The 53,988-nt window shown below is 57.1% G+C and carries 38 protein-coding genes and 1 riboswitch (1 of these 39 cut by a window edge); of the genes, 15 read left to right on the forward strand and 23 right to left on the reverse strand.

Going from position 1 to position 53,988, the window contains the following annotated elements; genetic code table 11:
- On the forward strand, window positions 1-2,435 hold the 3' portion of the coding sequence (locus tag AC5S3R_RS14235) for a TonB-dependent receptor (RefSeq protein WP_494267747.1). It extends 892 nt beyond the left edge of the window; 2,435 of the gene's 3,327 nt are visible here — the last part of the coding sequence; its start codon lies beyond the left edge, outside the window; it ends in the stop codon at window positions 2,433-2,435.
- A gap of 89 nt (window positions 2,436-2,524) precedes the next feature.
- Here the strand turns inward: AC5S3R_RS14235 and AC5S3R_RS14240 are convergent, their stop codons facing one another.
- The 7 genes from AC5S3R_RS14240 to AC5S3R_RS14270 form a co-directional block, all read right to left on the reverse strand.
- The gene (locus tag AC5S3R_RS14240) at window positions 2,525-3,004 is read right to left on the reverse strand and encodes a protein-disulfide reductase DsbD domain-containing protein (RefSeq protein WP_494267748.1); all 480 of its coding nucleotides are present in this window, start codon (window positions 3,002-3,004) and stop codon (window positions 2,525-2,527) included.
- A gap of 34 nt (window positions 3,005-3,038) precedes the next feature.
- The gene (locus tag AC5S3R_RS14245) at window positions 3,039-3,485 is read right to left on the reverse strand and encodes a c-type cytochrome (protein WP_494267749.1); all 447 of its coding nucleotides are present in this window, start codon (window positions 3,483-3,485) and stop codon (window positions 3,039-3,041) included.
- Window positions 3,486-3,794: 309 nt separating this feature from the next.
- A complete protein-coding gene (locus tag AC5S3R_RS14250) occupies window positions 3,795-5,762 on the reverse strand; it encodes a beta-L-arabinofuranosidase domain-containing protein (RefSeq protein ID WP_494267750.1) in 1,968 nt (655 codons plus the stop codon).
- A gap of 239 nt (window positions 5,763-6,001) precedes the next feature.
- The gene (locus AC5S3R_RS14255; RefSeq protein WP_494267751.1) at window positions 6,002-7,294 is read right to left on the reverse strand and encodes a TolC family protein; all 1,293 of its coding nucleotides are present in this window, start codon (window positions 7,292-7,294) and stop codon (window positions 6,002-6,004) included.
- A 23-nt stretch (window positions 7,295-7,317) separates the two neighbouring features.
- A complete protein-coding gene (locus tag AC5S3R_RS14260; protein WP_494267752.1) occupies window positions 7,318-10,512 on the reverse strand; it encodes an efflux RND transporter permease subunit in 3,195 nt (1,064 codons plus the stop codon).
- Window positions 10,512-11,759 (reverse strand): efflux RND transporter periplasmic adaptor subunit, encoded by a 1,248-nt coding sequence (locus AC5S3R_RS14265; protein WP_494267754.1) that lies wholly within the window; start codon window positions 11,757-11,759, stop codon window positions 10,512-10,514. The genes AC5S3R_RS14260 and AC5S3R_RS14265 overlap by 1 nt, the downstream gene beginning before the upstream one ends.
- Window positions 11,760-11,826: 67 nt before the next feature.
- Window positions 11,827-12,228, reverse strand: a complete 402-nt coding sequence (locus AC5S3R_RS14270) for a hypothetical protein (RefSeq protein ID WP_494267756.1) — start codon at window positions 12,226-12,228, stop codon at window positions 11,827-11,829.
- A 149-nt stretch (window positions 12,229-12,377) separates the two neighbouring features.
- A riboswitch (cobalamin riboswitch) is annotated at window positions 12,378-12,570 on the forward strand.
- A gap of 101 nt (window positions 12,571-12,671) precedes the next feature.
- Here AC5S3R_RS14270 and AC5S3R_RS14275 point away from each other — a divergent pair.
- Complete coding sequence (locus tag AC5S3R_RS14275; RefSeq protein WP_494267757.1) at window positions 12,672-15,539, forward strand: ribonucleoside-diphosphate reductase subunit alpha; 2,868 nt, start codon at window positions 12,672-12,674, stop codon at window positions 15,537-15,539.
- A gap of 25 nt (window positions 15,540-15,564) precedes the next feature.
- Complete coding sequence (locus AC5S3R_RS14280) at window positions 15,565-16,695, forward strand: ribonucleotide-diphosphate reductase subunit beta (protein ID WP_494267758.1); 1,131 nt, start codon at window positions 15,565-15,567, stop codon at window positions 16,693-16,695.
- Between the two features lie 160 nt (window positions 16,696-16,855).
- On the opposite strand, the gene AC5S3R_RS14285 is transcribed toward AC5S3R_RS14280, so the two are convergent.
- Window positions 16,856-19,957, reverse strand: a complete 3,102-nt coding sequence (locus tag AC5S3R_RS14285) for a TonB-dependent receptor (RefSeq protein WP_494267759.1) — start codon at window positions 19,955-19,957, stop codon at window positions 16,856-16,858.
- Between the two features lie 410 nt (window positions 19,958-20,367).
- On the opposite strand from AC5S3R_RS14285, the gene AC5S3R_RS14290 reads away from it, so the two are divergent.
- Entirely contained in the window at window positions 20,368-21,375 is a 1,008-nt protein-coding gene (locus tag AC5S3R_RS14290) for a Gfo/Idh/MocA family protein (RefSeq protein WP_494267760.1), read from the forward strand.
- A 16-nt stretch (window positions 21,376-21,391) separates the two neighbouring features.
- Here AC5S3R_RS14290 and AC5S3R_RS14295 read toward each other — a convergent pair whose 3' ends face one another.
- Both AC5S3R_RS14295 and AC5S3R_RS14300 read right to left on the reverse strand, forming a co-directional pair.
- The gene (locus AC5S3R_RS14295) at window positions 21,392-23,338 is read right to left on the reverse strand and encodes a PP2C family protein-serine/threonine phosphatase (protein WP_494267761.1); all 1,947 of its coding nucleotides are present in this window, start codon (window positions 23,336-23,338) and stop codon (window positions 21,392-21,394) included.
- A gap of 125 nt (window positions 23,339-23,463) precedes the next feature.
- Window positions 23,464-23,829, reverse strand: a complete 366-nt coding sequence (locus AC5S3R_RS14300; protein WP_494267762.1) for a hypothetical protein — start codon at window positions 23,827-23,829, stop codon at window positions 23,464-23,466.
- A 203-nt stretch (window positions 23,830-24,032) separates the two neighbouring features.
- On the opposite strand from AC5S3R_RS14300, the gene AC5S3R_RS14305 reads away from it, so the two are divergent.
- Window positions 24,033-24,380 carry a hypothetical protein gene (locus AC5S3R_RS14305; RefSeq protein WP_494267763.1) on the forward strand — a complete coding sequence of 116 codons (348 nt, stop codon included), beginning with the start codon at window positions 24,033-24,035 and terminating at the stop codon, window positions 24,378-24,380.
- A 358-nt stretch (window positions 24,381-24,738) separates the two neighbouring features.
- On the opposite strand, the gene AC5S3R_RS14310 is transcribed toward AC5S3R_RS14305, so the two are convergent.
- From AC5S3R_RS14310 to AC5S3R_RS14320, 3 genes are all read right to left on the reverse strand, one after another.
- Window positions 24,739-25,737, reverse strand: coding sequence for a transaldolase (locus AC5S3R_RS14310; RefSeq protein WP_494267764.1), 999 nt, complete (start codon window positions 25,735-25,737; stop codon window positions 24,739-24,741).
- 208 nt (window positions 25,738-25,945) lie between these two features.
- Window positions 25,946-26,767 carry a fumarylacetoacetate hydrolase family protein gene (locus AC5S3R_RS14315; protein ID WP_494267766.1) on the reverse strand — a complete coding sequence of 274 codons (822 nt, stop codon included), beginning with the start codon at window positions 26,765-26,767 and terminating at the stop codon, window positions 25,946-25,948.
- Between the two features lie 15 nt (window positions 26,768-26,782).
- Window positions 26,783-27,880: a hypothetical protein gene (locus tag AC5S3R_RS14320; RefSeq protein WP_494267768.1), complete on the reverse strand. Its 1,098-nt coding sequence runs from the start codon at window positions 27,878-27,880 to the stop codon at window positions 26,783-26,785.
- Between the two features lie 186 nt (window positions 27,881-28,066).
- On the opposite strand from AC5S3R_RS14320, the gene AC5S3R_RS14325 reads away from it, so the two are divergent.
- The 8 genes from AC5S3R_RS14325 to AC5S3R_RS14360 all read left to right on the forward strand — a co-directional run bounded on the left by AC5S3R_RS14325 (window position 28,067) and on the right by AC5S3R_RS14360 (window position 36,998).
- Window positions 28,067-28,975 (forward strand): EamA family transporter, encoded by a 909-nt coding sequence (locus AC5S3R_RS14325; RefSeq protein ID WP_494267769.1) that lies wholly within the window; start codon window positions 28,067-28,069, stop codon window positions 28,973-28,975.
- 211 nt (window positions 28,976-29,186) lie between these two features.
- Window positions 29,187-30,263, forward strand: a complete 1,077-nt coding sequence (locus AC5S3R_RS14330) for a 3-deoxy-7-phosphoheptulonate synthase (RefSeq protein WP_494267770.1) — start codon at window positions 29,187-29,189, stop codon at window positions 30,261-30,263.
- A 148-nt stretch (window positions 30,264-30,411) separates the two neighbouring features.
- Window positions 30,412-30,837: a MerC domain-containing protein gene (locus AC5S3R_RS14335; RefSeq protein WP_494267771.1), complete on the forward strand. Its 426-nt coding sequence runs from the start codon at window positions 30,412-30,414 to the stop codon at window positions 30,835-30,837.
- Between the two features lie 116 nt (window positions 30,838-30,953).
- Window positions 30,954-31,871, forward strand: coding sequence for a hypothetical protein (locus tag AC5S3R_RS14340; protein ID WP_494267772.1), 918 nt, complete (start codon window positions 30,954-30,956; stop codon window positions 31,869-31,871).
- Complete coding sequence (locus AC5S3R_RS14345; RefSeq protein ID WP_494267773.1) at window positions 31,850-32,734, forward strand: hypothetical protein; 885 nt, start codon at window positions 31,850-31,852, stop codon at window positions 32,732-32,734. The genes AC5S3R_RS14340 and AC5S3R_RS14345 overlap by 22 nt, the downstream gene beginning before the upstream one ends.
- A 133-nt stretch (window positions 32,735-32,867) precedes the next feature.
- On the forward strand, window positions 32,868-34,088 hold the full coding sequence (gene lpxB, locus AC5S3R_RS14350; RefSeq protein ID WP_494267774.1) for a lipid-A-disaccharide synthase: 1,221 nt from the start codon (window positions 32,868-32,870) through the stop codon (window positions 34,086-34,088).
- A 193-nt stretch (window positions 34,089-34,281) separates the two neighbouring features.
- Window positions 34,282-36,306: a M1 family aminopeptidase gene (locus AC5S3R_RS14355; RefSeq protein ID WP_494267775.1), complete on the forward strand. Its 2,025-nt coding sequence runs from the start codon at window positions 34,282-34,284 to the stop codon at window positions 36,304-36,306.
- A gap of 164 nt (window positions 36,307-36,470) precedes the next feature.
- Window positions 36,471-36,998, forward strand: coding sequence for an FtsX-like permease family protein (locus AC5S3R_RS14360; protein ID WP_494267776.1), 528 nt, complete (start codon window positions 36,471-36,473; stop codon window positions 36,996-36,998).
- Between the two features lie 44 nt (window positions 36,999-37,042).
- On the opposite strand, the gene AC5S3R_RS14365 is transcribed toward AC5S3R_RS14360, so the two are convergent.
- From AC5S3R_RS14365 to AC5S3R_RS14385, 5 genes are all read right to left on the reverse strand, one after another.
- Window positions 37,043-38,014, reverse strand: coding sequence for a hypothetical protein (locus AC5S3R_RS14365; protein WP_494267777.1), 972 nt, complete (start codon window positions 38,012-38,014; stop codon window positions 37,043-37,045).
- A gap of 290 nt (window positions 38,015-38,304) precedes the next feature.
- A complete protein-coding gene (locus AC5S3R_RS14370; RefSeq protein ID WP_494267778.1) occupies window positions 38,305-38,940 on the reverse strand; it encodes a septal ring lytic transglycosylase RlpA family protein in 636 nt (211 codons plus the stop codon).
- Window positions 38,941-39,446: 506 nt separating this feature from the next.
- Window positions 39,447-39,983, reverse strand: coding sequence for a hypothetical protein (locus AC5S3R_RS14375; RefSeq protein ID WP_494267779.1), 537 nt, complete (start codon window positions 39,981-39,983; stop codon window positions 39,447-39,449).
- Between the two features lie 522 nt (window positions 39,984-40,505).
- On the reverse strand, window positions 40,506-41,924 hold the full coding sequence (locus tag AC5S3R_RS14380; RefSeq protein ID WP_494267780.1) for an amidase: 1,419 nt from the start codon (window positions 41,922-41,924) through the stop codon (window positions 40,506-40,508).
- Window positions 41,921-45,346, reverse strand: coding sequence for a CRTAC1 family protein (locus AC5S3R_RS14385; protein WP_494267781.1), 3,426 nt, complete (start codon window positions 45,344-45,346; stop codon window positions 41,921-41,923). The genes AC5S3R_RS14380 and AC5S3R_RS14385 overlap by 4 nt, the downstream gene beginning before the upstream one ends.
- Before the next feature lie 341 nt (window positions 45,347-45,687).
- On the opposite strand from AC5S3R_RS14385, the gene AC5S3R_RS14390 reads away from it, so the two are divergent.
- Both AC5S3R_RS14390 and AC5S3R_RS14395 read left to right on the forward strand, forming a co-directional pair.
- Window positions 45,688-46,035 carry a hypothetical protein gene (locus AC5S3R_RS14390; RefSeq protein ID WP_494267782.1) on the forward strand — a complete coding sequence of 116 codons (348 nt, stop codon included), beginning with the start codon at window positions 45,688-45,690 and terminating at the stop codon, window positions 46,033-46,035.
- A gap of 126 nt (window positions 46,036-46,161) precedes the next feature.
- Window positions 46,162-47,013 (forward strand): 2,3,4,5-tetrahydropyridine-2,6-dicarboxylate N-succinyltransferase, encoded by an 852-nt coding sequence (locus AC5S3R_RS14395; protein ID WP_494267783.1) that lies wholly within the window; start codon window positions 46,162-46,164, stop codon window positions 47,011-47,013.
- A gap of 594 nt (window positions 47,014-47,607) precedes the next feature.
- Here the strand turns inward: AC5S3R_RS14395 and AC5S3R_RS14400 are convergent.
- From AC5S3R_RS14400 to AC5S3R_RS14420, 5 genes are all read right to left on the reverse strand, one after another.
- Window positions 47,608-48,792, reverse strand: coding sequence for a thiolase family protein (locus tag AC5S3R_RS14400; RefSeq protein WP_494267784.1), 1,185 nt, complete (start codon window positions 48,790-48,792; stop codon window positions 47,608-47,610).
- Window positions 48,793-48,902: 110 nt separating this feature from the next.
- A complete protein-coding gene (locus AC5S3R_RS14405) occupies window positions 48,903-49,505 on the reverse strand; it encodes a hypothetical protein (RefSeq protein ID WP_494267785.1) in 603 nt (200 codons plus the stop codon).
- Between the two features lie 128 nt (window positions 49,506-49,633).
- On the reverse strand, window positions 49,634-52,078 hold the full coding sequence (locus AC5S3R_RS14410) for a 3-hydroxyacyl-CoA dehydrogenase/enoyl-CoA hydratase family protein (RefSeq protein WP_494267786.1): 2,445 nt from the start codon (window positions 52,076-52,078) through the stop codon (window positions 49,634-49,636).
- Between the two features lie 333 nt (window positions 52,079-52,411).
- Entirely contained in the window at window positions 52,412-53,689 is a 1,278-nt protein-coding gene (locus AC5S3R_RS14415) for an amidohydrolase family protein (RefSeq protein ID WP_494267787.1), read from the reverse strand.
- A 103-nt stretch (window positions 53,690-53,792) separates the two neighbouring features.
- Window positions 53,793-53,988, reverse strand: a 196-nt coding sequence (locus AC5S3R_RS14420; protein WP_494267788.1) for a hypothetical protein, incomplete at its 5' end; no start/stop codon positions are given.

The raw sequence follows: 53,988 nt of genomic DNA on the forward strand, positions 1-53,988 counted from the left end.
TCTTCGCCAATTTTGAGCGTCAGCAATACGCGATTCAGGTTGGCTCAGGAGCCACCGAACCAGTAGCAGCTTACGTCACGGAAGCAGCGAACCTACTCGCAGCGCACAACGTCGCCGTGAATCCGCTGTCACAGAACCTGCTGCAACTATGGCCCGCAGGAAACAAGCCTGGTTATGCAGCCAGCCAAAGCAACTACACGGAAACCAATCCCTCACACGGATATAGCGACAATGCCATCGGCAACATTAACTGGAATATCTCGGACCGGCAGAGCCTGCGAATTCAGAGCTTCATCGGCACTGGCCGCCAATTTGCACCTGTCACCAGTCCTTCTACCTACTGGTACTATCAGGTGGCTCCTGATATCACGCAAAACTTTTCCGCTGTACACAACTGGTCCGTCACAGACCATTTCTCCAATCAGTTGCTGGCCGCTGTGGGCATCTTCAACCAGACCTTCAACGACGAAAACCACAGTTGGAATATGCCATCGCTGGGCTTGGCAGATGGTGTAACAGACCCGTCGCTCCTCGGCGCACCAACAATCTCCATCAGCGATAGCGTCACCTTTGACACGGTAGGAGCCACGCAGCCCATTGGCCGCAAGGACTACACGGGCCACATTACCGACGCGGCCACATGGGTTCACGGCAAGCATCAACTGCGCTTCGGTGGTGAGTTTCGTCGGAACTACATTGATCTGCAATATCAAAGCGGCGTACGCGGCAACTTCAGCTTCTCTGGTGCAGCTTCTCCCAACGCGGCAGCCGCAATTGCGCAATCCGGCGGAACACCATGGGCCACCACTGGCGCGGGCTTCCTTGACAGCAGCGATGCGGACATTGCCGGCAACCATACTGAGGTTCTGGCGCTCGCAGACTTCCTGAGCGGGTACTTCACCAAAGCTTCATTCATTCAAGGCTATCTGCGCCGCAACCTCTACCAGAAAGCCGTAGCGTTCTTTGTGCAGGATCAGTACCAGGTACTTCCTGACCTTACGCTGAACTATGGTGTTCGCTATGAGTTCAATGGAACCATCACCACGGACGGCGTTCTTTCCGATTTCCGTCCAGGCGCCGCAGGCGCGGATGACAATGGTCTTGTTCTGGTTGGCACATCCAATCAGCCCCCGGTCTTTACGCCGGGCAAACTGCACTTCGCTCCGCGCTTCGGCTTTTCGTATCACGCAGCGCCCAGGATTGTAGTACGCGGCAACTTCGGCCTGTACTATGATTCGCCCGGCTTCAACGGCTTTGGCAGCAGCAGCGTTGCCAACGGCGACTCCGCAACTGGCTTTCAAGACAATCCAGTTGGCAATCCTCCCGTGCTCAACGTTAGCCGCACATACGCGCAGTGGCAAAACAACGTTGATCCCTTCACCGGCGCCGCTGCTTCTTCTGCAACCGTCGGCCTGTTCTCTGTAGACCCCAATCTGCACGCCGCCTACGCAGAGAACTACACGCTCAACACCGAGTATCAACTGAGCCGCAGCACTTTGTTGTCGCTCGGATATCTCGGCGCACAGGGACGCCACTTATATCATATTCTTGACATTAACCAGCCAACTCTCGGAACCGTGGCCGGCGAGCAAAGCCGTCGCCCGTATTACAGCAGCTCGCTGGTTGCCAACGCCGCCAGACTCGGCATCATCAACCAGGTATCGAGCGAAGGTGGCTCCAACTACAACGCATTTGTGGCCAGCCTGAAGAGCAACAACTACCGCCACCTGAGTAGCCAAATCTCTTACACCTATGGCCACTCTATCGATACCATCTCGAACTTCCGCAGCACGGCTCCCGAAAACTCCAACAACCTTGCGCAGGATTACGGTAGCTCGGACTTCGATGTTCGCCATACTCTGAATGCGTATCTCGTCTATGAAGCGCCGCAGATCGGGCACAGCTTGCCGGTGCTGACCCGTGGGTGGCAGTTCAACGCCTTCACCACAGCCTTTACCGGCACGCCGCTCTCCGTTAAAGTCGGTTCAGACCGCAGCGGAACAGCGGAAAACAATGATCGTGTCAACGTGGTTCCGGGAGTCAGCTACAAGACATCCACGGGAGGCAACCTGCTTCCAGCAGCGTCTTCCACCGCCTCGCGCTACGCGGTTTATCTCAACTCAACAGCCTTCAGCAATCCGGATCAGGGTACATGGGGCAACTCTGGCCGCAATGCCTTCCGTGGCCCCGGCTTCTTCACCTTCGATACCTCGGTGGTTAAGAACACCCAGCTTCATGAAAGAGTCAGCCTCCAACTACGCGCGGAAATTTTCAACCTCTTCAACCACACCAACCTTGCGAATCCCTCTGCATCCAATCCGGTTGGAAGCGCTAGCTTTGGGCGCATTACCAACACACGCAACAACGGCAGTGCGCCGGGCATTGGACCGGGCGAACCGTTCAACGTTCAGCTCGCTGGAAAGATCATCTTCTAACAAACGCAAAAGCGAAGAGCCGTCTGTGCAATATTGCACAGACGGCTCTTTCAATCTCATTCCGCATGCTACTCTACACCTGCCCCCAGTCAGTGAACCTCAACCGCCACCGAAAGATGAACAGTTCTGGGAGGCAGGCAGATGCGATCATTGCACGCCTGAAAGCGTACACTCACAGGAATCGATTGCTTGCCAACCTCTGCACTCTGTTTGATTCTCACTGGCAAATGCAGCGAAAAGCCTTTCTCATAAATCTGTGTTTCGAGGTTGAAGCTCGCGTCCTGCCTCTTAATCGGATCAGTGCCAGAGATGGCTCCACGAGTCTCCGCAGTTGCGTTGTCATCCAGCGTAATATGCAGCGGCGTTGGCCCATCAGGCTCCTGCACCAATCCATAGACATGCCAGTCTTCCAGCACATCACCTGCAATGTCAATTTGCAGATCGCTGCCTTTCTCAACTGAGTCATGAACATTTGCAGAAGCAGACCATTGCACAGCCTGAACAGGAGCTTGCGCAGCAACTACGCCTGACAAGCACAGTCCCAAAACAAAACCGAAACCAGTCTTCATACATCTACCCTTTCCGCTGCTAAATAGCGAACGTTCAATTCTGTGATTTAGGCTCAAAGTCAGGCGGAGTCGCCTGACCTTGGTGGCAGTTCCCGCAGGTAACCGGCGTTGCATAGCGGCGGTCTCCAAGCTGTCCAAGATACTTCGTATTGATGTCGCTCGTCATCGTAATCATCACGCGCGCCGTCTGTTTGATCGGATTCTCATCCGATGCGTAATCAATCTGTCGGGTCTGTGCATCCTGCGCATGGCAATATGAGCAAGGCACTCCCAAGCTTTGTTCATATTCGTGCATGAGCTTCTTGAGGTCTTCCCCGCTGATGGACTTCTGCAACACCTTCAAATTGTGCGGATGAGAGAAGATGTCCTGCGAAACAGTTGCGGCTTCTTGTTTGACAGCAGTATTTTGCGATACGCCATTCAAAGCAACCCCTACAACAACGCAACTCAAGAACAGAACGAAGGCATAGTGCTTATTCATTTAGATTTCCTTGAAGTTTTGTTTGCTCTCTGGCGCAGCAGAGCGAACACCACCACGCCTGCGGCGCTTTCTTACCTGTGATTGAACCTAAAACAAAAAAGCCCGGCCAGTATTCTGGCAGGCTCGCTCCTATCAACAAGAGCTATTGGACAAACGAGATGACCAATTCAGATAGCAGAAGAAAGCTGATCGAGCCTGCCAGGAAAGCTGGACAGGCTACAACAGCGGGCGCTGGACATAAGCATTTTCTGCATAGATGAAGTTTACATGGGGCAGCAGTTTCCGCAAGCTTCGCTATCGATACAACACTTAAATTTGCGGAAATGCAGTAATACGCAGTTTCGCCGCGGCATATGGAATGAGCACAATCGTCTCTTCCGGTTCCTGGCTTTTAACTGGACTTGGAGGAAGCGGGTTTGCCACGCCATCTTCCGCACGCCAGTCGCTAATGCGGTGCGCTTTCACGCTGAGCTGAACAGGCAGATGATGGCGCGTGAAAGGAACCTTGCTTACTTCCGCCTCCGTCACGGCAATGCTCTTTTCCGGGCTGCCTTCTTCAATGTCGAGCGCATAGTTCCATGCGCCTTTCGGAAACACCTGCCAATCCGCAGTCATTCCTCTATCGCGCAACTTTACCCAACTCTCCTCAATGCCATAAGAGAAGACCAGCGGGCCGCGCTCCAGCACAATGGAATTGTTGTACGACCGTGAAGCACGCGGAGCCATTGGGAACACAAGTTCCACGCGATCCCCAGCCTTCCACGTACGCTCGATACAAGCGAAGGACGCAGCCTGTGATGAATCAACCCTTTGGCCATTAACAGTAAGAGTGGAGCCTGACGCCCATGCAGGAATGCGCAACTGAAGCGGAAAATGGATCGGTACTGAGGGATTTATCGTCAGCACAACAATGCCGCGGAATGGGTACTCCGTCTCTTCAACAACATGAACAGCAGTGCCACGAACAACTGCATGCACCTCGCAAGGCGCATAAACAGAAGCTACTAGACCATCACGCTCATCGGTCCCCTGCTCTCCCGACAAGAAGAACAAGCTGTTAGTAAATTTCGGCCACCCCTGATGAAAGTTCGCCGTACAGCAGCCAAAATTCGGCTCCAGTCCATAGAGATTCGATTCCGGCCCATCCGTAGTCCATGGCTTGTGGTGCAGACTGCACTCCACTTGATTGGGCTCCTGGTTGTACTGGTGAGCCCACATATCATCCGTGAATGTGCCGGGCAAAGCATTAAACGCCAGCTTCTCCAGACGGTCCCCCAACAAAGGGTTTCCTGTAATAGCCAGCGACTGCTCAAGTGAAAACATGTATTCAACAACCGTACACAACTCAGACCCTTGCGACGGATTCACCCCGGCCAGATGCTCATCGCACGAAAACATGCCATTCGGCATTCCGTGATAACGATCCAATTCATCCATCATCTTAAGCACAGCAGCACGGTCGGATGCCTGATGAGAAACAAGCGACCACACAGCACCCGTCTTCACCGCCTGCCCATTGTTGACGCCGTGTGTTGAAAGAGCAAGATCCTTGAGCCCGTTTCCTGCGTCGAGCTTCAAATACTCTGCCGTGATTGGTTGCTTATATTGAAAGTCATCATACTGCGCAATCCAATCATGGCCCTGTTGATGCAATAAGCGCGCAAGCTCCAGAAGATATTCCGATCCGGTGCGGTTATAGAGCCAGATAACACTTAGCACCTCATCCTGCCAGCGGAACTTTCCCCAATCCACTAGGGATCTCTGTGGCAGCGCAGACAACTGATGCCGAAAATATTTATCCATCAACGGAATGACACGAGGATCATCTGTCAACTCGTGATACTGCGCAAGCACTTTCAGCATCACAATGCGAGGCCACCAGTCAGAGTTCGATGCTGGACCAAACATTCCATCTGCCGCCTGATGGTCTAGTGTCCAGTCTATGAACTTCTGCGCCTTGGCCTTGAGAACCGCATCGTCAAGCAGATAAGCCAGCGGTAACAGACCATCCACAAAGTAAGGGCCACGCTCCCAGGACTCGCCTGTTCCACCAAGCCAGCCGCTGTTTGGTCCTACATCCGCCCATGTTTCATCCAGATGCCCACCAAGCCCTGCAGCCTGAATACGAAGCTGATCTTCCAACCATCCACGTGCGCGAATAGAGCCAGCGGGCAGAAAATAAAACGCGCTCGCGGCCAGTGGTGCGCGATTCTTAACAGCCGGCTCCAGGCTGCTCGCAGCTAACGTCTCTTCAGCAAGCGACCGTTCAGAAAACAACGGTCGGGTTCCTGGAAAAATAGACGTCAGTCCGAGTACTCCTAACGCGCGCAGTAATTCACGGCGAGTGACAGAGGAAGGTAAAAGAAAGGACACGATACACCCCGACCTATTTCTATAAGTGTCACCGGGTTCTGGTCTACCCATCTGCTAAAAATAGCAGCAATCTCGCGCACAAAAATTCTCATAGACAAAGAGCCGAGACCGCTCCGATTGAAGCGGCCTCGGCGCTGGAATGACTACGGGGTTAGCAAACCACGCGCATAAGCAAGTGACCGCAGCGCAAGTAAATAATCAAAGCGCGCATTGACAGCAGCAACTGATGCCTGTGTGCTCTGAAGCTGTGCCTGGCTCAATTCGACAATCGAACTAAGCCCAAGCTTGTAGCGAGTCCGCGCCAGCTCAAGAGCTTGAGCTGTCTCCTTGCGGAAGTTCTCCGTAACCCCAATGCGCAGATATGCAGTCTGCGCGGCAAGAGCGGCTACACGAACATCACGCGAGATGGAGTTACCAAGATCATCGCGGCGCCTTTCATCTGCCATCTCGCGAAAACGAGCCTCTTTGGCTTCTGCAGAAATACGAAACCCTGCAAAGATAGGCACGCTCAGATTTACGCCGGCTGCGCCATACCAGTTCTCAGCAAAAGCTCCATCCGAGCGAACAGGCGTAATCCCCCCGATAGCTCCTACTGAGATTGTTGGCAAGCGCTGCTCTCCCTGCGCCTTTGCAAACTTCTGGTCGGCCTGAGCCTGCAGTTGCAGTGCTGCAAAATCAGGCCTTTGCTGATGCGCTTCGTTCATAAGTGCATTCGTCAGCTCAGGCGGCGGTAATACACCTTCTGCATCTCCCACCGCGCGATACATCGTATCCTGCGGTGCGGCAAGCAAAGCAACCAGCTCCGCACGCGCCGATGCAACGGAGTTTTCTGCATCGAGTTGTAAGAGCTGTGCCTGCGATAAATCCGCTGCCGCCATATTCAAATCCAACTCACTCTTCAACTTGCTTTGAGTAAGAGCTGTAGTCAGATTCAGCACATCGCTTCTAGCCTGCACTGCCGCTTTCGCCACATTGAGCAAAGATTGCGCGTCGAGCAGCTTGTAAAACGCGTTATCTGTTGCAAGCAAAATGTCCTGCTCCGTGGCAAGCGCACTCTGCTGTTGGGCCTTCTCTTGTAGCTTTGCATTTGCCACAAGATTATGCGTGCGCCCAAAATCTGTAATGAGCTGCGTAAGCGTGCCACCTGCCCCCGCATGCGTATATAGAGTGGATGGGTTCAGCGTGCCGGCACCGATGCGGCTTCCATCTTCCGCCTGCACCGCCGTAATGTTGCCTCCGATTTGCGGCAACTGAGCGGCTTGCACCTGCCTCGTCACCTGTCCAGAGGCAAGCGCAATCAGATGCGCCGCAGTAATTCGCGGATTGTTTTTAAGCGCAAGCTGTTCTGCCTGCGTTCGCGTGATAGGAACTACATCTTCTGGAGCACTTGGCTGCAGAGTCTGCGCATTCGCTGAAATGGCAATGGCAACTACCATGCAAGCTACGATTAGGAACCGCATTACGCCACCGCCTTTCCATGCTTCGCTTCCAACCGCTTGTGGATAAGCAGGTAAGCACAGGGAACAAGAAAGACCGTTACAACGCCAGAGACCGTGAGCCCGCCAAGAATAGCGCGTGCCAGCGGCGCATACTGCTCGCTGCCTGCCTCCAATGCAAGAGCCATCGGAATAAGACCAAGCACTGTGGCCAGAGTCGTCATGAGAATTGGCCGTAAGCGCACCTTGCAGGCGGTTACGATTGCGCGTTCCAGAGGCTCACCACTCTTACGAAGCTGGCCGACAAACTCCACAATCAGGATGCTGTCCGACACCACAATTCCAGTCATCATCAGCACTCCCATCAGGCTCATAATGTTGAGCGTGGTATGCGTGACCAGCAGGAAGAGAAACACGCCGGAAAGCCCCGGCGGAATTGCCAGCAAAATAATGAACGGATCAAAGAACGACGCAAACTGCGCCATCAGGATAAGGAAGACAAGCACAACGGAAAGAATGAGTCCGATGCCAAAAGACCGAAAAGAGTCGCGCATGCTGACGCTGGAACCACGCACAGTGAGCCGCATCCCTTTCGGTGAATTCGTCTGGCCAACAACACGATTCACCTCCTTGCCAACCTTCGTTAAGTCCTCACTCGTCGGCATGACGTAGATGTCAAAGACGCGTCGCAGCTGATAATGGTCAACTTCTGTCGGCGTGTTAATCGATTGCACGGAAGCCACGCTTTCGAGCGGCGTTGTATTCTTTCCATCCGCAGAGCGCAGAGGAATCTGCTTGAAGTCCTCCATTGTTTTCACCTGCGTTTCCGGGTACTGCACAGTCAGCATGTAGTTGTTCCCTGTCTTGGGGTCAACCCAATAACTCGGCGCGACCATGCCGTTGGAAGTCAATGCGGTGATGACGTTATCAACGACCGTCTTCGGCGAGAGTCCCTGCAAACTGGCTCGTTCGCGGTCAATGTTCAATGCCAGTCCGGGATAATCCACGTCCTGCGGAATCAGAACATCGCTCACACCAGGCAGAGCGCGCAGCTTTTGCCCAAGCTGCTGTGCCATCGCATAGCCACCATCCATATCATTGCTGCTTACCTGCACATCAAACGGCGCAGGCAATCCCTGATTCACAATCGAATCCACTAGGCCACCAGACTGAAAGTAAGTCTGCACGTCTGGTAAATCTTGTGCAAGCTTCGCACGCACACGCTGCATGTACTCATAGCTGCTTACGCTGTGCTCTTCCTGCAGGCTGACCTGCACAAAAGCCGTGTGCATGCCTGAGTTCGTTGTATAGATTGCGGACAAATCCGGCGTTACGCCGATGTTGGACACAATCATATTCAGGTCTTTCGCCGGAACCACCGAACGCACTTCATCCTCTACGCGCGCAATGTAGCGGTCTGTCAATTCAATGCGAGTACCGGATGGGGCCTTGATGTTGATGACGAACTGTCCTGCATCGGTACGCGGAAAATACGCCTGACCAACAAACGGAAACAGCCCAAAGCTCAGCGCAACGAACACGGCAAAGACAGCTACAACCTTTCCCGGCCTGGCCAGGCAATACGTGATGGCGTTGTCATAGTGTTCCTGCAGCCACGCAAATGCCTGGTTGAAGCGATAGATCACCAGAGCGAAAACACTCTGATGCCCCTGCCCGCCGCGCATATGCTCTGGCACCGGATCATTCGACTGCGCCGCAAGATGCGCGGCTCCATGCTCGTTATGCCCGGAGTGCTTGATGAAGCGCGAGCAGAAAAGCGGAACCACTGTCATGGCGACGAAGTAAGAACACATCAGCGCAATCACAACAGCCAGCGCGAGCGAGCTGAACAGGTATTTACTGACGCCAGTGAGCAGCACTACAGGAAAGAAGACGATGGCAGTGCTGCAAGTGGCTGCAAGCACGGCAAGCTGCACCTCACGCCCACCTTCCTGCGAAGCCCTCACCTTATCAGGCGTCATCTCGAAATGTCGGAAGATGTTTTCCAGCACAACAACCGAGTTATCGATAAGCCGCGAAAGCGCCAGCGCTAATCCACCAAGCACCATCGTGTTAATCGAGTTTCCAAAAGCATCCAGCACAAGAAACGTTGCCAGGCAGGAAATGGGAATCGAGAGCAACACCGCAACAGTTGCTCGCATATTCCCGAGGAAAAGGAGAATCATCACGCCCGTAAGCAACAGGCCAATGACTCCCTCACTAATGACATTCTTTACCGCCGTCTTCACAAAGACAGACTGGTCGAATACCACTTCTGCCTTTGCATTCGGCGGCATATCAAGCAGCCGCGTCACCGCACTGCGAATACCATCAACAATGGTGATGGTGTTTGAATTACCACCCTGCTTAAGAACAGGAATATAAACCGAACGCTGCCCATCCACGCGCACAATGTTGGTCTGCAACTGCCCGCCATCAACAGCATGCCCCACATCGCCAACCAGAATCGAAGCATTGCCCACACTGCGCAGCGGAATGCTGTTTACTTCATCTGCAGTTGCCACCTGGCTATTGGCATAGATGTTGTAATCCTTGGGACCAATACGCACATCGCCTGCGGGAAGAATCAGGTTGGAGTCGTTGACCGCATGCACCACGTCCATCACGCTCAACTGTGCAGCCTGCAGCTTGACCGGATCAACATAGACCATAATCTGCCGATAACGTCCGCCATACGGCTGCGGTACAGATGCACCCGGTACATTCGCAATCTGGTTACGCACAGTGAACTGCGCCGTATCCTTAAGCTGTGTTTCGTTCAGCCCTGCGCCCTTCAACGTAACAAGACAGACCGGTAAGTTCGCCGCATCAAAGCTCAGCACCACAGGCGGCAGCGTGCCCGGAGGCAAGCGCCGCAAATTCGCCATCGCCAAATTAGAGATATTGCTAACCGCAGCAGTAGGATCAGTACCCGGCTGGAAATAAACCTTGATAAGGCTGACGCCCGGTAGCGAACGTGACTCAATATGGTCGATATTGCTACCCAGCGTGAAGAATCGCTCATCGCTGTCTGTAATATCAGACTCAATCTGCTGCGGAGGCATGCCCGAATAAAACGTAGCCACCACAACAACAGGAATGTTGATTCTGGGGAAGAGATCGACAGGCATGCCGAGCACAGCAACCACACCAACAACAACCACGACCATGCAAAGCATGAGGATGAAGAAGGGATAACGAATCGCAAAGAAAGACATTACTTGCCCTCCTTCGCGCTTGCATCGTGATACTCAAGCAAATCCGCCGATGCAGGCTTGGCATGCACGCGGTCACCCGGCTGCGTCGAAGCCAACCCGCCTACAATCACCTGCTCACCCGCTGCAACACCTGCAAGAACCTCCTGCAGATTTGCGCTCGCAATCCCAAGCGTGACAGCGCGTCGCTCTGCCTTGCCATCCGCATTCACAACAAGCACGGAAGGCGAATCCCCCTGCACCACTGCCGCCGCAGGCACAATCAGCGCATCGTTTTTGCTCTGCAAGTTGAACGTCACTTCCGCATACATGCCCGGAGACAGCGCAAGCGACGGATTCGGCACATCCACTTCCGTCGTCATCGTGCGAGTCGCCGTGCTTACATCCCGCGAAAACCGCACCACCTTGCCGGAAAACTGCTGCCCCGTTGCCTGCACGCGCACCTGCACGGTCGATCCCTCATGCACAAACGGCACATCTTCTTCCGGCACAGGCATACGCAAGCGAAGCACGTCACTCTGCGCCAACCGCACAACAGCCTGCGCATTGCTCTCTGAAGTTCCCGCCGGCACAAGCGCGCCGGTATCGGCATAGCGCATTGTCACAACACCTGAGAACGGCGCAGTAATCGTCGCATACTGCGCCATGCTGCTCACGCGCATCTTGTCTGCGCGAGCCACACCAAGCTGCCCCTGCGCTGCCGCCACTGCGGATTTCGCAGCATCCACCTGCGCCGCCGTCGAACGGTCCTTTGCCAGCGCATCATCCAACTCCTGCGCCGCAATCAATCCCGGCTGCTGGTCTGACGCCTGCTTAAGCCTTTCATAGTTCGCGTGCGCCGCCGCATACAAAGCCTCATCGCGAGTCACCTCGCGCTGCATGCGAGCAATCTCTTCCTGCGAGCGTGTTACGCCAGCCTGAGCGCCTTCCACCTGTGCATCAAGCTCAGGCACTTCCAACACAGCCAGCGTCTGCCCCTGCCGCACGCGGTCGCCTATATCAACGTTGATATGCCGCACATAGCCGGAGACTTTTCCATGCACATCAATTTCCTGAAATGCCTGGAAGACTCCCGCCAGCACAAGCTGACGCGCAATCTCTCCGCGCCGCGCTTGCACAACAGAAACGACACGCAATGGCTGCGCTGTAGCAGTCTGTTTAGATGTTTGAAAAGGATGAAAAACAAGAGCGATCGCAATGACCGCCACAGCTACGCAAAGTGCGTAGACAAGAATGCGTTTGCCGCGCATGGGCAGAAACCTCTTTCAACGGAAATGCAAGATAGAAAGAACGCGACCGGCATCTGCCGGAGGCAATTTATCCGTGAAGAGGAAAAGGAGGAGGGCGCAGGAACAATGCGGGAGGGAAATAGAGTGACAAACGCCGCAAAGGCTTATGCGCCAGCACGGCCTGAGACCATCCCTTACGCAAATCCAGCGCAAACATCAGCAACGCCAGGTCCAGCAGCAAAGGCAACGCCGTCAAGCTACGCGGCGTTGTGACAGACACAACCTTGTCTTGAATCGCCTTGCTGGATTGCGTCAGAAGCTTGGCAACGGGAACCTTATTGTGGATGGGCGAAACCCGGTAGAGCGACATCTTGTATGCCGTGCCCCAGGAAAAAACCCCCACCCCCAGCATCAGGATTGCCAATAGAAAAATTCGGCGCGACCAAGGCGCCAAATCCGTCCAGCGGCGATTTGTGGCAGGTAACTCCACCCCAAAATTCTCCCAATACAGTGCAGCTTGGGATAATTTTACACGCTCCTGTCCCTATCCCGAACAACGGACGAGCTATCCACAGACCTGCCAGTTTTTTGCACAGACACCCCAAGATATGGGGTTGACTTCCGTCTGGCCACATGCCATAGTTATCTTCACTTCGCGGTGCCGGATTAACAAAATCCGGTGAAAAGGGAACCCGGTGCGAGTCCGGAACTGCCCCGCAGCGGTAATCAGGAACGAACGCTCCAACCAAAGCACTAGTCCTAAACAGGCCGGGAAGCTGGAGCAAGTAGGCCGCCTGTAAGTCCGAAGACCTGCCACGAAGACATACGCTCACGCCTCCGAGGGGAGGCGAGGTAGCAGAAAAGCTTTCGGACACTCCGAGAGCCATCTCTGTCTCCCCGCAAACCCGTCCGAGGCCATAAGGAGATTCCCCCATGGCCGCCCTGACGCACGACCTCCCATCCCGTCCTGCCGTTCCTCCACCCGTCTCCAACAACTTCGACCAGGCTCCGCAGCAGTCCACCGGCCTCCAGGTAATCCGCCGCAACGGTAGCTTCTCTCCGTTCGACTCCAACAAAATCACTTTAGCCATTACGAAAGCTTTTGTAGCCGTGGAAGGCGCGGACGCCGCCGCCTCACGCCGCATCCGCGATGCCGTGGAAACACTGACCGCGCAGATTGTCGAAACGCTGAACCGCCGCTCGCAGCCCGGCCGCCCCATCCATATTGAAGATATCCAGGACCAGGTAGAGTTGGCGCTCATGCGCAGCGGCGAGCACAAGATCGCCCGTGCCTACGTTCTCTATCGCGAAGAGCGCGCGCAAGAGCGCCGCAAACACGAAGAGCAGACCACCGTTCTGCAGCCGCGCCTGCACGTACGTTTCGCCGATGGCCGCACAGAGCCGCTCGATGAAGGGCAACTCTTCCGCGACATCACCGACGCCTGCGCCGGCCTCGACGGAGTCTCCGCGGACGCGGTCATGGCGGAAGTACGTCGCAATGTTTATGACGGAATCCAACTCCACGAACTCGGCCTCGCGCAGACCATGGCCGCGCGCACGCTCGTCGAGCAGGAACCGAACTACGCCTACGTCAGCGCCCGCCTGCTCCTGAATATCCTGCACGACGAAGCGCTCACCTTCCTCTTCGCGGCAAAGGACACGCACCAGCAGCATCGCAAAGTCGACTACGCCGAATACTTCCCCGAATTCGTTCGTCGCGGCATCGAGTTGCAAATCCTCGACAAGGAAATGGCCAGCTTCGATCTGAAGCGCCTCGCCAACGCCCTCAAGCCTGAGCGCGACCGCAACTTCCAGTTCCTCGGCCTGCAGACGCTCTACGACCGCTACTTCCTGCAGACCAGCGGCATCCGCTTCGAGCTTCCGCAAGCTTTCTTCATGCGCGTATCCATGGGCCTTGCCCTGCGCGAAATCGACCGCGACGAGCGCGCCATCGAGTTCTACAACCTGCTCTCGTCCTTTGACTTCATGTGCTCCACGCCGACGCTCTTCAACTCCGGCACGTTGCGCCCACAGCTCTCGTCCTGCTTCCTCACCACGGTCTCCGACGACCTCGACGGCATCTTCAAAGCCATCAAGGACAACGCGCTACTCTCCAAATACGCCGGCGGCCTCGGCAACGACTGGTCCAACGTGCGCGGCCTCGGCTCGCACATCAAGGGCACCAACGGCCAGTCGCAAGGCGTAGTTCCCTTCCTCAAGGTCGCGAATGATACCGCCATTGCCGTCAATCAAGGCGGCAAGCGCAAAGGCGCAGTCTGCGGCTATCTCGAAACCTGGCACATCGATATCGAAGAGTTCCTTGATCTGCGCAAAAACACCGGCGATGACCGCCGTCGCACCCACGACATGAACACTGCCAACTGGGTGCCTGACCTCTTCATGGAGCGCGTCGAAGAAGACAGCACATGGACGCTCTTCTCACCTGACGAAGCGCCCGAACTGCACGACCTCTACGGCAAGGCCTTCGCAGAAAAGTACACCGAATACGAAGCCAAAGCGCAGCGCGGCGAAATCAAGGTTTCGCGCACCGTTCGCGCCGTGGACCTGTGGCGCAAAATGCTCACCATGATTTTTGAAACAGGCCACCCGTGGATTACCTTCAAGGACCCGTGCAACCTGCGCTCGCCGCAGCAGCACACCGGCGTAGTCCACTCGTCCAACCTCTGCACGGAAATCACGCTCAACACCAACGCGCGTGAAGTCGCCGTCTGCAATCTAGGCTCCATCAACATGGCCAACCACGTCACGCCCACGGGCATTGACACGGCACGCCTCAAGCGGACCGTTACAACAGCCATGCGCATGCTCGACAACGTAGTAGACATCAACTACTACACCATTCCCGAAGCGCGCCACTCCAACCTGCGCCACCGTCCCGTCGGCCTCGGACTCATGGGCTTCCAGGACGCGCTCTACGCCCTGCGCATCCCCAACGCCTCCGCCGCCGCCGTCAAGTTCGCCGACGAAAGCATGGAGCAGATCAGCTACTTCGCCATCTCGGCCTCTGTTGATCTCGCCGCCGAGCGTGGGCGTTACGCCACCTTTGAAGGTTCGCTCTGGAGCAAGGGCATCCTGCCCATCGACTCCATCGAGCTGCTGCAAAACGCCCGCAAGCACACGCTCGAACTCGACCGCTCCTCCACGCTCGACTGGTCCGCGCTGCGCGAGCGCGTCAAGACCACCGGCATGCGCAACTCCAACACCATGGCCATTGCGCCCACCGCAACCATCTCGAACATCTGCGGCGTCACGCAATCCATCGAGCCTACGTATCAAAACCTCTTTGTGAAGTCCAACATGTCCGGCGACTTCACCGTGGTCAATGCCTCGCTCGTGCACGACCTCAAGCAGCGCGGCCTCTGGGATGACGTGATGGTCAGCGACCTCAAGTACTTCGACGGCTCGCTCGGCGCCATCGACCGCGTTCCCGAAGACCTGAAGCAGCTCTACGCAACCTCGTTCGAAGTCGAAGCAACGTGGCTGATTCAAGCCGCCGCCCGCCGCCAGAAGTGGATAGACCAGGCGCAGTCGCTCAACCTCTACATCTCGCAGGCCAACGGCAAAAAGCTCGATGCCCTGTACAAGGAAGCTTGGCACTCCGGCCTCAAGACCACCTACTACCTGCGTTCGCGCTCAGCCACGCACGTAGAAAAATCCACTCTCAAGGGAACTGACGGCAAGCTGAACGCGGTGCAACTTGCGCCAACGCCAGCAGCGCCCGCGCCGGTCATCGGCAAAGCCTGCCTCATCGACGACCCCACCTGCGAAGCCTGCCAGTAGAGCAGAAGAATATCAAGGAGAACCAATGCTCGACTGGACCGACACCACCGAAAAGAAATCCAACGAACTCGTGCTCACCCCTCCACCCATCGAGGAGGGGTCGGGCTCGACCGGCCTCGGCAAAATCGCCCGCGGCGCAGCCCGCGTGCGCGTCGATGACAAGGCCATGATTAACTGCCGCGCCGACGTAAACCAGCTTCTCCCGCTCAAGTACCGCTGGGCGTGGGAAAAATATCTCTCCGGCTGCAACAACCACTGGATGCCGACCGAAATCTCCATGCAGGCCGACATCGCCCTATGGAAGACCCCCAACGGTCTCACCGACGATGAGCGCCGTGCCATCAAGCGCAACCTCGGCTTCTTCGCTGCATCCGAATCGCTCGTCGCCAACAACATCGTGCTGGCCATCTACCGCCATCTCACCAACCCCGAGTGCCGCCAGTACCTCCTGCGCCAGGCATTTGAAGAAGCCGTGCACACGCACACTTTCCAGTACATCGTGGAAAGCCTCGGCCTCGATGAAGGCGAGCTCTTCAACATGTACCGCGAAGTCCCTTCCATCACGGAGAAGGCCGGCTGGGCGCTCGAATACACGCAGAACCTCAGCGACCCGTCCTTCACCACCGGCACGCTCACCGCAGACCGCGCCTTCCTGCGCGACCTCGTCGCCTTTTACGTTGTCTTTGAAGGCATGTGGTTCTACACCGGCTTCGCGCAAATCCTTTCGCTGGGCCGCCGCAACAAAATGGTAGGCATCGCCGAGCAGTACCAATACATCTTGCGCGATGAATCCATCCATCTCAACTTCGGCATCGATGTCATCAACCAGATCAAGATTGAAAACCCCGGCCTCTGGGACGACAACTTCCAGCAGGAAATCCGCGGCATGCTCCGCCGAGCAGCCGAGCTGGAAGCAGCCTATGGCCGCGACACCATGCCCAACGGTTTCCTCGGCCTAAGCGCCGCACTGTGCGAGCAGTACATGCACTTCATCGCCAACCGCCGCTGCGGCCAGCTGGGCCTCGAACCCGTCTTCCCCGCAACAGAAAACCCCTTCCCGTGGATGTCTGAAGCCATGGACCTCAAGAAGGAAAAGAACTTCTTCGAGACCCGCGTCATCGAGTATCAAAACGGCGGTTCGCTAAGCTGGGACTAAGCAAACCACACCCGGCAAAACAAAAGGCCATGCAATCCGCATGGCCTTTTGTTTTGCTCCAATGCCAATGCCCTTCCAACAAACAGGCCGCAAAAAAGAGGGCAGACGCGTGAACGTCTGCCCCAGGATGACCCACGTTGGAGGACGTGGACCGTTAAAGTTAGAAGCTGAACCGGAATCCCATCTCGCCCCACGTCGAACGCGGAATGATGGTTGATCCCGAAGCGAAGAAGCCTGCCGGATGACCAAAGGTGGAAGGCGAAGCAATGCTCGCACCATAGTTATTGCCATAGTTCGCACGATTGCTCAGGTTGAATGCCTGCGCTACGAGTTGCACGTTGTAGTGCTCCTTGAACTTGAAGTTCTTGGCCAACCGCAAATCAAGCTGGAAGAACGGATCGCCGCGCAGCGGGTCATACTTCGCAATCGTGCAAGTTGACTTGCCGCCATTCCCAAGTCCGTAGAAGCAATTGGTAGTTTCCGCCGTCGAAGCACCTGCATAGGCAAACCAGTTCTTTTCGTCACCGATCGGAACTATGACAGCACTCGTCGTAGCGCCACCGGTATTGAGCGCGCTAACAGGATTGCTGGGCTGCCACGGACGGGCTGATCCGTACTGCATAATCGGGGCAAGGTTAAAGCCGTAAGGCAGGTTAACCACACCGGCAATCGTTACATGATGCCGCTCATCGTCCGGCGAAGGACCCCACTCCCACGAAGCAAACGGAGCCGTGGAAAGACGCGGATAAGTGCGGAACGAGCTGCCACCCGAGTCATAGCCTAATGCCCACGACGCGGTGTAGTTCGTCGTCAGATCCAGGTACTTGTTCACATGTCCCTTGAAGCTCAAGTTAATGCCGTCATACCTCGACTTGCCAATCGACGCCTCATCCACAATGCGGCTCAACTTCGGAAGATGCGGATCAGATGCTGCAAATGCCGCATCCAGCGGAGCAGTGCAGCAGTCGCCCGCCGCCGTGCCGGTTGGCACGCGCTGATCGATATTCAACGACTTATTCTCGTGAATCGCCTGCACGTGCGTATATTCCACTTCGAATGCAGCGCTGTGCGTAACCGCCCACGTATAGCCCAGGTTGAACTCTTCCGTAACCGGGTTGCGGTACTTGGGGTCCATCATGCGGCCCACGCTACCGTCGTTGAGCTGGCTGGAAGGCGCCGGAATCGTCGGCATAGGGTCAACGCCATAGCGCCATTCGCCCAGTAACTTGCCCGTACCAGGAACCGGGTCTGTTACGTTCTGAATTCCCAGTACCTGTTGAAAAATAGTCGCATTCGCCTGCTGCTCCATGAAAAGCGGAATGTTCTGGAAGACGTTGCCGAAGTACATGCCGAAGCCGCCACGCAGAACGTGGTTGCCCTTGCCCGTCATGTCATACGCAAAGCCCCAGCGCGGGCTGAAATCCAGATTGTCGTTACCGGCAATCTTCTGCACATAGGGATTGGAAAACGGGCTGTTCAGTGCCACCAGTTCCTGGTAGGTACGGGTGTTCTTAATCACTGAATTGCCGATCATGTTCACGTCCTTGTCCCAGCGCAGGCCAAGGCTCATCGTCATGCGATGGCCCAGCTTCCAATCGTCCTGGAAGTAGAAGCCAATCTGCTTGGTGGCCACGCCAAAGCTCGGATCACCGTTCGACTGCGACATGCTCGTCACAGCACCCGGAGTCGCAAACTTGTTCGGGAACGCCGTAGGACCGCAGCTTCCGTCCGCATTATCCGTCGTGGCCAGAATGCAGGTCGGGTCCTGTGCAAAGCTGAGCTGCAGGTTCAGGAAGCCGAACAAGCCGCCTTCAATCGGGTTCCAGATAATATCTGCGCCGCCCTTCAGCGTGTGCCGTCCAATCGACTTCGAGAAGTCATCCTTGAACTGCCACTTGCGCTGATACGACTGCTGAGGAACGTTGCCGTTGGTACCGAACGAAGCATCCGGGAACGAGACATTCGGCGAGTTGATATCGCTCAGAATCTTGTTGTTCCAATACTGCCAGCCTGCCGTGAACACGTTTACCGTGCTGTCGTTGATAATCGAGTTCAGCGTAAAGTTTGCAACCTCCAACTGGTTCGTTGTCGTGTTGCCGCTGGTCAGGTCGCTCGTGCCGCCCGACTGGTCGTTCAAGCTGTTATTCGATTGGTTAGAGTAGCTGATGTAAGCGCTTTCCCTCTGCGTAAAGGTATAGTCCGCACGGCCGTTATAGCGCCATTCATAGAACGGGCGTGGAATCGAAGCCGCAGGCTCGTCGCCGGGGAAGTAAGGCTGCGCCGCAACAAGCTGGGTATAAGCCGTTGCCTGTTCAATCAGCGACTGGCTCTCACGCTCACGCTCAAGAGCAAAGAACCCGAATGCGCGATTGCGGTAGAACGGTCCGCCCACCGAACCGCCAAACTGCTGCCGGCTGTAATCCGGGTGCGCCAGGATGTGCCCGCCGGTGCCGTCCGCCTGCTTTTCATCCGTATCCAGCGCCGTATCGCGGAAGTATCCAAACAGCGAACCGTGGAAGTCGTTGCCGCCGCGCTTGGTGATGATGTTGATTGCCGCGCCTTCCGAACGGCCATTCTCAGCCGAGAAGCGCTGCGTGCTCAGGTGATACTCTTCTACCGCTTCCAGTGGAAGCTGCATCACGGGGCCGCCAACCGTGTTGTCCTTGTTGTCGATGCCGTTCACGGTCATGTTCACGTTACGGCCGCCGCCGCCGTTCACGCTCATAATCGCGTAGCGGCTCTTCGTCGGGTCATAGGAGTCGGTCAGCTTGACGCCCGGAGCAAGGTACGCCAGGTCAGCAGCGTCGCGGCCAACGATAGGAAGCTCCTGCACCTGGCTCGGAGAAATCTCCGTGCTCACGTCAGTCTTGGTCGTGTCCACCACGGAGCCCACAGCCTGCACTTCCACCGTCTCACCAGCAGCGCCCGGCTTCAGGCTGAAGTTCGCCGCTGCTGTAGAACCAACCAGCAATTCCAGCTTGGATGTGCTCGCGGAAAATCCTGGGCTGGTAACAGTCACCTGGTAGTTGCCTGCAGACAGGAGGTCGAAACGATAGGAGCCGCTCGCGCCAGATACAGCCGTGCGCTTTTCACCCGTCGCGATATTGGTAATCGAAATTTGCGCTCCCGCAATTACTGCGGAAGACGGGTCTGTAACGGTTCCAATAATCGCCCCTGATGCGGTCGCCTGACCGTGGAGAGCAGTAGTGGCAACTGTAGCCACTGGCAGTAAGAGTGCTGCAGAAAGGATGAACCTCTTCATATCTACGTAATTTCCCTTCAAGTTGTGAAACTTGTACGGCGTGTTTCGCGCTGGGGATTCGCGAAGAATACAAGGGTGCTGCGGAAGGCTGGCATAGCACTTGCTAGTTGGCGGTTTGCATACGAAAGGCACCGCTCTTATCTAGCCAGGCCCATACTTCAAGAGGGGGGAACAGAATAGTTCTGAAGTTTTCTGATATCTCAGCAAGCAATTGTTATTCCAAATTGTATACATCTATACATCCACTTATATTTCAATCGTTTACGAGAAAACCCAACAGCAGAAATCCACCGCAAATCTCGAATTTAACGGATGAAATTTACATAAGTTTTATTGAAAAACATATCTTCATGCGAACTTTATGCCGCGTTTTGCGTGCCCCCCTCGGTCAAGCAGATATCATTCCCCGCATGAGCAAAAAAATTCGTTGGGGCGTATTGAGCACTGCAAAAATCGGCGTCAGAAAAGTCATACCCGGCATGCAGTTGGGCCACTTGAGCGAAGTCACAGCCATAGCCTCGCGCGATGCAGCAAAAGCGCGCCAGGCCGCCGACGAACTCGGCATAGCAAAATCTTATGGCAGCTATGAAGAATTATTAGCCGATCCCGAAATCGACGCCATCTACAACCCTCTGCCCAATCAGCACCATGTGCCGTGGACCGCAAAGGCCGCCGAAGCCGGCAAGCATGTCCTCTGCGAAAAGCCGCTAAGCCTCACCGTTGCCGAAGCCGAAACGCTTCTTGAAGTACGCAAACGCACCGGCGTAAAAATCGGCGAAGCCTTCATGATTCGCACCTTCGCGCAGTGGCTGCGTGTGCAGGAAGTCATCCGCGACGGCCGCATCGGCGACCTCCGCGCCGTCTCTGGCTTCTTCAGCTACTACAACGTAGACCCCAACAACATCCGCAACAAGCTCGAATCCGGCGGCGGCGCGCTCTACGACATCGGCTGCTATTGCATCCAGGCCGCACGCGTAGGCTTCGGACACTCGCCGCACCGCGTCATCGGCCTCGTTGACCGCGACCCTGCATACGGAACCGACCGCCTCACTTCCGCGCTGCTCGACTTCGGCAGCGGCCAGGCCACCTTCACCTGCAGCACGCAGCTCAACCCCTACCAGCGCGTGCATTTCTTCGGTACCCGTGGACGCATCGAAATCGAAATCCCCTTCAACGCCCCAACCGACCGCCACACCCGCATCTTCATTGATGAAACTGGCGACCTCACCGGCAGCGGCATCCTCAGCGAAGAGTTCCCCATCGCCGACCAGTACACCGTGCAGGGCGATGCCTTCTCCCGCGCCATCCTCGAAGACACAGAAGTCCCCGTGCCATTAGAAGACGCAATCGAAAACATGAAAGTGATTGAAGCAATCTTCCACTCAGCCGACTGCAGCACGTGGGAAACAATCGCATAGTCACAGTAGCCTCGGCTCAAGCAGCCGAGGCTACTGCTTTCTCCCGCGCAATCGTCACCACCGTAATATCGTCCTGCTGTCCAAACTCCTGCGCACGCTTGGCAATCTCACTCGCACTCTCTCCCGCAATCTCTCGCGCACGCTCAAAGCCAAACAACTCCCCGCTGTGGCTCTGCGCTTCAATCACGCCATCGGAATAAAACGTAAGCCGCCCGCCCTGCGGCACCTGTACCTGCCGCGTCTCATACCGCATCGCCGGAGCAACACCCAACGGCAGCGCACCCGCCAACTCCACTTCCTTGCCGTCAAGATACGGCGGCAGATGCCCCGCATTCGCAATCGTCATCGTGCCGTCCTTGGCAATATACGCAGCCAGCGACGTAGTAAATCCACCACACGACCTGCCCAGCAAACGCTCGTTCAGCTTCTGCAGCAAAATATCCGGAGCATGCGTCTCATCCGCCGCTGTACGAATCGCGCCCACCAGCGTAGAAACCAGCAACGCCGCAGGCAATCCCTTGCCCGCAACATCCCCCACAACCACCATCAACCCATCCTGCCCTGCAGGAAACACCTGGAAGAAGTCCCCACCCACCTGCTGCGCCGGCAGATACACCGCATCCACCGCAAACCCCGGCACGGAGTCCGTCTTCTCCGGCACCAGCATCTGCTGAATCTGCTGCGCTGCTTCCAGTTCCGCATCAAGCTGCGCCTGCCGCTTGCTCATCCGCGAAGACCGCAGCAGGATAATCACTCCCATCGAAATAGTAGCGAGCATATTGCTCACCGTGTCGCTCGAAACGTACAGTGGCCCCACAAAATTATGCTGAAGCGTATTCATCCAGAAAACCGCGGCTTGTTGCTGTATCGACATCAGGAAGAGAACGACCGTCATAATCAGCGCATACATCTGCAGACTGAAAAGAGCCACAGGAATCAGCAGAATACCCGCCTCACGATTCCCCCTGCGCCAATGCCGAATCAGCACAACAGGAATAATGAACGACTGCAAAAGCACAGACGGCAGTTGCAGGTACGGCGCATAGGAAATGTTGTTGGGGTAATACACCGATGCAACGCTGGAGGCCGCCTGCAGAATCCCGGCAATCACAAAGTAAGTACGCCACCGCCATCCAATGCGTTGGTGAACAAACGCAAAGTACAGCGTCCCCCACACCCACGGACCCACAAGGTCCAATGCAGCCGCAAGCACCTTCCAGAACAGCGGTATATTCGCCACGGATTCAAGAACCGACGCCAGCCCCTGGAGGAAAAAGAGCGTGGCCATGCAGGCCACCCAGAAATACTCTCCCTGCTTGCGCTGCGAAAAGAACAATACCAGCGCCGCAACACCCAATGCCACAAAGAGCAGGTCGGCAATTCCATCCACTACGCTTCCGCCCAGAACGCGAAGCCATGCCGTGTCCCGCAGCACGTCATACTGGCCAATGCGCAGATTGCTGCTGCCATAGCCAACCTGACCCTCATACCACTCAGCCTGCGTAACGTAAACACGCATCGCAATCAGCAGCGTGCCCGTGGCAATCTGGCTGCTCGGAATCGGAGCAACAACGTGCGCTCCAAAGGTATACAGAACGGGAGGAGCAATTCTTCCCAGCGTAATTACCCGCTCCCCGTTGACATAAATTTCAAACGCCCGCGCGAGGTTATTCGTTTCCAGCGCAAGATCTTTCTGCACCGGGTCCACCTTCACCCGCAGCCGGTACCACAGAACCGATGGCCTACTCTTGCCAAAAATATCCTGACCTGATTTGGTGGGGTCAAAAGGCGTCCACTGCGAATCATCAAAATCCGCGCGCGCATACGCGGGGTCATCTCCCGCATGAACCAGCCACTGCGCCTTAAGCTCGCTGGGCCCGCGCAGATGCGTCGCATCAAAAACCGGCGTCTCTGCATGCGCGAAAATACACAGCGCAAGTACAAAGAAAAATGCAGCCGCCAAAAATCTGCAATAGCGAGCTCTCAAGCAGCATCCCCCCGGCAATCTCTCACACGCTGGCACAACATAAAGCAAAGCAAGTTGGCTACCAGCTTACTAAATCACCGGGAGGACGCCCATGAAACCCGCTACTTAGCCCGGTTCGCCGTAAACTCCGTCGGCGGGCGCTCGCCAATGGTGCGCGTGAACTTGATGCTGTCCCCGCTCACCGTACCCTTGTAGGCAATCGTCATATCGTTGCCGTTAAAGCTCACCTTCTGGTTAAAGCTAATCGTGTCCCCATCCACCTTACCGTCCGAAATATCGGAGTCACCACGCTGTGTCGTAATCTTGCCCGTCAGCGCCGTTCCGTCCACGTGGAAATCAAAGCTCAACTGTTGCGTGCCACGCGGCGTCTCCACCGAAGCAGTCCATTTCCCCGTCACATCCGCCGCAAATGCCGTCACCGTTCCGAGCGCCATGAACAACAGCGCAAGAGCAAATTTCTTCAACATACCAACACTCTCCCGTACGTATTTTTGCTTCCAAAGCCGCGGTTTCCCCGTTGCCCTGTGTGTTGGAAGACGGAAAACAAGCATGGAAAGTTACACCATGCTCCATGAATTTGCTCACTGCGACAAACATCCACCCGATGGTATGATTCGCGCCTAAGGGATAATAGGGAAACGGGGGTTCTATGCTGCGCAAATTATGCGTTATGTCCTTATTCTTCCTGCTTTCCGCCGCCGCCGCCCTTGCCGGCGACTTCAACGGCAAGTGGGCCGCACAGTTTGACACGCAAATCGGCACCCAGAAGTACACCTTTGAATTTCACGTAGACGGCTCCAAACTAACCGGCAAAGCCATCAACGAGCAGTCCGGCGCCACCGACATCACCGAAGGCAAAATCGACGGCGACAACATCAGCTTCGTAGAAACACTCAACTTCCAGGGCAACGACCTCCGCATCCTCTACACCGGCAAAATCGACGGCGACAGCATCAAGTTCACCCGCAAAGTAGGCGACATAGCAACAGAAGAACTGACGGCGACGAGAATGAAATAGGCAGGGACAAGGGACAGAGACAAGAAAACAATGGCTGAATTCCACTCATGGAATTCAGCCGTTGTTGTTGGATGCACAGGGAATCTTAATCGAACCGAGGGACTTAGGTTTGTCCTTCGGTCTCTTTGTCCCTGCCTTCAGAACCACCCTTGCGAGTGGAATGTAACCCTATGCGCCACAGCTGGCGCAGCCACACAATTCCGTTACGTTAGACACATTGCATAGACAGGAGTTGTGATTCTCAGAACATAAATTTATCGACTTACTCTCGCGCCCATCTTTCTACCGAATTCTTTCCCAACCTGGCAGGCATAAAAAGGGCGGCCAAAGGCCGCCCTTTTCATTCCAGACAACTCGCTTAAACCGCCGCAGGAGTGCGCTGTTCCAGCTCTGCCAAGCGGTTCGCCAGCAGCGTTTCCAGCTTCACAAGCGCCGCCGAGAAGCCATCAATGCCCTCCTTCAGCTTGTCGTGCGCCATGCGGTCTTCCGCATGCAGCTTGTCGAAGGCTTCCTTATCGATGTGGATCTTTTCAATCTCCAGACCCTTCGCTGCTTCCGCGTCCAGCTTGAGCGGCAGTTCGCCTTCGGTCTTCTCAAGCTCCGCCAGCAGGTTCGGAGAAATCGTCAGCAAGTCGCTGCCCGCCAGTTCCGTAATCTCACCAATGTTGCGGAAGCTCGCGCCCATAACCTGTGTCTTGTAGCCAAACTTCTTGTAGTAGTTGAAGATCTTCGTCACAGACTGCACGCCCGGATCGTCCGCGCCGTGGAAGTCCTTGCCTGTGTCCTTCTTGTACCAGTCAAGAATGCGGCCCACGAACGGCGAAATCAGCGTCACGCCTGCCTCTGCGCAAGCCACCGCCTGGTGAATGCCGAACAGCAGCGTCAGGTTGCAGTGAATGCCTTCCTTCTCCAGCACCTCAGCCGCGCGAATGCCTTCCCACGTCGAAGCAATCTTAATCAGCACGTGGTCGCGGCCAATGCCCGCCTCGTCATACTGCTTGATGATCGCCCGCGCCTGCTCAATCGTCTTCTCGGTGTCATACGAGAGCCGCGCATCCACCTCGGTCGAAACGCGTCCCGGAACAATCTTCAAAATCTCTTTGCCAAAGGCCACAGCCAAGCGCTGAAATGCGAGATTCGCCACATCCGTATCGCTCGCCGATTCGCCCTTGTCGTTGCGTGCGCCTTTCAGCACTTCATCCACAATCGCCTGGTACTGCGGCATCTGCGCGGCAGCCGTAATCAGGGAAGGGTTGGTCGTCGCGTCCGTCGGCTTAAACTGCTCCATCGCCTGGATGTCGCCCGTATCGGCAACCACCACGGTATATTTCCGCAACTGCTCCAAAAGATTCGCCATCTATTTCCTCCAGTGCGCAGAACGCGCCATCTCTTCCAGTGTACGCCCGTTTGGATGCTCCGGGTGAACGCCCGGTTACTCGCCGCCCCGCAGTTTGAGACCGCACAAATATCCCACAAAAGCCCCGTGCCCCACCCTTGCGGCTTTTTCTGCCGCAAGGGTGGGATAACAATCGCCCCGCCCGGACCTCGTCCTTCGTCACTCGTCTCTATTCCGCCGCAAAGCTATTCGACAACACACCCAGCCCCGCAATCGAAACCTCCACGGTATCCCCGGCCTTCAACGGCCCCACACCCGCCGGAGTCCCCGTCAGCACCAAATCTCCCGGCTCCAGCGTAATCGCGTTGGAAATATACGTCAGCAAATGCGGAATCGAAAAAATGAAATCCGCGGTAGACCCATGCTGTTTTACCTCGCCATTCACGCGAGTCTCAATCTCCACGCCCTCATGGGGCTCAATCTCATCCGAAACCCACGGCCCCACCGGGCAAAACGTATCAAACCCCTTCGCCCGCGCCCACTGCCCATCCTTCTTCTGTAAGTCGCGCGCCGTCACATCATTCGCCAGCACATACCCGCGAACATAGCTCCGCCAATCCTCGCCCGGATGCACGCCAAAATGCACCTTGCTCACGCGCTTGCCAATTACCAGAGCCAGCTCACCCTCAAAATCCACGCGCTCAGCAACCGCAGGCATCTTCACCACGCCCCGCGGCTCAAGCAGCGACGAAGGCGGCTTGTAAAACAGCAGCGGCTCCGCGGGAACCTCGTTCCCCAACTCCTTCGCATGGTCGCGATAATTCCGTCCTACGCAAACAATCTTGGAAGGCGTAACCGGAGCCAGCAGATCCATACTCTTCAGCGGCAGCGCCTCAAACTCCACCCCGGCACTCAACCCGCCATGCTCTATCTGGAATCCCAAATCCTCTTCCGGAGCATCCACAAGCCCCACAACCCACGGCTCGCCCTCGCGCTCCTCAACAGCCCCATACAGCGTCTTACCATCCAAGCGAAACCGGCAGTACTTCATTCGCAAATCCCCCAATCAGTTAGAAGGCACCGACTCCTCAGCCTCATCCGACCGCTTGCTCTCATGTCCCGTCAAGCTCACCGCGCTCACAGCATAGCGGTACGTATGCCCCGCCTGCACCGCTGCATCATGAAACGCAGGCCCCACCACAGGCTTCGCAGGAGAAACCCTCGCCCACTCCCCATCGCCCTCGCGCCGGTAAACAACATACCCCGCCAAATTGCGGTCCGTCCCCGGCAGCCAGTTCAAATCAATCGCCGCCGCACTCACGCCACTCGCCGGAGTAGCCACAGCCGCCAGCCCCGCAGGCACGGCAGGCGGAAACACATCCTGCACATCCACCCGCACCGGAGCAGAAATCTCCCCCGGCAGCTCAATCAACTGCCCATCCACCGTCACACGAGCCACGCGCTGCGCCCGGTACTCATAGCTCTCGCCATAATTGACAGACTTATCCAGAGCCCGCCCCGCATCGGAATCCACCAGCAGCCACAGCTCGGTCTGCTCCTTAGGAGCACCCAGCGGCCCCGATTCCTTCTTCTTCACCGGAGCCGTCAACCCATTCTGTTTGAGTAAAGTCCGGTACAGCCGTACAGCCTGCGCCCCATCCCCCGCAGCCCACCGCATCGCCACGCCGCTCTTGTTCAACTCCGCAGCAAACCCCGCCACCGCCGCCGGAGCTTCCCCCGCCAGCACCACCGCCGCATTCGACTTCCCCGCCGAACGCTCGCGCTTATTCTTCAACTCAACAAAATAACTAAGCCCCCGCGGCGCACCCGCAGCCAATGCAGACGGCAGCGAATCCACAAACTGCCCCTTCGCACCCGGAGCCGCGCTCACCACACCGGCATCCACGCAAAGCCCAGCCCCCGGCCCCTCCACCCGGCAAACAGCAGCCGTAACATCACCCGTCAGGGCAACCTTATCCGTATCGCGCTTGGGATTCGTCCACGTCAGCGTAACCTGGTTCCCCGCCCGCACCGCTTTCAAATCCCCCACGCGCTGCGGCAAATGCAGACTAGGCGGCTGCGGCGCGCCCGGCGTCCCACACCCACCCAAAAACAGCGAGCCCACTCCCAGCAAACCAGCCACAATCCACTTCAGTCTCGTCATCCCCATCAGTCTAACGGAGCCAACTCCACAAACCATCCCAGCTTTGAACTGCTTTGCAACAAGCACAACTGGTAGGCCGGGGATTTATCCCGGCAACAAAAGGCAAATAAAAAGCACTGGGCTTTAGCCCCTGAGGTTTGCTTTTCCAAACCACCACCCAACATCCGGTAAAGTTGAAATCACCCCATGAGCACAACACCAGTCACCCGCGAAATCCAGCAGCCCAGCAAACTCCTCGTTCTGGCCTGCTTCTTCGCCATCTACATCCTCTGGGGAACCACCTTCCTCGGCATCCGCATCGCGGTCCTCGAAATGCCGCCCGTCTTCGCCGCCGGCTCCCGCTTCTTCACCGCCGGAGTCCTGCTCTATACCTTCCTCCGCCTCCGCGGCGCAGCCAACCCCACGCCCATCCAGTGGCGCAATCTCTTCCTCATCGGCCTGCTCATGTTCACTGTGGAGTACGCCGCCCTCTTCTGGGGAGAACACTCCATTCCCTCCGGCATCTCGTCCCTCCTCGCCGCCACCATCCCGCTCTTCACCCTCATCGCAGAGGTAGCAGTCCTGCGCCAGCAAAAGTGGAACGCCACCCTCGGCATCGCCACCGCTCTCGGCTTTGCCGGAGTCGTAGTCCTCATGCTCCCCGGCAGCACCATCGCCATCCCGCTCCTGCCCGCCCTCGCCATCCTCATAGGCTCCGCCACCTGGGCCTTCGGCGGAGTCCTCCGCCGCGCCCTCGACGTCCCCTCTTCCAGCACGCTCACCGCCGCCTGCACCATGATGCTCGGCGGAGCCGTCCTCTTCCTCTTCTCCGCCCTGATAGGCGAAATGCACCCCTTCCCGCACCTCACCCAGCGCGGACTCCTGGCCATCGCCTACCTCGTCACCGTAGGCTCCATGCTCGGCTTCGTCGCCTACATGTGGCTCCTCAGCCACCTCCCCGCCACCCGAGTAGCCAGCTACGCCTACGTCAACCCCATCGTCGCCGTAGCCCTCGGCTATTTCGTAGCCCACGAGCCAGTAACCCTCCGCACCCTCGCCGGCGCAACCCTCGTAATCCTAAGCGTCATCCTGACATTGCGAGCCAAAGCGCAATAAAGCGGGTATAGGGGATGGGGTATCGGGTGTAGAGAAGGACAAAACCAAAGACCGGGAGCGCTGTCCCGCCACAAAACACAAGAGCGACGCAGCACCAGCAGCAGCTTTTTTTGCTTTCCCCTATACCTGATACCCCATCCCCTATACCCTGCTTCCTGCTACCATAAAAAGAAGACCCTCTTGGCCCTTTCGCCGTCAGGAACCAGCAACCATGCAGCCCTTGATTGAAGATTTAAGGATTCTCTCCAACAAAGTCGTACTCCCGCCCGTCTTTCTCGAAGAAGAACGGCCCGTCTCAGAAAACGCAGCCGCCACCATCTTCAACTCGCGCATCGACATCAACCAGATTCTCGCCAAGCGCGACCAGCGCCTGCTCGTCCTCGTCGGCCCCTGCTCCATTCATGACACCCGCGCCGCCGTCGAGTACGCCGAACTCCTCAAGTCCGCCATCGCCGAGTTCCAGCGCGACCTCCGCATTGTCATGCGCGTCTACTTCGAGAAGCCCCGCACCACCGTTGGCTGGAAGGGCCTGATCAACGACCCCTACCTCGACGAATCCTTCCAGATCAACGACGGCCTGCGCCTCGCCCGCAATCTCCTCATCGACCTCAACGAGATGGGCGTCCCCGCTGGCACCGAGTTCCTCGATATGATCTCCCCGCAGTACCTCGCCGGCCTCGTAGCCTGGGGAGCCATCGGCGCGCGTACCACCGAATCGCAGTCCCATCGCGAACTGGTCAGCGGCGTCTCCTGCCCCGTAGGCTTCAAAAATGGAACCAGCGGCGACGTGCAAATCGCCATCGACGCCCTACGCGCCGCGGCCATCTCGCACACCTTCCTCGGCCACACGAAGAACGGCCAGTCGGCCATCTTCCGTACCACCGGCAACCGCGACACGCACATCATCCTGCGCGGCGGCAGCAAGTCCACCAACTACGACGCGCAAAGCGTAGCCGAAGTCAGCCAGAAGATAAAAGCCGCTGGCCTCGACCCGCGCATCATGATTGACTGCAGCCACGCCAACAGCCAGAAGGACTACACCCGCCAGCCCCTCGTCGCCAGCGACATCGCCGCGCAGGTAGCCGCAGGCAACACCGACATCCTCGGCGTAATGATCGAGAGCAACCTCGTAGCAGGCGCGCAAAAGCTGGAGTCAGGCAAGCCACTGGTCTACGGCCAAAGCATCACTGACGGCTGCGTAGACTGGCCCACCACGCACAAGATGCTCAGCGAGCTAGCCCAGTCCGTTCAGGCGCGCCGCGAAGTAGCCCAGCTAACCGCGCAATAAAGGTAGGTTTTTCACACAAACTTCGGGTGCCCCTGGTCCCTCGCATTTGGGAACCAGGGATACCTATCCAGCCAATTCTCCAATTCCCGTCCCACAAAACTCCATATAAACTAAAACATCACCAAAGAAGAACCGGAGACAGCCGCCCATGTGCGACGCACAGCCAGCCACTACCAGAAAGCCCTTCGCCCTCTCCGCCGACCACCTCGGCATCGGAGCATCGGCCCTCTGCGTCGTCCACTGCCTGCTCACGCCGCTGCTCATTTCCTTCTCGGCAGTCTTCGCCCACTTCCTCCCTTCGGAAGAAAAGACCCACCGCGTCCTGGCCATCGTAGTCACCGCCGTCGGAGCATCCGCCCTCATCACCGGCTACCGCACCCACCGCCGCCCGCACACGCTGGTCCTCATGGCCATCGGCCTCACCTGCATCTTCGCCGGAGCCTTCTGGGGCGACTCCCTACCCGCCCACTGGATGGAAGTCCTAATCACCTTCACCGGCAGCGCCTTCATGATCGCCGCCCACCGCCTCAACCACACCTTCTGCCGCAACTGCCGCTGCACCCACGAAGAATAGCCCCACCAATTTACGAGTTGTCATCCTGAGCGCAGCCGTTTCTCACGCGGAGGGAAGGAGCTGCGGTTGTTGAGGCGGACCGGGCATCGCATCCACAAACCAAACATCTGTCAGCAATGTCCAAAGAAATCATTCATTCCTTATTCAGTGAATTGGGTAGGGATGAATCCGCTCTCGTCGATTCCATTCATCAAAATCTGGCCACGTCCACAGCCCAGCAAATGGATGAAGTTGTTCTCGCCTATTATGAAAACGCAAGGCAAAGCGGCAGGCGAATGAACCTGTCCCCGGAAGCTCGCCAAATAGCAAGGAGGCCACACATCCTCGCCACAAACCGGATCACGCTGCCCGGAAACAGCAGCGCGCGACCGATGGCAACTAATCCCAATGACTATTGTCTGGACTCAACTCCCGACGAACTACAAGAAGAAGACGATGAATGCGGCGATGAAGGAGGCGTATATGACCTTGAAAATTGCGAATGCAACGACGCCCCTTATGAAGGGAGCGGTGGGGGCGGGGAAGCGCCACCAGAATGTCCCGCGCCACCCACCTCTGAAAGTACTGTAGCTGTTGGAGCGAATCCAGCCAGTAATACACTTACTAATTTTCAGATGACACTTTCTGGCGGAAGCGGAAACTTTTCAAATTGGATTATTACCGAATATGCGGCCCAACAGGGAGAAGATAGTTGCTATAACTCAAGCGTTAATCCTGCATATGTCCCTGAATATCCAGCAGTAGAAGGTTCTACATGGCCACCGGTATCCAGCAGCAATCAATGGGGCCCAGATTCTGTTGGATTCATAGCCGGTTCCGTAGAATACATCCGCAACAATTCTCCATATAAATCAAGCACACCTATTATCACAACTTTTCCATGCGGATTTGTAATGTATCAAGCTCTCAGCGCGCAGTGTTCCAGCAATTCGCCGATATATCTATATGACCCACAAGTTACGCTAACTGGAACAGTCAATAAGTCATCCGTAACAAATTGCCGGGAGGGAATATGCAGCACACTCAACAATTAACAAGTTGGCATATTTATGCTGAGCGCTGGAAAGCTGTAGCACATGTGTATTCTGCGAAATTCCTTTTCCTTATTAGCTGCGCAACGACGCTGCACAACCTCGCCGCACAAATGCCCCCGGCGAGCACATCCTATGAAAAGCGGCCCTTCATCCCTCACGCTGTAATCGAACAAAATCCCGATAACAGCATGAGCATCACCGCTAGCAGCCCACGCCCTACCCAACAGGCAGTCGCAGCTATTCGACGCCAATATGGTTGGGTACTCGATTATGAAGAGGGAGAATTTCCTGAGACACAACTTGATTACACAACCAGGTCTAAACCAATCCCAATCGGTGGCACATTCCGTATAAGAATTGCCCAGCCGAACTCTACAAATCCATCCGAAGAGGAGCAGTTTGTTCAAACTCTTATAAAGTCAGGAGCGTCTGTGACTGGCGCTCTCGCTGAAATAATCAAAGGTGCGGATAATCGATTAACTGTGACTATTCGATATAACAACTCAGAACTTCCGATACTCAGCACTCGTATCGTTCTTCCGAAAGACACTCGAACAATAGAAGAAACAATCCAGCAAATCCTCAGCTTGGTAGCCGCAAAGCGAAACATCGCTCCTATTGATCGCGGAGGAATGATAGACAACGAGCTAATAAACACAAAAGTTACAATGGGAAGTGATACTCCAATGGCTGCGCGCGATTTGCTTGCTCAGGCATTGGATGGATGTCGAGTAGCCAAAGTCTGGCTATTAGGATTTGAACCGAGCGAAAATCACTACGTGATAGCAATAGAATCGGCCGTCAAAGTATCCACAGATAGCACAGGCAGAAGTATGGCTATGCCCATTTTCCAGAGGCATTGATTTTCACGCCGGGTACCGGGTGCCCCATGTCTCCCTCTGTTTGGAGACATGGGATAATCATCACCCCACCCCACTCCTCCCCGGCTTTTGCTTTTCCTGTCCCCTGCACCCCGTACCCTGTACCCTGTAGTCAATGCCCACCATCTTCATCTCGGCTGGCGAAGCCAGCGGCGAACACTACGGCGCAATGCTCATAGAATCCCTCAAGCAGCGTGACCCCAGCCTGAACTTCGTAGGTATGGGCGGCCCCCGCATGGTCATGGCGGGCCTCGACCGCATCGTCCGCGCGGAAGACGTAGCCGTCATGGGCATCACGGAGATCGTCCGCCATCTCCCCCGCATCTACGCCGAATTCCGCAAGCTCAAAGCCTCCATCCCCCAGCGCAAACCAGACGTCGCCATCCTCATCGACTTCCCCGACATCCACTTCAAGCTGGCCGAAGAGTTCCACCGTCAGGGAATTCCCGTAATCTTCTTCGTAAGCCCGCAGCTATGGGCATGGAAGAAAGGCCGCATCAAAAAAGTCCAGAAGTACATCGACAAGATGCTCGTCATCTTCCCCTTTGAAGAGCCCTTCTACCGCGAGCGCAACGTCAACGCCGAATTCGTAGGCCACCCCCTGGCCGATCTGCCCCTGCCCACCATCCACCGCGAACAGTTCGCGCAGGAAAACAATATCGACGCCAGCAAACAGTGGATAGGACTGCTCCCCGGCAGCCGCCTCAAAGAAATCCGCGCCAACCTCCCCGAAATGCTCCAAGCCGCGCATTTCCTCTACGACGATTACGCGGAAAACGCCCGCCTCGGTTTCCAGTATCCCGAACCCGAATTTCTTCTCCCCTTGGCGCAGACTCTAACCGCTCCGCAGCGCGAAGAAGTCCGCCAGCTCATAGCCACCGAAGCCCCCAGCCTCCCCATCCACCTCGTCTCCGACGCAAGAGCCGCCCTGTTCCACGCCCGAGCCAGCGTAGTAGCCAGCGGTACCGCCACGGTAGAAGCCGCCCTCATCGGCAACCCCTTCGTAGTCGTCTACCGCGTCAGCCCCCTCACCTACGCCATCGCCAAACGCGTAGTAGATGTCCCTCACGTAGCCATGGCCAACCTCATCGCTGGTAAGCAAATTGTCACCGAACTCATCCAGCACGACTTCACTGCGTCCAATATCGTGAAGGAGTTGCGCCCATTGCTACCCGACAGCCCCGAACGCGCGTCCATGATGCAGGATTTAGCCGCACTCCGGGACCAACTGCACCCCAACCACAACAGCACCGCCATCGACCGCGTTGCCGAAATCACCCTCGACCTGCTCTCCAAAACAGCAGGGAGGGGCACATACGGCAACTCAACAACATGAAGGGCATAGGCTTCAACTCGTACATCGGCTCAACGAGTTCGAAATAGGCTTCAGCAACATGAAGGGTACGGGCTTTAGCCCGCACATTGGCTCAGCAAGTTAGGAATGGGGCTTTAGCCCCCGAGGGATGTCTTTACGAACTTCCCATCACCAAAAGCAGTAAGATTCATTGCAAGAAGGAACAACCACCGCGATGCCCGCTCATTCCCGATTTCCCCGCGCCGTCTTCGTCCTCGCCGCCATCTTGTTCCTGTCTTTCGTCACACCCAAAGCCGCAGCCCAGGCCGCCCCTCAGGCGGGCCCCATCATCCCGCAGCGCGCCGAACGCCCCATCCTCAACGTCACCGCCTACAACATCGACGCGGAAATCGACACCGCCGCCCATCACCTGCAGGCCAAGGTCACCGTCACCTTCACCGCCCCCGACAACGCCGACCAAATCACCTTCGGTTTCCACCCCGCGCTCAAAATCTCCAAAATCACCGACGACTCCGGCAAGACCCTCACCGGCGAGCGCACAGCCGACGGCTCCGTCCGCATCACGCCCAATTCGCCCGTCTCCCACACCACCCCGTCCCACTGGACCTTCGAGTACGACGGCAACATCACCGGCAATGAAGACGGCCCCGTGGAAGGCCTCAAGCTCGCGGCCATTCAGGAGCCCATCACTTACCTCCTCTACCCCGCCCGCTGGTTCCCCATGACCGGCTACCTCACTGACCGCTTCACGGCGCAAATCCACGTCAAGGTCCCGCAGGGCATCCGCGTCTTCTCCAGCGGCCAGACCGGCTCCTCCCACCCCGGCACCCTCGCCAACGGCAAACCTGCCGACGAGTTCAACTTCAACTGGACCAAGCCCGGCTTCCCCGGCACCCTCATCGCCGGCCAGTACGTAGACCCCGCCTCCGCAGGCCCCGTCAAGGTCTACCTCACCGTAGCCCACCGCGCCGCCGCCAATGACCTCGCACAAACCGCCGTCAAGCAGTACGCCTACTTCATCAGTAGCTTCGGCCAGCCGGAAATCTCGCACCTCAACGTAGTCGAGCTACCCGACGACACCCTCCCCGCCTTCTGGGCGCCCGAGCTTGCCGCCATCATGGGCTCGCACACCGCCGACAAATCCGCACGCCTCCTCGCCAACACCATTGCCCACCAATGGTTCAGCTCTGAGATCAGTCCCCGCACCCTCTCTGACGCATGGATTACCAACGGCATGTGCCGCTACGCCGAGCTCATGTATATCGAAGACGAACAGGGCCGCAACGCCATGCACGCCGCCATGCAGGACGTAGCCGCCGGCGCGCTCGCCTACGACACCACGCCGCTCTCCAGCTCAGGCCGCCTCTCGCCCTTCTCGCCCGAATTCCAATCCCAGACCTTTGAAAAAGGAGCCATGATCTTCCACATGCTCCGCTGGGAAGTCGGCGACACCGCCTTCAAAAACATCCTCAAAGGCGCGCTCTCGCAATATACCGATCAGGGCATCCGCGCCCCCGACCTCTACAAGGTAGCCGAAGCCCAGTCCCAGCAAAACCTCACGCCCTTCTTCGCCCAGTGGGTAGACGGCACCGGAGCGCCCACCTTCACCAACAAGTACGCCGTCTACCGCCTCGGCAATAACAAAGGCTTCCGCACCGTCGGCGAAATCAATCAGGACCTCGACCTCTTCCGCATGCCCGTCGAGCTCCGCGTCGAAACCGAAGGCAAAACCGAAACCAAGAAAATCGACGTAGTAGGCACCGAAAGCCAGTACATCGTGGACACCTTCGGACGCCCGCGCCGCATCTCCATCGACCCGCAAAACTGGCTCCTCAAATCCACGCCAGACCTGCAGGTCCGCATCGCCATCCTCAAAGGCCAGCAGCTAGTCGCACAGGGCGACCTGATAGGAGCCCTGGCACAATACCAAAAAGCCCTCGAAGCCAACCCGCAGTCATCGCTAGCCAACTACCGCATCGGCGAAATCCTCTTCACCCAGAAGAACTACCAGTCCGCCATCAACTCCTACCGCGACTGCCTCCGCGGCGACGACGAGCCCCGCTGGACCGAAGTCTGGGCCCACATAGAAATCGGCAAAATCTTCGACCTCACCGGCCAACGTGACCGCGCCGTACAGGAATACCGCCTGGCCGTCCAAACCAACGACAACACGCAAGGCGCATTAAACGAGGCCAGACTCTACCTGCAAAAACCCTACGTAAGACAAGAAAGCGAATAAGGCAGGGAGTAGGGAACAGGGACAAGGGACAAGAAAAGTCCATCCTCCCACAAACATCGGGTGCCCCTGGTCCCTCGCATTTGGGGACCAGGGATACTCCAACCAACATTTCTCCCATCCAAGCTCTCCCACAAAACCAAAACGGCATCCCCGGAGCCACCGATTTGATTCACCCCCTGATAATCGGCAACCTGCAAGCCACCCCAACCAGGCTCCTCAAATCCGGCCTAATCATCTCCATAGAAATCGGCGTTCTTCTAACGCAAATCGCCGTCCTCCACTCCACCCCGGCAGACCCCAGTCAGGCCAACATCGCGCACTGGCTCTCCAACCTGCTCGAAATCGTCTTCTGGATAAGCTTTCTAATCGCCATACTGGCAAAATACGTAGACGTAACTGAGCGCAGCCGCGACTTCGGAATACTCCACATCCTCGGAGCATCCACCACCTACCTCGCAGCCTTCCTCCTGCAGGAAACCATCCTCGAAGCCATCCCCGGCGCAATCCTGGGCCTGCTCTTCAGCTACATCCTCGGCGGCCTCTTCAAAGTCCTTCTCACCGGCACGCTGGCCATCCCCTTCGCATACCCATGGTGGCCCGCAGTCACCGCCATCGCCATCGGAGCGACCTTCACCGGCGCAATCCTCGCAATCCCCCGAGCCATCCGCGAAGGTGCTGCAGAAGCACTCTAGCCTTTATTGTTCCCTTGCTCCCTCGGTCCCTTGCTCCCTGCCGTTCAATGATCCCCCACCCGCGTATCCAGCATCTCCCTCACCCTCAACCGCGAGTGGTAATTAAAAACCAGCAGCGTCAAAATCCCAAACGCCATGGAAGCCACCCCAATCACCGCCCCATAAGGCCGTTCCTCTTCCAGCGCAAACCGAATCAAGATAATCGACACCACAAACGCCGCATTCCGAAACACCATCTCGTACCGCCCTGAAATCACCAGCGACAAAATCAAAATCAGCACATCCGTAAAAATCATCACCGTAAACAGGTCGTTATAAAAGAACCCCGCCTCCGGCAGCCCCAGCCCATGCCCCTTCTGCCCCGCGTCCCAAACATCCATCCCAAACCGAACCAGGTGGTAAGCCGCCAGCAGCAGCAACAGCGCCGTCAGCCCCAGCGCCACCACCTTCTTCTGCATCACAAACCGCCGCCGCCCCTCGCGATAATGCTCACTCGGAGGCATCCCCACCTGCCGCCCCGCCACATGCTGAAACACGGTGACCAGAAAATACATCACCAGCCCCGCCCCCATATCAATCACCAGCGGCAGCGCCACCTGCGGATGCTGCGCAATCCAGTTCGGCTCCGTCGCGCCGGAAAAATCCCGAAACACATCCCGGATAAAAACCAGCGACACAATCTCAAACTGGTTCCCAATCGACCGCGTCGTCGAGGCCGGCAGCGCCGCAATCAGCGTCAGCACCTCGTAAAACAAAATAAAGTTGAACGGCGTAGTAATCGCCGAAAGATAGTTCGTCCCTACCGCGGCCACCAGCGGCGGAGCACCCACCCAGCTCCGCGCCAGCAGCACCAGCAGCAGATGCACCGCAAACCCCGCAATCCCCGCCTGGATAACCAGCCGTTTCAGCGCATCCTTTCGCCCATCGGTAAACACGCCGTCATGCAGCGCAATCAGCGCCGCCCACGTGCGAGAAACCCCTTGCCCACCATTGATTTGTCTCGAAGCACCCATCATGTGCTCTCTAGCTTGCCCGCGAACCATCCCACCATGCAATACCAAACACTGCCAATCCCCACCCCCTCCCGCACAAAACCCGAACATCCCAACAAGAACCCAAATTTTCCAAAAGAAAGGACCATCCCTCTACAAACAGAGAAGGTCTGAAACGAAGAGAGCTGGGACTAAAGATTTAGACAAAGGAAGCTGGAGCTAAAGATTTGAAACGGAGGGAGCAGGGGCCTTCCCCACAAAAACAAAAACGGCCAGCCTCCAAGGCTGACCGCACAATCCAAAAATTTAAAAATCTACTTAGAAGCCGCCACCTGACTGGAAGCCGTCTGCGTCGTTGCACTCGAACCAACACCAGCCGCACTCGAACCCGCAGCACTCTGTCCCTGCTGCAGCAACTGCTTCGCCTTATCCCGCGAAAGTACTTCCAGCACAACCGGAGCAATCCCGGCATTGGTCATCGCCAGCTTCTGCGCCGCGCCATACGACAAGTCCATCACGCGTCCAGCAGCCAGCGCTCCACGGTCGGTAATCTTCACAATCACCGAGCGCCCATTGCGCAGATTCACAACCTTCACCCACGTTCCAAAAGGAAGTGTCTTGTGGCAGGCCGTCATGGCGTTCTGGTCGAACATATCGCCATTGGCCATCTTCTGCCCGTTAAACATTCCGCCATACCAGCTCGCCAACCCGCGCAGCAAGCTCTTGCGCTGTTGTGCCTGCGTCGGCTTCACAGCCTGCGCCTGCTGTACAACAATCTTCTGCACCGTTTGAGCTGTGGGAGGAAGAGTAGACACCGGCCGGGGCAACAACACCTTGGCCTGCACCGGGGACATCCAAACATTTACCGCTACGGCTGTTACTGCCAAAGCCGCTGCACCTGCCAAAAGGCAGATTCGGAGCGGCGTCATCAGACCGGGGTTTTCTGACATTCGTCGACGAATCTCCATTCGGCCATTCTATAGAAACACAACTTGAAAGACACCCCTTTTAGCCCGAAAGTTGCGCACCCAGGCTCAAAAATCCAATTCATTTCTCACAACTCATTACAAACAAACAGGTTTCCCATTTACCTTCCAGGCAACTTTTTTTGCCCTCCGGCATAAAGATTTCGTCATATATTCTCCTTAGAATCCCAATTTTCCACTGTTTCCAGCACCCCAAAGCAACCCCACCACTGCCTTGCGGGTGCCCCCCGGTCTCTCGCAATTTGGGGACCAGGGATACCCCACACCGCCAGCTCACCCCGTCCCAATTCTCCCGTCTTAGCTCTCCGACAAAATCAAGCGGTGTCATCCTGAGCGAAGCGCATTGGAGCCCCGCGAACAGTTCCATCGTTCGTGGGGTAGGCGGAGCGAAGGATCTGCGGTTGCACTTGCCTTTGTAGCTGCCTTTGCTTTTGCCGTTGTTCTTGCCGTTGCCTTCTACTCCCTATTCCCTACTGCCTACTTCCTGCAATCCCTTCAAAATCCTCCGCCAACCGCGCAATCGCCTCATCCAGCTTGCGATCATGCGCCTGCTGCGTAATCGCCCCATCCACCTGTTCCGAAAAAGCCCACAGCACAAAATGACTCACTCGGTCATAAATCTTCACCCGCACCGTCGGCAGCGGGTCAGCCGCGCCCTTCTGCTTATCCGGACTAGCCGGCCCCACCGGAGCCAATAACTGAAACTCCAGCACCAGGTCCGCCTGCCCCGGCGACGCGACAAGCTCATACCGCCCCAGCCCATTGATGTCGGCATAAAAATCGTCATACCCCCGCGCCACACTCCCGCTAAAGGGATGCGGAAACAACCCGGCATCCGCCCCGCCATTCGCAACAAAAATCCTCTTAGCCGCTGGAATCGCCATCGGCACGGGCCCCGTCACCGGAGCTGTCTTCGCAACTGCCGGAGCCTGCGCCGACGCCACCACTGCCGCCATCAAAAGAACCACTCCACCACCAAGCCGAAAACCAAAGCGCAACGCATTCATAAAATCCTCCCCATTTCCAACCTCGTTCAACCACTTCTATGGACGAAGCGAACCCACGCAGAGACGAAATGTTGCCCCGTTCTTGCTTTTGCAATTGTTCTTGTCTCTGTTTTCTACTCCCTGTTTCCTATTCCCTACTCCCTGTCCTTCTGTGGAAAACCCTTGTCAAGTCCCAAACCGGAAAATATTTTCTAGCCCATTGATTCCATTAAGCAAAAAACTTCAAACAGTTTGCGCTCAATTATGGTCCTTTATGACAAACTAAAAATAAGCAGAAATAGTCAGAAAAACGGCCCGATTCCAAAGGAATCGGGCCGTTCTGTTTTTCCGCCAACTTGCTAACCCAAAAGAAAGGAGAACCCAATGCATGCAACGGCAGGCACAACCTTCTGTAACCTGCCTTCTGCACAGTTCACAAATAAAGAAACTGCACAGTCCCTGTGCAATCCCACGCAACCCATACAAAACAAAGGAAATGGGGAAGAACCACACTGTGCGCATACACACGGACGCATAAAAACATCAAACCGCCAGCGGCGGCGGCCTGTAGCCAAAGGCTGCATCCACAACAGCCGCAACGCCAAGCGCAGTCTCATCTTCAAACGGCCTGGCAATAACCTGCACCCCGATGGGCAGCCCCTCCTGCGACTGCCCCACCGGAACAACCGCCGCCGGAGCGGAAAGCGTGTTGAACCACTGCGTATAGCGAACAGAATCGAGATACGCGACAGACTCTCCCTCCACCATCCACTCCCGCTCACCATGCTTCCATGCGGGAACACTCGCAACAGGACACAGCAGCACCGGATAATCGCGCATAATCTCAAGAGTCCTGGCCCGTACAAGATCAAGCTCTGCCCACGCCGTAAGCAACTCACCCGCAGTAAGCGGACCGGAGTCTTCCGCAATCGCAAGAAACTCGCGAAAGATAGGGCTAAGCAATTCGCGATGACTGCCAAGAGTAGGCTCGTAAAACATAGCCCCGCACTGAACAAAGAAAATCCACCAGAGCTTCCGAAGTTCCTCCAGCGTCTTAGGCCGGAAAGGCTCGACACGAAAGCCAGCCTCGCGAAGAGCCCGCACAGCAGCCTGAACAGCAGCGCGAGTCTCAGCAGTAACCGGGGTCAATCCATCATCTTCAAAGTATCCGATGGTTTGCATACGAAGCTCATCAAGCGAGAGCGCGCGCGGAACAATCGGCGGACTGGACGGATCAATCTCATCCTGCCCCGAGAGCGTGCGATAGAGCAACGAAACATCCGCAATCGTACGAGCCATAGGCCCAATAGCCCCGAGCGTAGAGAAGGGGCCAACGCAAGGCGGAATATGTCCGCGCCCCGGAAAACGTCCCGGCGATGGCTTGAAAGAGCAGATGCCGGTAAAGTGCGCAGGCACGCGAACCGAGCCACCGCTGTCACTGCCAAGCCCCGCAGCAGAAAGCCCTGCAGCAATCGCCGCGGATTCACCACCGCTCGATCCACCAGGCGTGCGAGTAAGGTCCCATGGATTGTTCGTGCGGCCGTGAAGAAGATTATCCGTCTCATAGGCCATCAAGCCTTCGGGGCAATTCGTCGTGCCAAGAATCAGCGCCCCCGCAGCCCGCAGGCGAGCAACAAGAACCGCATCTTCCGCAGGCACATCGCCTTTGTAAAGCAGGCTGCCAATCTCGCAGCGATAGCCCGCAGTCGCAATCGAGGATTTAACCGTAACCGGCAAACCATGAAGTGCCCCACGCGGCTCAGGCACATCGTGCAAAGCCCGTGCCTGCGCTCGCACACGCTCGGCATCATAGTCAGCAAAAACATTGAGCTGCAGATTCAGTCTTTCAATCTGCCGTATATGAGCTTCCGCCAATTCGGAGATGGAAATAACACCGTTGCGCAGCAATTCAAGCTGCTGCGTAGCAGAGGTCAGCACGACTTCCGTGGTGGCGATGCTCATGGCTTTGCGGCTCCCGATGTGTCTTCGTCCGGCGTTGACGGCAGCAGTTGATAGTTGAAACGGTAAGAGCGCACAGGATTACCGGAATCAAAGCGCGTATTCCAATTGAGTTGATAACTGAGCGCGTCATTGTCGTCGGGAAATTGCTCCGTCGCAGGGTACGGATAACTGCTCATGCCATGGAAAGGAAGTTGCGTAACCGTAAAGGGAGAAGCATCCCACCAGTCCATGTCTTTCACAAATCCATTGGCGTAAAAGAAGTAATCACGCTTCCAGTGTGGCGGCAATGCAGGCAAATTGGCAGAGTCAAACTCAGCAGCAATCTCCTCTCCGCTACCGAAGATGGCGAAGCGATTGTCGATTCCATTCACAAGCTCTGTGACATCGCCCATGCGGGTGTAGTTGCCGCGCTGATGCTGATACGGCCCGGTGAGGCTGACGCGGTCGTAGTCATAGTCAAGGTCGCCGGGGCTTGCGCCTTCAAGCTGGGTGGGGAATCCGCGGAAGTGCAGTGTGGCTTGCGCCATCGGCAGTTCATGCGTGCGGAACTGCGCATCGGCACTCTGATCGATGAGCACCTGGTCCCAGAAGAGCAGCAGGTTGCTCATGAGACGAATGCGATGCGCACCCGCAGGCAGCTTATTGGATAGGTCAATAACAATGGTGCGCTCAAGCCCCGCAGGAAAACCAGCTTCACCATCGGTGATGCGCTTCCATGTGCCGTCAGGCAACTGCGCTTCGATGTACGGCGCGATAGGCTTCATTCCGATTTGCCATGCACCGTAAAGCGAAGTCGCGCTGAAGTAATTCACATAGCCGGTGAGCAGCAGGCGCAGTGGAGCTTTGTAGTTGATCTTGCCTAAGTCAAGCGTGAGTGCATGCAGATTGCTAAAGCCGTCATAAGCCGTGAGCGTAAAGCCGCTGGCAAAGGTGTGGTCGCGGCGGGTGACGGTATCAAGCACGTCCTTGTCGTTGCCGTCCCATGCGCCAACAGGTGGATGCGCGCCTTTTGAAGCAACAACTTTGCCAGTAGCGAAAGGCGGGTTGTCGAGGAAGCGCTCGTCAGGGTTCACGTCTATATCTTCCGGATGGTCAATCGCAACAAGACGAAGCTGGTCGATGTAGTTGACCTCTTCCATCGGTTCCATGAAGCGCACGCTCATGTGATTGCCGATGGATGCGAGATTTGTGCCGTCAACTTTGACCCACTCTCCGGGGTTGGGAATGTTGCGTCGAGCAGGCGTAAACCAGTGACCAACGACAGCGGCTCCGATAACGTCGGCAATGAACTTGTATTTGTGGCCGTCCCACGTAAAGAGCACCGGGCAAGAGCTGCCACGGCGGTCTGCTTCGCGCATGGCGATAACCTGCGTATGTGGAAGATCGATTTCGTCCTGCAGAACTCCGGTAGGCCAGAGGATGCGGAGAAGGTCGATGTGGTCAGCAGCGCCTAGACCAACAAGGATTTGCGGAGCGGATTGGGTTTGGTAGCCGACGGAGCCGGCAAGCTCAAACTTCTGCCAGAGACCATCGGCAAAAATCTCTACCTTCACTCCAAGGGCTGTTTTGTTATCGGCAAAGCCAGCAAGGTCGAGGCGTGCAAAATGATTTTTATTCGCGCCGATGTTGCGGAGCAGAATTGGCGCAGCATTTTTCTGCGTGACAATGAGGCCAGCAGCGCCATCGTTATTGATGTCGGCGGCAATTAAGCCACGGGGCTCAGTGAGTGGAAGGGCGTTTAGCCCAAGTGCGGAACTGACGTCTTCAAAGCTGCCGTCACCACGATTGCGGAGAACGCGAAGATATGGGCCGCTGTTGGTTTCGACGATTGCGGCTAGGTCAATCCAGCCATCGTTATCAATATCGATGGGCGTGATGCCCCATGCGTGTTGTGCATCCCTCAGCGGCAGTTCCACACGGTCGAAGCGCCGGATCTGGGGCGTTGCTCCTTGCACGTTTCGCCAGAGAGTAATGCCGGGCGCGCCATCATGCGTAACCGCAACATCCATCCAGCCATCTTTGTTGAAGTCGAGAATGGTAATACCTTCTGTGGCGGGGAGTTTGGCATTATAGAGCGGCTGCGTGGGGTATTTGCCTTCGCGAGGATTGATGTAGAAGAGCGGCGAAGGGCTGTCGCCGGTGATAGCGAGGTCAATGGCACGGTCGTTATTGAAGTCAGTAAGGATGGCTGAAGATGTTTTGCCTGCGCCGCCTAAACCTGTGGGCTCGATCCACTCGGTAAAGGTCTTGTTTCCGTTGTTGCGCCAGAGAACGTTGGGCGTGCCGCCAGGTGTAAGCGGAGAGCCGGTGAGCAGAAGATCGAGGTCGCCGTCGTGGTCGAAATCAACAAATGTGATTCCAGTAGGATGGTTGCGGGCCGTGAGTCCCGATTGCGTGGTGGCGTTTTCAAATTTGCCTTTGCCGAGATTGCGGAAGATTTGCACGGAGTCATCAAGTGCGACAGCGAGGTCGTTGAGACCGTCATTGTCATAGTCGCCTACAGCGCAGGCGATTGCTGTACCCGAGGCTTTCAGGCCTTCGGCTTCTGCATCGAGTAGCGAGAAGTTTCCATCAGCATCGCGGTGAAGAACCGCGATGGCCTGCCTGCCGGATTGCAGAAGCACGAGGTCCATTGCACCGGAGCCTGTGGCGTCTATCATGCAGGCTCCTCCGGTTGTATTGGGAAATGCAGCCGTAAGCGGCTGTGCGACAAGCTTGACCGGAATCATTGGCGACGACTGCACGGCGTTTACAATCACTGGCTGGACAAGGGAGTAGCGGCCTTGTTCCCCGTAGGCAAGGCCGATGGCCGAGGATATCTTTGCGCTGGTCAGGTGCTGAAAACGGCGGAAGTGATCGCGAGCTTCGTCGGGTTTGCCGCTGCGCTGCAGGGCGCGGGCCAGGCTGAACTCAGCGGAAGCGTGTTGTGGGTCGATGGCTAAAGCTTGATGAAAGGCTGCGATGGCTTCGTCGTATTGCTTGAGCTCCTGGTAGCAGACGCCGGCAAAATAGAAAGAATCGGCGTCATTGGGGCCGAGCTTTGTGGCTTCAAGAAAGCTCTCAAGGGCTGGCTGCATCTCGTCGCCAGAGCGCTGCGCGAGGCCGAGGTTGTAAAAGGCTTGTGGGTTTTTCGGGTTGAGTGTAATTGCCTGGTGGAATGCGGCTTTTGCTTCGTCCAGCTTTTGCAGGGTAAGCAGCGCGATACCCTGGTTGATGGCGGCTTGCGCGAGCTTTGGGTCTTCTTTGAGAGCAGCGCCAAAGCTGGCAGCGGCTTTTTCCGTGAACTGCTGGCCCATTTGCGCAACGCCGGTATTGTTGAGTTCGACGGCGTGCGTGTAGGCCGCGGATTGCGTGTAAGACTGCGATGCGGCCAGACAAAGCAGGCCAGCCAAGGCGAGAACTGCTCTCTTTCCCAATGTCACTGCGATGCAATTCCTCTCAGAAAAACTAATCCAGTGTAAGCGAGGCCATATGCGGTATGTGCTTTCCATCACAGCGTTCATCCGTCCTTTCCCTATAGTTGAAATAGGAAGTGTGTTTCATCAAGGGTTCACGGCAATCAGGTAGGATTGCACTCGGAATTGGGCAACCGGCAGTAGCCTGTGCGCATCTACTCAACAGCACGAACGTGTACGCGTATTTCCGTACCGGCGTCCCCCTGCCGGTGCGAGGTACTGGCATCCGAACCTGCGGGTGAAGGTTCGGGGATTTCCGATGACAGGTTGGGTCACCCCTCAGCGTTGGTAAAAGAAGCAGGTTCGCCATGATGGTGGAAGCACAAAGCAAAGGTCGTGGCCGCTGCGGACTGCACATCGGCGCAGAGAACGTGCGGCGCTATTTTCCGCAGAACATATCAACCATTGAACTGCAGTTAGAACACCTGAAGATTCAGTGCGAGCTTGGGCCGGAGTTCTGGCAGGGCGAGCCGGAGATTCGTGACACGCGGTTGTGCGCGTGGCTGGAATCGAAGCATATGCACGGAAACAAGAGCCGCACCTCGGTGATGCTGGCGCTGATTCCAACAGGTGAAAATGCCTATCGGCTGGCACCGGCTTCGGCCGACATGTCGGTACGGCCACAAACGCCGTCGCAGACGATCGCGGCTGCCTGAAGTTTCCCTCCCCCAGAGGGCAGCACGCCGGGAGAATTGCTGTGCGATTTTGCGCGCGATTCTCCCGGCGTTTTTCATTGCTGCGGGAGCGCTGGAAGCTGCTCTGGTTGATAGACTTGGAACTATATGGCAACAACGGAATTGCTTCAGGAAGCTGTGGAGCGGCACTTTGCCGCAGGTTCGTTTGCGGTGGGCGACAAGAACGCGCTGCAGACGTTTTCGGATTTTCGGGCTGCGCTTGAGCGCGGTGAGATTCGTTCGGCGGAGCCGGATGCAGCGGAGCCTACGGGCTGGCGCGTAAATGTATGGGTGAAGCAGGGGATTCTGCTGGGTTTCCGGCTGGGAGTCATGGTGAATTTTCCGGGGACAGCGCTCTCGTTCGTAGATAAGGACACGTATCCGGCGCGGAGTTTTTCCACTACGGATGGCGTGCGGCTTGTTCCGGGCGGATCGTCGGTGCGGTCGGGTGCTTATCTGGCTAAGGGTGTGGTTTGCATGCCTCCGATGTATGTAAATGCCGGAGCGTATGTGGACGAAGGAACGATGGTGGACTCGCATGCGCTGGTTGGCTCGTGCGCGCAGATTGGGAAGAACGTGCATCTGAGCGCGGCGGCACAGATTGGCGGTGTGCTGGAGCCTGTGAATGCGAATCCGGTGATTATTGAGGACAACGTGCTGGTGGGCGGCAATACGGGCGTCTACGAGGGCACGATTGTTCGCAAGAGTGCGGTGCTGGCTGCGGGAACGGTGCTGACGCGTGGGACTCCGGTGTTTGACCTGGTGAATGGAACGGTGATTCGGGCGAGTGCTGAGACACCACTGATTATTCCGGAGAATGCTGTGGTGGTTCCGGGGTCGCGGGCGGTTACCAAAGGCAAGGGTGCGGAATGGGGACTGAGCGTCTATGCGCCGGTGATTGTGAAGTACCGGGATGCGAAGACGGATTTGAGCACGACGCTTGAGGATTTGCTGCGGTAGGCTGTGCTTTTGTGCGATGCCGTGTGTATGCGCACAGTGGGGTTCTTCCCCAGTTCCTTTGTTTTGTATGGGTTGCGGAGGATTGCACAGGGACTGTGCAGTTTCTTTATTTGTGAACTGTGCAGAAGGCAGGTTTCAGGTGTCAGGTTACAGAAGGTTGTGCCTGCCGTTGCATGCATTGGGTTCTCCTTTCTTTTGGGTTAGCAAGTTGGCGGAAAAACAAAACGGCCCGATTCCTTTGGAATCGGGCCGTTTTTCTGACTATTTCCGCTTATTTTTAGTTTGTCATAAAGGACCATAATTGAGCGCAAACTGTTTGAAGTTTTTTGCTTAATGGAATCAATGGGTTAGAAAATATTTTCCGGTTTGGGGCTTGACAAGGGTTTTCCACAGAAGTGGAGGGAGAACTGGATACAGAGAAGCTAGCAGTTGAGATGTCCCACCCTTGCGACAGAAAAAAGTCGCAAAGATGGGGCACGGGGATTTTGTGAGGAAATGGGGAGAAAGCAACAGCAAGAGCAACTATAGGTTCTTCGGCTGCGATCAGGATGGCGACGTTTTGGTTGCTTTGGTTATGGAGGCAGCTGGCTCGTTTTAACCCAAGCGCTCGAAGATGCCGGCGGAGCCCATGCCTCCGCCTACGCACATGGTTACCATGCCGTAGCGGGCGTTGCGGCGTTCTAACTCGCCGAGGAGTGTGGCGGTTAGCTTGGCTCCGGTGCAGCCTAGCGGGTGGCCGAGGGCGATGGCTCCGCCGTTGACGTTGACCTTTTCCGGGTTGATGCCTAGTTCGCGGATTACGGCCAGCGATTGGGCGGCGAAGGCTTCGTTGAGCTCTATGAGGTCGATTTGGTCGAGGGTGAGGCCGGCGGATTTGAGGACTTTGGGGATGGCGTAGATGGGGCCTACTCCCATCTCTTCTGGCAGGCAGCCTGCGGCGGCGTAGGCTACGAGGCGGGCTAAGGGTTTCAGGCCTAGTTCTTTGGCGCGGTCCGCGTCTACGAGGACTACGGCGGCGGCTCCGTCGGAGGTTTGCGAGGAGTTCCCTGCGGTTACACTTCCCTGCGCGTGGAAGGCGGGCTTGAGTTTGGCGAGCGCTTCGGCGGAGGTGTCGGCGCGGGGGCCTTCGTCTGCAGCGAAGACGGTTTCTGTGATGACGGGCTTACCTGCTTTTGCGCCGGGGATGGCGGTGGTGACTTTTACGGGGATGATTTCGTTGCTGAACCTGCCGGATTGCTGCGCTGCGATGGCCTTCTGATGGCTGGCGAGGGCAAAGGCGTCCTGGTCTTCGCGAGAGATGCCGTAGTGTTTGGCGACTCGCTCGGCGGTGAGGCCCATCGTTAAGAGGCTGGCGGGGTAATGTTCACCGAGCCAGGGGTTGGGACTAGGCTTGAGGCCGCCGAGCGGGACCATGCTCATGGACTCAGCTCCGCCAGCGATGACGGCGCGCTCGGAGCCGGTGCGGATACGCATGTCAGCGATGGCGATGGCTTCAAGGCCGGAGGAGCAGAGGCGGTTCACCGTTACGCCGGGGACTTCTACTGGAAGGCCAGCACGGAGGGCGGCGAAACGGGCCATGTTGAAGCCTGCCTCCCCTTCTGGCTGGGCGCAGCCGAGGATTACGTCGCCGATTTCGGATTTGTTGAGTTCGGGGACGCGCTCTAAGGCTCCGCTCAATGCGGTTGCTGCAAGGTCGTCGGGGCGTGTGGTGGCGAGAGTTCCCCTGGGGGCGCGGCCTACGGCAGTTCGGACGGCGGTTACGATTACGGCTTCCGGCATGGGAGGCTCCAAGTGCAGGGCACAGGGTATGGGGTATAGGGTTCAGGAAAAACCCGCGCTCTGCTGGGACATTGATAGATGGTGCGGAGCGGGGTGGTCAAATGGGGTGGCTATTGCGCTGCGGTAAATTCTGTCCAACTGTTGTTGTCGAAGTAGTGATAGCGGGTTTGGCGATCCAGCGTGGTGTCGGACAGGGCGTCATGGTCTGGGTGGAGACGATTCTGCTGGCCCGCCTGTGCTTCTCGTATGCGCGAGGGGGGAGCGGGGTCGATGGCCCAGTTGAAGCCCAGTTCTGGTGTGCCGGGGTGCGGCTGGAGGCGGTCGGTTTCGGCAGCCGTGGCTACGACTGTGGGCTTATCGGGGGCGCTTGAGAAAAAGACGATCAAAGAGACCTGGCCATCTGCGGAGCAGAGCGCGGCCCAGTCTGTGGAGCCGGGGTGCTCGAAGCTGCCGTGGATTACGTTTTCCGGCCCGCGTGCCTCGAAGCTTTGCGGGATGGTGCAGTTGTGGGCGGCGAGGGCTTGCGCGATGGGGGCTGGCAGGTCTGGGAAGGCTGCGAGGGGAAGATGGTGGATGATGTAGGGCTGGGGTTGGCCGTTTACGTTGACTTTGCCGGTAGCGGTTAGGGGGGATTGGGCGTGGAGTTGAGTTGCGGCCAGCAACAGGCCGATGGATAGCACATTACGAATCGGGTTGGATAAAGTGTGCAGCAAAAACACCCCTCGGGGGCGAAAGCCCCAGCCATCATATTTTGCGATGATGTACGGGCTAAAGCCCGTACCCTTCTTCCGATGTTTATCGGTATCGCTAAAGCCTATTCTTCAATTTTGTTGGACACTGCTTAGTTTCTCAGGGGTTTGCCGGTTTTGAGGGTATGGGCGATGCGCTCCTGCGTTTTGCGCTCGCCGGTCAGGGAGAGGAAGGCTTCTAGTTCGAGGTCGAGGAGGTACTGCTCGGTGATGAGGGTGCCTGCGGTGATGCGGCCTCCGGAGAGGATGTAGGCGGCCCACTTGGCTACCTTCTGGTCGTGCTCGCTGGCGTAGCCTGCTTCGCCCATGAGATAGATGCCCATTTCCAGCGTGGAGAGAAGTGCGAGGCCGGGGGCGGCGATTTGGGTGCGCGGGAGTGGGGCGGTGTAGCCGGATCCCGCTAAGGCTTGCGCTTGCGATTTTGCGTCGAGGAGAAGGCGGTCGCGGTTGAGGGTGATGCGGTCGCTGGGGGCGAAGAGGTCGAGGGATTTGGCATCGGCGGCTGAGGTGGAGACTTTCGCAATGGCGATGGTTTCGAGGGCGCGCTTGGTGGCGTCTTGCAGCTCGGCGGATTGGGCGAAGCGGGCCGGTGGATCTTTGGGGTCGGGCGGGGCGATTGCGGCTGCTGCGTCAATGGCGCGGAGGAGCATTTCCTTGGTGCCGCCGCCGGCGGGAATTAGGCCAACACCTGCTTCGACGAGGCCGATGTAGGTTTCGGCGTGGGGCTGGCGCTTGGCGGCGTGGAGGCAGATTTCCGCGCCGCCGCCGAGAGCCATTCCGAAGGGTGCGGCGACGACGGGGCGGGGGCAGAACTTAATCGACGAGGTCATGAGCTGAAAGGCGCGGATGGCGCTGGCGACTTCGTCCCACTCGCCTTCTTGCGCGGCTAGCAGCAACTGCATGAGGTTGGCGCCGACGCTGAAGTGCTCGCGGTCGCCGGAGATGACGAAGGCCTGAAAGTTGCGGACGGCTTCTGAGTCGGGCTTGAGGACGGAGGCGATGAAGCTGGTTACGTCGGTGCCGAGGGCGTTTTTGAGGGAGTGCAGCTCGATGCAGGCGATGTTGTCGCCGAGGTCTACGAGGGAGCAGCCGGAGTTGCCGCGGACGATACCGTGGGAGCGGCGGAAGTCGGCTACGCGGGCGTGGCCGGGTTGGGGCGTGACGGACTCCCAGTGGCCGGTGACGGGGTTGAAGCACTGCGGGCCGTCGGGGGCGTACCAGCTTTGATTTTCGGAGTGGAGGATGGTTTCGGCGGCGGGGCTTACGGGAAGTTGTAGCTGCTTCATGCGGGCTACGGTTTCTTTTACGCCTGCGGCGTCCCACATTTCAAAGGGGCCGAGCTCCCAGTTGTAACCGGCGCGCATGGCGGCGTCGATGGAAGGGGCGTCGCTGGAGGCGGAGCCGATGGTGGCGGCGGAGAAGTTCCAGAGAGTGGAGAGGAGCGGCCAGAGGAAACGGGCGGCCTTGTCTTTTGTTGGGTCGTTGGCGAGGAGGAGCTTTAGGCGCTCGGGGAGGGTTTTGGCGTTTTTTGCCATGTCGAGCGCGAGGATGGCGGGCTTGGTTTGGGGGCGGTATTCGAGGGTTTTTAAGTCGAGGACTAGACGCTCTTCGGTGCCGTCGGCGGTGCGGGATTTTTTGTAGAAGCCCTGCACGGATTTATCGCCTAGCCATTTGCGGGTGACCAGTTCGTTGAGGATTTTGGAGAATTCGTTTAGCTCTGCGCCTTGAGGAGAGCTGGCGGCTACATGGGCGAGGACGTCGATGCCTACCATGTCGGCGAGGCGGAAGGTTCCGGTGCGTGGCCAGCCGATGGCGGTTCCGGTAAGGGCGTCTACTTCTTCGATGGTGAGGCCCTGCTGGAGCATGAGCGATACGGCTGTGGAGATGACGGCGACGCCGATGCGGTTGGCGATGAAGTTGGGCGTGTCGTTGGCGAAGACGGTTTGCTTGCCGAGGTTCAGGTCCGCGAAGGCGGCGAAGGCGGCTACGGTTTCGGGAGCGCTTTCGGGAGTGGGGATGATTTCTAGCAGGCGCATGTAGCGCGGCGGGTTGAAGAAGTGCGTGCCGAAGAATCTTTCCCGGATTTTGGGCGGGAGGATTTGGGATATCTGCGAGATGGGCAGGCCGGATGTGTTGGTGGTGAGGATGGCTTGCGGGGCGAGGTGTGGGATTACTTGCTGCAGGAGATTGTGTTTGATGGTCAGGTTTTCTGCTACAGCTTCGATTACCCAGTCGCAGGTGGCTAGCCTGGGCAGGTCCTCTTCCAAATTGCCGGGGGTGATGCGGGCGGCGTAACTCGCGTCGTAGAAGGCGGCGGGTTTGGATTTGGCCAGCGCTTCGAGAGTAGTGATAGCTAGCTGAGATTTGTTCTTTGCGCCTTCGGGGACTATGTCCAGAAGCAGGACGGGGAGGCCTGCGTTGGCGAGGTGCGCGGCGATGCGCGAGCCCATAGTTCCGGCGCCCAGAACTGCGGCGCGGCGGATCAGGAGCGGTTGGGTGGCGATGGATTCGATGGGGGCGGCAGCGGGTGCGCTCATGCAGGCTCCTCGGAGGGAGGATACGAATGCGCGGCGCGGGTGGTCAAGGCTGCGCGGCACTTGAAGGCCATGTTTCACGAAGCAGGATTCCATTCGCAATGGAACTAGAAATATCCCCAAGGAGGCAGGCTGTGTCTGACGAGCCATTTGCAGCCAGTTTTGAGTTGGAAAAACATCCCTCAGGGGCTAAAGCCCAGTGCTTTTTATTCGGCTCTTCGGCACGACTAAAGTCGTGCCCTTTCAAAGCCACATGACAGAGCTTGATTGCCGGGGATAAATCCCCGGCCTACCTTGCATGGCATTGCCTCATTCTTGTGGTTTCAATTGGCTTTCTTAGTGCTTCCAGATGACTGCTCCGGAGCGGATTACGGTTTGGACTTTGGAGAAGTTTGTCAGGGCGGCGGCGGGGTCGGCGCTGAGGATGGTCAGGTCGGCTAATTTACCGGGGGTGACAGTTCCCTTTCGGTCGGATTGGCTGAGGCGCGCGGCGGGGTTGGTGGTGAGCATGGCGAGGACGGTTTTCCAGTCGAGGCCGGATTTGCCAAGGCCTTCAAACTCGCCTTCGGTGGTGTAGTCGGCCATGTAGCCCACGTCTGTTCCGAAGACGAGCGTGCCGCCGAGGGAGTGGAAAGTGCGGACTTCGTTATAGAGCGGGTCCATGTAATTCGGGTCGGTTGTGACCGTGGTGGAGAACATCTTGAGCGTGGGCGACAGGGCCATGTTGTGATGGACCATATCGGCAAAGAGCGCCGGTGTGATGCCGCGCGTATCGTCCGGCACATGCGCGAGCACGTCCACGCCGCTTTGAATGGCGATTTGCGTGCCTTGAAGATCAGAGGGATGCGCGAAGACGATGCTGCCGTTGATGTGGCTCGCCTCGACTGCTGCTTTCGCAATTGGCAAGGGCATAGGCAACACATGGCCGCGCTGTACCCATGAGCCGGTGAAGAGCTTCGTTACATCTGCGCCACTGTGCAGGTTTGCGCGCACCAGACGCCGGGCTTCCTCTGGCGTCTGCGGCTGCAGCATGAGGAATTGCAGCCACTTTGGAGCGGATTCGCGCACGTAAAACGGGATGCCGTGCGGAGGATAAACCGGTGTGCCTGCCGCGAAGATGCATGGGCCTTTCAGCTCGCCCAGCTCGATGCGGCGGCGGATGGCGAATGTGCCGCCGGGGTTGGAGCCTACATCCACGACGGTGGTGAAGCCTCGGCTGAGGAACATGTCGGCTAGCTGCGCATTGAGTTTGGCGGCGGGTTGCCATTCGGCAGTGGACCACTTGGGCTCGGTGAGATGTACATGGACATTCCAGAAGCCGGCGGTGACGACGCAGTGGTCGCAGGGGATTTGGGTTGCGTCAGCGGGAATGGGGATGTTGGGGCCTACTGCGGCTATCAGGCCATCGTGGATTAGGACAGCGCCGTCTTCGATTGGCGGGTCCGTGGGTGAGGTGTAGATGCGGGCGTGTTGAATAACGAGGGTGCCGTGGGCGAGCTTGAGCGGAGGATGCGGGTTGCGGCGGGGATAGAGGAAGAACAGCCATACGGCTGCGGAGAAAAGCACAATCAGCACGACTATGGCGATTACGGCACGGGCAATCCATTTCCGCATTCGGTGCACCTCAGTTCTGCGGCAGTATACGCAGTGGAATGCGGAGTGGTTCACGGCAGGTGTTTCAGAGGAACGAAACACCTGCCATGACCGGATTAGGTTTTCAGGATGCGGATTCCACCGCAGAAGCAGCCGGCTTAGCCGGTTGGCCACCGATTGCCTCGATAAGCGCGCGCATCTCGGTTAACAGGCTCGAGAAGTCGAAGGAAGCAAGCCCGGTACGTGTGAGTTCGAGAATGCTTTCCGCCTCCTCTTTGCGCCCGGCGAGGATGGATTTTGCTGCGGAGGTGGTAAGCGCC

The organism is Occallatibacter sp. FHG110214_02, assembly GCF_059115385.1.

Excerpts from the sequence above, each read along its gene's own strand:
- AC5S3R_RS14375 (WP_494267779.1), bottom strand. The coding sequence starts at position 39,983 with ATGAATGCGTTGCGCTTTGGTTTTCGGCTTGGTGGTGGAGTGGTTCTT.
- AC5S3R_RS14245 (WP_494267749.1), bottom strand. The coding sequence starts at position 3,485 with ATGAATAAGCACTATGCCTTCGTTCTGTTCTTGAGTTGCGTTGTTGTA.
- AC5S3R_RS14255 (WP_494267751.1), bottom strand. The coding sequence starts at position 7,294 with ATGGTAGTTGCCATTGCCATTTCAGCGAATGCGCAGACTCTGCAGCCA.
- AC5S3R_RS14275 (WP_494267757.1), top strand. The coding sequence starts at position 12,672 with ATGGCCGCCCTGACGCACGACCTCCCATCCCGTCCTGCCGTTCCTCCA.
- AC5S3R_RS14415 (WP_494267787.1), bottom strand. The coding sequence starts at position 53,689 with ATGCGGAAATGGATTGCCCGTGCCGTAATCGCCATAGTCGTGCTGATT.
- AC5S3R_RS14345 (WP_494267773.1), top strand. The coding sequence starts at position 31,850 with ATGCAGCACACTCAACAATTAACAAGTTGGCATATTTATGCTGAGCGC.
- AC5S3R_RS14305 (WP_494267763.1), top strand. The coding sequence starts at position 24,033 with ATGTCCTTATTCTTCCTGCTTTCCGCCGCCGCCGCCCTTGCCGGCGAC.
- AC5S3R_RS14355 (WP_494267775.1), top strand. The coding sequence starts at position 34,282 with ATGCCCGCTCATTCCCGATTTCCCCGCGCCGTCTTCGTCCTCGCCGCC.
- AC5S3R_RS14340 (WP_494267772.1), top strand. The coding sequence starts at position 30,954 with ATGTCCAAAGAAATCATTCATTCCTTATTCAGTGAATTGGGTAGGGAT.
- AC5S3R_RS14290 (WP_494267760.1), top strand. The coding sequence starts at position 20,368 with ATGAGCAAAAAAATTCGTTGGGGCGTATTGAGCACTGCAAAAATCGGC.
- AC5S3R_RS14380 (WP_494267780.1), bottom strand. The coding sequence starts at position 41,924 with ATGAGCATCGCCACCACGGAAGTCGTGCTGACCTCTGCTACGCAGCAG.
- AC5S3R_RS14370 (WP_494267778.1), bottom strand. The coding sequence starts at position 38,940 with ATGTCAGAAAACCCCGGTCTGATGACGCCGCTCCGAATCTGCCTTTTG.
- AC5S3R_RS14300 (WP_494267762.1), bottom strand. The coding sequence starts at position 23,829 with ATGTTGAAGAAATTTGCTCTTGCGCTGTTGTTCATGGCGCTCGGAACG.
- AC5S3R_RS14390 (WP_494267782.1), top strand. The coding sequence starts at position 45,688 with ATGATGGTGGAAGCACAAAGCAAAGGTCGTGGCCGCTGCGGACTGCAC.
- lpxB (WP_494267774.1), top strand. The coding sequence starts at position 32,868 with ATGCCCACCATCTTCATCTCGGCTGGCGAAGCCAGCGGCGAACACTAC.
- AC5S3R_RS14320 (WP_494267768.1), bottom strand. The coding sequence starts at position 27,880 with ATGACGAGACTGAAGTGGATTGTGGCTGGTTTGCTGGGAGTGGGCTCG.
- AC5S3R_RS14325 (WP_494267769.1), top strand. The coding sequence starts at position 28,067 with ATGAGCACAACACCAGTCACCCGCGAAATCCAGCAGCCCAGCAAACTC.
- AC5S3R_RS14265 (WP_494267754.1), bottom strand. The coding sequence starts at position 11,759 with ATGCGCGGCAAACGCATTCTTGTCTACGCACTTTGCGTAGCTGTGGCG.
- AC5S3R_RS14330 (WP_494267770.1), top strand. The coding sequence starts at position 29,187 with ATGCAGCCCTTGATTGAAGATTTAAGGATTCTCTCCAACAAAGTCGTA.
- AC5S3R_RS14285 (WP_494267759.1), bottom strand. The coding sequence starts at position 19,957 with ATGAAGAGGTTCATCCTTTCTGCAGCACTCTTACTGCCAGTGGCTACA.
- AC5S3R_RS14335 (WP_494267771.1), top strand. The coding sequence starts at position 30,412 with ATGTGCGACGCACAGCCAGCCACTACCAGAAAGCCCTTCGCCCTCTCC.
- AC5S3R_RS14410 (WP_494267786.1), bottom strand. The coding sequence starts at position 52,078 with ATGAGCGCACCCGCTGCCGCCCCCATCGAATCCATCGCCACCCAACCG.
- AC5S3R_RS14310 (WP_494267764.1), bottom strand. The coding sequence starts at position 25,737 with ATGGCGAATCTTTTGGAGCAGTTGCGGAAATATACCGTGGTGGTTGCC.
- AC5S3R_RS14395 (WP_494267783.1), top strand. The coding sequence starts at position 46,162 with ATGGCAACAACGGAATTGCTTCAGGAAGCTGTGGAGCGGCACTTTGCC.
- AC5S3R_RS14240 (WP_494267748.1), bottom strand. The coding sequence starts at position 3,004 with ATGAAGACTGGTTTCGGTTTTGTTTTGGGACTGTGCTTGTCAGGCGTA.
- AC5S3R_RS14365 (WP_494267777.1), bottom strand. The coding sequence starts at position 38,014 with ATGATGGGTGCTTCGAGACAAATCAATGGTGGGCAAGGGGTTTCTCGC.
- AC5S3R_RS14260 (WP_494267752.1), bottom strand. The coding sequence starts at position 10,512 with ATGTCTTTCTTTGCGATTCGTTATCCCTTCTTCATCCTCATGCTTTGC.
- AC5S3R_RS14280 (WP_494267758.1), top strand. The coding sequence starts at position 15,565 with ATGCTCGACTGGACCGACACCACCGAAAAGAAATCCAACGAACTCGTG.
- AC5S3R_RS14400 (WP_494267784.1), bottom strand. The coding sequence starts at position 48,792 with ATGCCGGAAGCCGTAATCGTAACCGCCGTCCGAACTGCCGTAGGCCGC.
- AC5S3R_RS14315 (WP_494267766.1), bottom strand. The coding sequence starts at position 26,767 with ATGAAGTACTGCCGGTTTCGCTTGGATGGTAAGACGCTGTATGGGGCT.